Genomic DNA, 56,724 nt, shown 5'->3' with positions numbered 1-56,724 from the left:
AAATCAAACTAAATCAAGAAAAACTACAGTTCAGTATCTGTTGAAGTGCGTTGGCATCTTCCCGGTCAAAAGCACCTGACATATCACTGTCGATATCAAACACAGCTATCAGCACGCCGCTTGAATCCCACACAGGTAATACCAGTTCCGATTGGGTAGAGCTTGCGCAGGCGATATGATCCGGAAACGCATTAACATCGGCAACTATCTGGGCTTCCCCGGTTCGCGCAGCAGCGCCACAGACACCGCGGGAAAACGGGATCACCAGACAGCCATGACCGCCCTGATAGGGGCCGATTTTTAGCAGCTCTGGGGCGACAACACGATAAAACCCCGTCCAGTTGAAACAATCATCAGCATGATGCACCTCGCAGGCTATCGTAGCCATAAGTGCAACAGGATCATCCTCGCCCTCGGTCAGTGATGCAATCGTCTTGGCAAGGGCGTCATAGTCAGCCATCAAGGCCGCTCAATTGCAATAGCCGTGCCTTCGCCGCCACCAATACAAATCGCCGCGATACCGCGTTTGAGATCACGTTTTTCAAGCGCATTCAGAAGCGTGACCATGATCCGCGCACCAGATGCCCCGATGGGGTGTCCCAGGGCGCATGCTCCGCCATTCACGTTCATTTTGGTGCGCGGGATGTTCATTTCCTGCATGAAAGCCATTGGGACCACGGCAAAGGCCTCGTTGACTTCCCAAAGGTCCACGTCTTCGACATCCCAACCCAAAGATTTCAGAAGCTTTTGCGCCGCCGGAACAGGGGCGGTAGTAAACCACCCCGGTGCCTGAGCGTGGCTTGCATAACCAAGAATGCGAGCGCGAACAGGAATACTTTGCGCTTTGGCGGCATCCTCGGAAGACAAAACCAAAGCCGCTGCGCCATCCGAAATCGAGCTCGAATTTGCCGCCGTAACTGTTCCGCCATCGCGGAATGCGGGCTTCAGATTTGGTATCTTCTCGGGCATCGCCTTGCCGGGTTGCTCATCTTCACTGATCAGGATTTCGCCTTTCCGGTTGGCCACAGTAACAGTTGTGATTTCCCCATCGAAAGCACCTGATTTCTGTGCTGCAATAGCGTTAGACAACGAGCACAGAGCATAATCATCCTGCGCAACACGAGTGAACTGGAATTTCTCGGCGCAATCCTCGGCAAATGTACCCATGAGACGGCCCTTGTCATAAGCATCTTCAAGCCCATCAAGAAACATCGAATCCTGAACGCTCTGGTGCCCGATCCGCGCACCGCCCCGCATTTTAGGTAAGAGATAAGGGGCATTGGTCATGCTCTCCATGCCGCCTGCGACCATGGTGTCCGCGTGACCCAAAGCGATCTGATCAAATGCCATCATTGCGGCTTTCATACCTGATCCGCACATCTTGTTAAGCGTGGTTGCCGGGACATCGTCAGACAAGCCTGCGGCAAACCCCGCTTGACGTGCGGGCGCTTGGCCTTGGCCTGCCGGCAATACACAACCCATCAGCAACTCATCCACGGTTGTCAGCTTTGCTTGCGTCAGCGCGCCTTTAATCGCGGTCGCCCCCAGTTCTGCCGCACTCAAAGCGCTAAAAGCACCTTGGAAGCCGCCCATTGGTGTCCGGCTGGCACCTACTATGACAACATGTTTCATCCAGTATTTGCTCCAATATGACCTTACCATTGCATACCGAATAGTAACCTTTGCCGTCTAGGCCTGACGATACACGTAGATAGGAGAAGCTACATGAAGCTCGGTTTCCAAGATAGGCAAGACGCCAAAGTGGTGAAGGTAGATGCTGATCGAATTGATGCCGCCAGCGCAATCCAATTTAAGGATCAGTTTCGAGATATTATCGCGCAAGCAGATGGTCGCGTCATAATGGACCTAAGCCAAGTATCATTTATGGACAGTAGCGGCTTGGGCGCAATTGTTGCCGTTATGAAAATGCTTAAAGGACGTAAGCTGGAATTGGCAAATCTTACACCTGCGGTGGACAAAGTTATGACGTTGACGCGTATGAATACGGTTTTTGTGATCCATGCTGATCTTGAAATTGCATTTTCTACGACATCAGACACAGAAAACAGCTCCGACGCAGCTTAAATATCAACAGCGCCGTTTCGAAGGAGAGCAGGTGCAAAATAACTTCCAAGTTGAAACGGCTGATCCCATGACTGTTCGCACTCTGGTCTGTAAGATTGTTGCGACATTGGAAAAGTCATGGCCCGGCACTTTGGAAACACTTGGCAACACCGAGTTGGTATTGGCTGAAGTGCTGACAAATATTGCAGAGCACGGGTACGGCACCGAAAAATCAGGCCCAATTAGCGTACAGACAAATCTAAGAAATTATTGCCTTGAGGTTTTGGTTCAGGACCAAGGGCATCCAATGCCTGAACTGAAAGTTCCTGACCCCGTTATACCCGATATATCTGTGCCAATTGAATACTTGCCCGAGGGGGGATTCGGCTGGCTTTTAATCCGAGAATTGACTGAATTCGTGATTTATGAACGATCCGGTCAAACGAACATATTAAAGTTCCAAATTAAATCTCTAGCTTAATCATTAGCTTACAGCGGAAACAATGACGCTAGAGTGTTTCCAGAACCCTGCCTTAAAATCTTCACAAAGAATCCCAATCAGCGCCAGATTGAATCGTAAAAGTGTCTACAGAGCTACACAGCTTCCCTCGGCACCGCGTTTATCAGCCCCCACCCAGATGCGTGGTGTCGAGGACTATCTCTCCCATAGACAATACCATTATCAAGCCTATGCTGACTTTTTGAATAGTTAGCTAAGGTCAGCCAAATATGCGCGATTTTCATCAACCGGGCCGCTCATCCGTTTTTGCAACGAATGGAATGTGTGCAACGTCTCATCCTCTTGCCGCCAAGGTTGCAGTTCAGATGTTGGAAGCAGGCGGTAATGCTGTTGATGCCGCCATTTCCGCTGCTGTGTTGTTGGGCATTTGCGAGCCGCAAATGACAGGAATTGGTGGGGATTGTTTTGTATTACTGAAGCCTGCTGGTGAAGATAGAATTGTGGCCCTAAACGGCTCAGGTCGCGCCCCGGCCGGTCTGTCTGCTCACAAATTGCGGGATTCTGGCCTTGCAAAAATGCCTATAGATACGCCCGATGCAGTCACGATCCCCGGTGCGATTGACGCTTTTTGCCGACTGTCAAAAGACTGGGGTAAACTGGGCTTAAAAGCGGCATTAGCCCCTGCAATTTACTATGCCGAGGCAGGCGTTCCCGTTGCTGCACGAACTGCTTTCGACTGGAAAGAAGCAGAGGCAGCCCCAAAGGGTGCCGCGGCAAAATACTATCTATTCAACGGCAAAGCACCAGCCCCCGGTCAGATTTTCCGCGCACCAGCCCAAGCAGATGTGTTACGTCGGATCGCTCAGGACGGTCGCAAGGGGTTTTACGAAGGTGAAGTTGCCGAAGATATGGTTGCGTCACTTCAGGCTCTTGGCGGAACGCACAATCTGGAAGACTTTGCCGCCACTTCCTGTGACTATACAGACCCTATTTCTGGCACATACAAGGAAATGGAACTGGTCGAGCACCCGCCAAATGGTCAAGGGGCGACTGCAATCCTGATGAACAATATTCTTGCGAATTTTGATATCGCGAATATGGACCCGATAGGCACCCAACGCGCTCATATCGAAGCAGAAGCCTCGAAACTCGCTTATGACACCCGTAACAGGTTTCTATCTGATCATGACCATATGTCCCGACTGGATCACATGCTGGCACTGGAAACTGCGGATAAGCTGGCCGCATTGATCAACACTAAAAAAGCATCCACCGATCCGACCAAGCTGTCAGAAAGCGTCCACAAGGAAACCATCTATCTGACTGTAGTTGATAAAGATCTGATGGCGGTATCGTTAATCTACTCGATTTTTCACAGTTTTGGGTCTGGTCTTGCGTCAGACAAGTTCGGAATTCTTTTCCAAAATCGTGGCGCAGGCTTCTGCCTTGAGGAAGGTCATGCAAACGAAGCAGCTGGTGGCAAACGCCCTATGCATACGATCATTCCAGGTATGTTGAAGAAAAACGGGAAAGTTATCATGCCGTTTGGTGTGATGGGTGGGGCCTATCAACCCAATGGGCACGCGAGATTTGTCAGCAATATTGTCGACTTCGGCCTGCACCCCCAGGCTGCGATTGATGCACCGCGCAGTTTCTCCGATGCAGGCGATATGAAAGTGGAGCGCGGATATTCAGCTTCGGTCCGGCAGGAACTGTCTGATATGGGTCATGCGGTCTCAGTACCCGACATTCCTATAGGCGGTGCACAAGCGATCCTGATTGACTACGAAAACGGCATTTTACAAGGCGCATCTGACCCTAGGAAAGACGGTTGCGCGTTGGGGTATTAATTGAAGTTGAACTGCAGGGGGTATTTTCCCAAACCGTCATAGTCGCCAAACATAGCGCTCAGATCCGGGTGATCCACCGGTTCACCCGATCTGTCTGGCGTCAGGTTCTGCTCGGACACATAGGCGACATAGTAGCTTTCGTCATTCTCGGCCAAAAGGTGGTAGAATGGTTGATCCTTACGCGGACGACTTTCAGCAGGGATGTTATCATACCACTCTTCGGTATTTGAAAACTCCGGATCCACGTCAAAAATAACCCCTCTGAAAGGGTGCTTCTTATGGCGCACGATCTGGCCCAGCATATATTTAGCTTGAGTTTTCAGCATATCATTGCAACCCCTGGATTCTGTAGATAGACCCGATCAGGGTCTAATGTCCATAAAATAGAGACGATTTTCTAGGAAACAGTTTGTGAACTTGACTCTTACAGTTCTTGAAATAGTCGCCCCTGTCTTCTTGCTGGCGTCTGTTGGGTTTATCTGGGTCAAGCTTGGCTTCGACTACCGGATAGAGTTTGTGACCCGTCTGGCGATGACACTTTCAGTACCGTGTCTGATTTTCGTTGCATTGATGAAAACCGATATTGAGCCAGACGCCTTAACGACCGTATCTCTGGCCGCAATCACAGCTTATGCTCTGGTTACAATAGGGTGCTTCATCATGGTACGCGCAGCACGCCTTGAAGCGCGCACTTTTCTTGCACCACTGATCTTTGGAAATACAGGCAATCTCGGGCTTCCTTTGGCTTTATTTGCCTTCGGAGATGCGGGGTTAAGCTACGCGGTCGTCATTTTTGCGATTATGGCAATCTACTCCTTCACCTTTGGGGTCTGGTTGGTATCCGGCGGCGGGTCCGTGATAAAGGTGATAAAGGAGCCCCTTGTTGCCGCAACGCTTTTGGGCGCCCTGTTTCTTTGGCAAGGCTGGCAAACTCCACGCTTCCTGACCAACACACTTGAACTGACAGGCCAGATGGCGATCCCGATGATGCTTATTACGTTAGGTGTCGCCTTAGCTCGCCTGAAACCACAGAATGTATCGCGTGCAATCTGGCTATGTATCCTGAAAGCTGCGCTTTGTATCGGTGCCGCGTGGGGCGCTGGGCATTGGTTTTCGCTTGATCCGATCCCGTTTGCCGTTCTGATTCTTCAGGTATCGACCCCGGTGGCTGTCACATCTTACCTTCTGGCCGCAAAATATGAGGCTGACTCTGGTGCTGTGGCGGGCCTTGTCATCGTCTCAACCTTGCTTTCGGTAGGCTTTATCCCGCTAACACTGGCATTTTTGATCTGAGACAGGGCTCATATCTGTTTTCCTGACATAAATTTTGTCGTATGATTGAGAAAAGCCAAAAAGGCCGAGCAGGTATAATGAAAAAAAATATTCGCCTTATGGCGTTTTTGCTTCTTTTAGCGGCATGTGGTTCATCAGGCAACGCGCCCCCGCGAAATCTGGATAACGCATGTTCAATCGTAAGCCAAAATCCTAACTGGCTAAAAGATATGAAGCGGACTGAGCGTAAATGGGGCATTCCAGTTCCAGTACAGATGGCCACGATATACCATGAAAGTAAATTCGTGGGCGATGCGCGAACCCCGCTACGGTATACTTTGGGTGTGATCCCAATGGGCCGGCAATCATCGGCATTCGGTTATAGTCAGGCCTTGGACGCGACTTGGAAAGAATACCAGAATGATGAAGGCGGGCGCAGAGCCAAGCGTGACAACTTCCGCGATGCGGTTGATTTCATCGGTTGGTATATGGATGGCAGCTCTGAACGGCTGGGGATTTCCAAAGCTGACGCACGCAATCAATACTTGGCGTATCACGAAGGCCGGACCGGGTTTGCCCGCGCAAGCTACAATAACAAAGCGTGGTTGCTGCGGGTCTCAAATGACGTTGAGACCCGAGCAGTGCTCTATCAAAACCAGCTGATCGGCTGCGGGAAAGTGTAAATAGGCGGCGGGGTTAATTAGAAACCCCGAGCCGCCATTTCCTGGGGTATATTGAAAGGCCGTGCTCCGATCTGAACATTGCGCTTCAACTCACCCAATATCACTGTCGTCTGATCACCCGTCTCATTCGTGATCACCCACTGGCGCAACTGAACTGGATTACCGGTGAATTTCAACTCTATACTGCCATATTCCGGATGCTCAGGGTCTTGGGCCTTCACAACAGTTGCAGTGCCATCATCGCTATGCCCCACAACCATGTTCGACCGGTTCAGATTCACATTCCGAGCCAAAATCAGATTAAGCGGCGTCCGCTTCAGTGGAAATTGCTCAGGTCGAACATTTGAGCGCGGGTCGAATATCGCAACCTGCCCACCCCCTGCGATCACAAGGCTCTTGTCAGGCGGTGCATACTCAAACCGAGCACGACCCGGCCGTTTTATATAGATTTTACCTTTCGTGACGGAACCATCGCTGTTCACTTGTGTGAAGTCCGCAGAGGCCGACTGCAATTCATTCAGATATTGGGACAACTGGCCCAATGGTATCTTTTCCGCCCACGCTGGCACCGCCAAAGCAAGCGACAGAAGGGGCACGAGGATCAGGTTTCTTATCATGATTAACAAATAAGCCTTACATCTGCAGAATAAACCCACAACCGATCACGAAGTTGAAACATGGCTTATTACTGCTCAGGCACCAGAATTTCGCGTTTTCCAACATGGTTAGCAGGTGAAACGAGGCCTTCATCCTCCATCTGCTCAACCAAACGGGCGGCTTTATTATAGCCGATAGCAAGTTTGCGCTGAATATATGAGGTCGAGCATTTCCGATCCTGCAACACAACCTGCACAGCCGTGTCATATAATGCATCTTCGCCATCCGTATTTCCGCCAAGACCCAGAACAAGATCAATATCGCTGGATTTTTCTTCGCTTGGCCCATCGACAACGCCGGACATATAGGCAGGGGGACCGAAGGATTTCAGGTGATTGACAATTTCTTCAACCTCCTCATCTGACACAAACGGGCCATGGACGCGGGTGATTTTAGATCCACCAGCCATGTAAAGCATGTCGCCCATACCAAGCAGTTGCTCAGCACCCTGTTCGCCCAGAATAGTCCGTGAGTCGATCTTGGATGTAACCTGAAAACTGATCCGCGTCGGGAAGTTGGCCTTGATCGTACCGGTAATAACATCAACCGAAGGGCGCTGCGTGGCCATGATCAGGTGGATACCAGACGCCCGCGCCATCTGCGCAAGGCGTTGAATGCAAGCCTCGATCTCTTTGCCCGCGACCATCATCAGGTCGGCCATCTCGTCCACGATCACAACGATATAGGGCATCTTTTCAGGTTGGAACTCTTCTGTCTCAAAAATTGGCTCGCCGGTCTCATCATCAAAGCCGGTTTGAACGGTACGGCTGAACATCTCATTGCGCGATAACGCATCCGCTACACGCCCATTATAACCATCAATGTTGCGCACGCCCATTTTGGACATCTTGCGGTAACGCTCCTCCATCTCGCCAACAACCCATTTCAAGGCCACAACAGCCTTTTTAGGGTCTGTAACAACAGGTGACAGCAGGTGCGGGATGCCATCATAAACACTAAGTTCCAGCATTTTCGGATCGATCATGATCAGGCGACATTCCTCAGGTGTCAGCTTGTAGAGAAGCGACAGGATCATTGTATTGATCGCCACAGATTTACCTGACCCCGTGGTCCCGGCAATCAGAAGGTGAGGCATCTTGGCAAGGTTCGCAACGATTGCTTCGCCGCCAATATCCTTACCCAAAGCAAGGGGGAGTTTTTGATTACCATCGCCGAAATCTCGCGCAGACAGGATTTCACGCAGAACGACCATTTCACGCTTTTCGTTTGGCAGTTCAATTCCGATAACAGACCGACCTGGCACTGTAGATACCCGTGCAGACAGGGCAGACATGGATCGCGCAATATCATCAGACAACCCAATGACACGGCTTGCCTTCAGACCCGGCGCGGGTTCAAGCTCATACATCGTGACGACTGGGCCAGGACGAACCGACACGATCTCGCCCTTCACGCCATAATCATCCAAAACAGCCTCAAGCATCCGCGCGTTTTCTTCCAAGGCTTCGTTCGACAGGTGATGCCGTTCAACCGTTGATGGGTTCATCAGAAGGTTCAGCGGGGGTAACTCAAAAGCCGGTCCGCTTTCTTCGAACTTGAGCGTTGGCTGCGCTTCAGCCTGCGCTTGGCGCGATGGAGCAACAGCTTTACGCACCGGCTGTTGAACAACAGCCTTAGGCTCTGGCGTCGCTGGGGTTCTGTTTAAAACTGGCATCGGCTCTGGATCATACAGATCATCCACGCCGTCTTCCAAATGAGGTGTTTCCCGATGTAAAACCGGTTCTACGCGACCTTCTGCGGCTGTCAGGCTTGGCTCGACACGGTCATCGACTGCATTAATATCCAATGGTGTTGTGCGGCGCATACGGTTTTTGATGACATCTGCAATCTTCGACTTGATCCTGTCTTCAGACCCTTGTGGTTCATGAGGCACGACATGGACAGGGTCTTCAATCATAACATTTTCAGGCTCAACCACGCGTTTGACCAGATTGGGTACAATCGAAAAAAGCCCCTGTTTAGGCGGTTCAGACTCTAGAATTGGTTTAGGTGCTGCTGGTACTGGCTGCGCATGTGATGGCGGAACAACCACTGGTGTACGGCGCAAACTTGGACCCGGTACGGGTTGATCGTCCTCATAATCCTGCTCCGCGGACAAACGGGCTTCTCGCCGCTCAGCCCGTTTGTCACTTACCGCCCGCGCTGCAATCACAGCGCCTTTGCCGGCAGTCCCAAACACCCTACGAATACTGACATAGCTCATAACCAAACCAATCAGCATGAACCGCAAAAGCTTCTGTAGCTCCCGCTTGTCAAAGCCCAGAACAAACAAAGATAAAACAATTAGGCCTGCAAAAACGACCAGCGACAGAACTTTTAACCCGAAGGTTGCGCTGATCGGTACGACACCAAGGATCGCCCCCAAAACGGTATCGCCAAACAGCCCCCCAACCCGAAGGAGTGGGTCCATTCCGATACAGGCACGTGAGTCGAGGCGTAAACAGATGCCAACGCAATCGCCAACGGGGCAAAGATCAACCGGTTCACGGCCCGATCTTCCCCTCGGTGCAGCGCAAAACGCAGGCCCCATGTGATCGCAACCAGCGGAATTGCCCAAGCGCCAAAGCCGACAATAACAAACAGCGGGCTCGCAAGGGACGCACCAAAGCGACCAAGCCAGTTGCGCGCTGGCTCATCAGTGGCAGACAGCCAGCTTGGGTCTTCCGGAACGTAAGAAACCAACAGCAACATCATCATGACGCCGACAAACAACAAACCGAAACCGAACAACTCTTTGCCCCGCTTTTCTATTGCCGCCTGCATATCGCTATCCAGTAATGGATCGCGTTGTCGTGCCGGATACGCCATTATGTGCCTCGCCTTCTCACTTATAAATACAGTTCTTTAGTGCAATCAGCCCCGGCTGCACCTCTGCCATTGGGGCCACCAAAGCGGCCCGGATATATGTCTCGCCGGGGTTTTGATCCCCGAAGTCACGTCCCAGATAGGAACCGGGCAGAACTTTCACACCAGTTTCGGTCCAAAGCCGCTTCGTTGCCTCTTCCCCGTTTTCAACAGGCAACCATAGGAAAAACCCTGCTTCTGGCGGCAAGTAGCCTTCGAGGCCTGAAAACAGAGTGTCTGAGTATTCCAGTTTTTCGCGGTAGAGCGCGCGGTTGGCTTCCACATGCGTCTCATCCGCCCAGACTTTTTCTGCAACACGCTGTAAAGGCAACGCAAGCGGAGCGCCCGCATAGTTGCGCAAGCTTTTAAGTCTTTTGATAGACTCAGCCCCCGTTGCAACAAAGCCAGACCGAAGACCTGCAAGGTTTGAACGCTTCGACAGCGAATTGAATAATGCAACCCGTTCAGGGTCGACACCCTTGTTATCTGCTACCGTCAATGCACCCATTGGTGGCGTTTCACGGTAAATCTCGGAATAGCACTCGTCTGCGAAAATCTTGAAATCATACTTTTCAGCCAGATCAAATAAGCTCGCCCAATAAGTCTTGTCCGCAACCGAACCCTGAGGGTTTGAGGGAGAACAGATATACGCAACAGCCACCCGGTTCAGGATATCCGCTGGCAAAGCGCCGTAATCTGGCAAAAAGCCCGTTTCCCGCGTCGCAGGTACGTATACCGGCTCTGCCCCGACTGCCAGTGCTGCAACCGCATAAACCTGATAAAATGGATTTGGCGTCAGAATAACCGGGCGTTGGCCACGTTGCTGTTCCGGGCAAAGCGCGATGGCCGCGTTGAACAGCCCTTCGCGCGTGCCATTGAGTGGCAATATCTGCGTTTCGGCATCGCGCAATACATCATAACGACGTTTGATCCAGTCAGAAATCGCACCACGCAGTTCTGGCGTGCCATCATTCGGCGGATATCCCCCAAACCCATCTGAATGTTCAGAAATGATATCCATAATCCAATGAGGAAAGGGGTGTTTGGGCGTCCCGATCGTCATATCAACGGGATCCCCGCCGGCATCTAATCCGTCGAGAAGCATCCGCAGGCGCGGAAATGCGTAAGGGGGCAGGTTCGAAAACCGCTCTGGAAAGGTCATTGGACCACTTTTACTGCCTCAAGGTCGGGATCATTAACGTCCCGTTTTGTTTAAATTACCCATTTGAGGACGTTCGGTCCAGCATATTGCGCGGTTTTTTTGCACCCGCTGAAAACGGTTGTGTCATTTTCGCCGGCCAGGACAACACTGCTTCTGCCGCAGACCCCAAACGCAGCAAGCGTTCCTCACTGAATGGGGCCGATAGAAACATGATCCCAGTCGATGGTAATCCGGTTGGCAAAGTCAGGCCCGCAAGCCCCATCAGATTACCGATTCTTGTATTGCGTAGAGTCAGCAGGTTTTCAGTAATGTAGTATTCGCTATCTGTAAGAAGACGTTCCCGATTGGGCGGCAGGATAGGTGACGTTGGCAGGATCACAGCATCAAAACCGGCTGTCTTGTCTGCCCAAACCTTACGGAAACCTTCCAGCCTTTGCCATGCCATAACGAAATCAGCGGCCTTTGCATCCCTTCCGGTGCGAAACCGATCCAAAATCTCGGCGAACATTAGCTGAGGGTTGGCTTCAATCGTGTCTTTCCAGGTGCCATAGGCTTCGGGCGCGAACAGAATACCTGACATGGCCAAGGCATCTGCGACTTCCGGAATCTCGTGCGCTTCAACTATAGCGCCCGCAGATTGCAGGCGCTCAACGGCACTTTGAAATCCGGCACGCGGTTCATCACGAGTATCGTCAAATGCACTTGTTTTGAGTATCATCAGGCGTACACCTTCAAGCGATGCCCCGCGCACATCAATCACTTTAGAGCCTTCCAGCGCGGAAAGCAGCTGCGCTGCATCTTCAACAGATCGGCAGAGCGGTCCGACCGTATCGAAACTGGGACAAAGCGGAACAGTACCTTTTACTGACACACGCCCAATTGTGGTTTTCAAACCGACCAAGTCGTTCCAAGCCGCGGGAATACGCACTGAACCCCCTGTATCAGACCCTATTCCGGCTGTAGCCAGGTTAAAGGCAATCGAGGCTGCAGCCCCGGAGGAAGAGCCCCCGGCCACTGCATCCAAATCATTTACACAGGGCGGTGTCGCAGTAATCGGATTTAACCCAAGCCCTGAGAAGGCAAGTTCCGACATATGGGTCTTGCCGATACACACGAGCCCAGCTTTGGTTGCCTTTGCCAAAACGTCCGCGTCACGATCAGGTATCCGGTCTTTCAAAAGGGCACTGCCAGCCTCGGTTGCAATACCGGCTGTATCAAACAGATCCTTCCACGAAATTGGCACACCATCCAGCAAACTGCGGCGCAGCTCCAGCTTAGCGCGATCACGGGCAGCCTCTGCCTCGGCCATTGCGCGGGTTTCTGTAAAGCGGGCATAGATGCGGCTGGACAGCTTATGGTCCTTAGCCGCAGCAAGATACACTTCGGTCAGGGCAACCGGATCAATCTCGCCCGCGCCAATACCGCGCCCCAGATCGCTTGCTGTCATACCCAGCCATAGTTCAGACATCTATGCCCCCTTGTTATCCAACCTGACGGTAGCGGCACGACATCGCATGGACAATCCCGCAAAGCTATCCATATTGCAGCTTATGAAAGTTGACAGCGATATCATTATTGTGGGCGGCGGCCTGAATGGCTGCATCTTGGCCTTGGCTCTTGCAAGCGGTGGGGTCAGTGTCACACTCATCGACACGTTGCCTAATGATACGCGCCAACTGGCAGAATTTGACGGGCGTTCCTATGCCTTGGCGTTAACATCAAAGCGTTTGCTGTCTGCACTTAGCATATGGCCGGGCATCACTGAACATGCGCAACCGATGTTGGAGATCAAAGTCACCGATGGTCGGGCTGGCGAAGGGCCGTCACCTTTCTGGATGCATTTCGATCACCGCGAAATCGAAGAAGGCCCCATGGGTTATATGATCGAGGACCGCCACCTCCGCCGTGCCTTGTTGCAATCAATAGAACAAGATCCCAAAATCACCCATTTGGCACCTGAAACCGTTGTCGCACAATCTGTGAACCGAACAACCGCAAGTGTTACGCTTGACAGTGGGCGTAGCTTAACAAGCCATCTGCTGGTTGGCTGCGATGGCAGGACCAGCAGCACTGCACAACGCGCGGGCATCAAACGCAGCTTCAAAGACTATAACCAAACTGCCGTGGTTGCTGCCATTGGGCATGAGAAGCCGCATAACGGCATAGCCCATCAATTTTTTATGCCCGCTGGGCCGCTGGCGATCTTGCCACTAACAGGAAACCGCAGCTCAATCGTCTGGGCTGAAAGCCACGCAAGAGCAGCAGAGCTGACTACAATGAATGACGATGCGTTTATTCAGGCATTACGACCTGCGTTTGGCGATTTTCTGAGTGACTTACATGTCGCTGGGGCGCGTTTTTCTTACCCTTTGAACCTGACACTTGCGGATGCGCTAATTGCAGATCGCTTGGCGTTGCTGGGCGATGCCGCCCATGGCGTACATCCCATTGCCGGCCAGGGTCTGAATCAGGGCTTGCGGGATGTTGGAGCCTTGGCAGAGGTCATTGTAGATGCAAAACGGCGTGGCGAAGATATCGGTGCGCCAGATATTCTGGAGCGTTACGCAACGTGGCGACGTTTTGACGTCACCACACTTGCCTGGGCAACGGATGGGTTCAACCATCTGTTTTCAAATGATAACCCCATACTTCGTGTGGGCCGTGATATTGGAATGGGCTTGATCAATTCGATACCTGCCCTGCGAAGAGGCTTTATACGCGAGGCCGCTGGTTTGACCGGAGATGTCCCTCGGCTTTTGCAAGGCCGGGCGCTTTAATCTTCAAGTTGACGTGCTTCGTCGACCAGCATGATTGGGATGCCGCCTTTGATAGGAAAAGCCAGATGCGCAGCTTTTGAAATCAACTCTTGCGTTTCTGCATTATAACTTAGAAGGCCCTGCGTTACGGGGCAGACCAATCCATCCAGCATACGGCGATCGAACTTCATCTCACTCACTGCAAAACTTCTTCCGATGATCCACCACGCAAAGCAAACTCAATCAAAGTGATCAGCGTTTCCCGCCGCGTAGTTAACGATGGAGCCTCTAACAAGGCCTGCTTTTCTTCTGGCTCAAATGGGCAAAGCATCGATAGAGAATTAATCAACAGCTCCGCATCGGCGTCTTTCAAGCTGTCCCAATCTGTCTGCAAATCCTGCTCCGCAAAATATCGAGATAACAGCTTCAAAAATTTTGGCCGATCAAAACCCTTATCTGTTTCGGCAGGTCCAATGTCTCGTTCAAACCCGTCCCAAGTAACCTCAGCCCGACGATAAGGGGTAAAGCCTACAATCTCCTGTCGCATACGATATCGAGAAATCCCGGAAAGCGTGACCATATAACGCCCATCTTCGGTTTCCGAGAACTGAGTAACCCGACCTGCACAACCAATCGAATGTAATTGCGCCTTCCCGCCTGGGCCATCATGGGGTTGTACCATTCCTATCAGCCGGTGCGATGTCTTCAGCGTATCCTCAAACATCTGTAGATAGCGCGGCTCGAAAAGATGCAGGGGCAACCGCGCGCGCGGTAATAGCAAGGCACCCGGCAACGGGAAAACCGGAATCGTATCGGGTAGATCGGCACTTGGGAACATGATTAAGACTTAGACCAGAACCCCAATCAGGCAAATATCATCGACGATAATTTGCGGCGCCCAGACAAAACAATCGGGTCCTCTGGTTTCAACGCATCGAAAATCGTGAAGAGTTGAGCTTTCGCAGCACCATCATTCCATTCGCGATCTTTGCGGAAAAGCTCTAACAGATGATCAACAGCACCCTGAGTATCGCCAGACGCGTGTAACGCGGTTGCCAAATCAAATCTGGCTTGGTGGTCGTTCGCATCAGCCTCAATTTTTGCCAGAAGATCATTCACCGGACCCGCATCCGCTGCCTGTTCCAGTAAGGCCAACTGCGCCCTTACTGCCTCAAGCTCTGGTGCCGTGGCAATGGAGTCAGGCGCATTGTCCAACAGTGCCTGAACTTGGTCAATTTCCTCCAGTGCAAGGTGCGCTTTGATCAATCCGGAATAAGCAGCGGCATTTTCCGGCTCTTCCCCAAGAATTGCCGCAAACGTCTGCGCCGCATCAACAGCTGCACCTTCCTCAAGCATAGTTTCAGCGGCACTGACCGCTTCTTCTAAACCGCCATCATCACCATCACCTGCCAAGGCAATTAGCTTGTCAACGAATGCCTTGATCTCGCTCGCAGGCAGAGCGCCTTGAAACGCATCAACCGGCTGCCCTTTATAAAACGCAAAAACCGTTGGAATGGACTGAACCCGAAGCTGCGCTGCAATCTGCTGGTTCTGGTCCACGTCAATCTTGACCATTTTGACCTTTCCAGCGGCTTGGGTCACGGCGGCCTCAAGGTTAGGACCAAGTGTTTTGCATGGACCGCACCAAGGGGCCCAGAAATCTACGATAACAGGGGTTTCCTGACTGACCTCGATCACATCAGCCATAAAGCTCATCTCTGAGCTGTCCTTGATCAAATCGCCCGCTTCGGCGTTTGCGCCACCACCTAATTCCAGCATGACCATTCTCTCCTTGAAGTTGTTCCTTTATATGGAAGCTATATGGACGGAAACCAAGGGTGAAATTCCAAAGCTACCCGAAAGATGTCGAATGGCTTTTAAAACAAGCGAAAAGATCATGGGCATGGATACCCAGACATGGGCCCGCCACGCTAATCCGTTGAGCGTTTATACTCGGTTCACATGCCTTCCCCTTATCGTTCTGGCAATCTGGAGCCGTAGCTGGATAGGCCTGTGGTGTCTGCTACCTTTGGCAATCGCACTTGTTTGGACCTGGTATAACCCACGCGCTTTTCCTTGCCCGGTTGGAACAGATAACTGGGCCTCAAAAGGTACATTCGGAGAGCGTGTCTTTCTGAATCGCAAAACAATACCTATTCCGAAACATCATGAGCATTGGGCTTACTTGCTGAGTGTGATCTCGGGGTTAGGGCTTTTACCACTTATATACGGCCTTTGGGTGTTTGATCTGTTTGCTACCTTATTTGGTCTGGTCACAACAATCGGGGCTAAGGTCTGGTTTGTTGATCGCATGGTTTGGCTCTATCAAGATATGAAGGATACAAACCCGACCTATGCAAGCTGGATGCGTTACAAATCGAATGTGGCGAAAACAGGTGCGTGATCACTTGGCTTTTCCCATCCACGCACAGTGCGCAGGATACGCGACCCATGCGCCGCAGACGCAATATCCGATGTTGCCCAAACATGATCTAGTCGGCGACCTTTATCTGCCGCATCCCAGTCTTTCGCCCGATATGACCACCAGGAATAGAGCTGCCCATCCGGAATATCGGCGCGGGTCACATCAACCCATTTGCCTGCATCCTGAGTTTCAGCCAGATGCTCTACCTCTATAGGTGTATGGCTCACAACTTTCAAAAGCTGCTTATGCGACCAGACATCGTCTTCGCGTGGCGCTATGTTCAGATCACCGACAAGGATAGACTTTGCGGGCTTATCCTCGTGAAAAGCATCCCGCAGCTCTGTCAGGTAATCCAGTTTTTGGCCAAACTTTTCGTTCACGTCTCGGTCAGGCACATCGCCCCCCGCCGGAATATAATGGTTGTGGATCACAACCCCATTGTCAAGCCGCGCTGCGATATGCCGGGCATGTCCAAGGGAAGCATAATCAGCCGCCCCGGCCTCCGTAATGGGCAATTTTGAAATGATTGCCACACCGTTATACCCTTTCTGCCCGCGCGCAACCATGTAGGTATAGCCCAGCGCCTTGAAGCCCTCGACCGGGATTTTATCCACCGGGCTTTTGCATTCCTGAAGACACAGGATATCCGGGGCTTCTTCCTGTAGCAGTTTCAGCACGATAGGTTCGCGCAATCGGACAGAGTTTATGTTCCAGGTCGCAAGGGTGAAGGGCATATATACAACTCCGGTTTGACAATGGGCTGACCTTAGACCCAGACTAATCTGAGTACCACTTTGTTAGAGCGCATTTCATGGACATTTCACTTTTTCGCCGAAACCGGAATTACAGACTGCTTTTTTCGGCTTCAGCCGTTTCCAATCTTGGTGACGGTATATCGGCGCTCGCATTTCCATGGCTTGCCTCACTTGTAACGCGCGACCCTGTGTTGATCTCTTTGACTGCTGTTGCGACACGCCTGCCGTGGTTTCTGTTCACTTTGCCCGCTGGTGTCTGGACGGATCGGGCCGATCGTCAAAAACTGATGGTGCGTGCCGATATGTTTCGTTTTGTTCTGACACTGGGCATTGTTGCTATGATCCTGACCGGGCCAGTTCTCCCAATGCAAGATGATAGCGGCGCTTTGCCAATTATCCTTGCCTTGTCAGGGTTGGCCTTTCTTATCGGCAGTGCCGAGGTGCTGCGCGATAACGCGGCGCAAACGATGTTACCTTCGATAGTTGATAAGACGGATCTTGAACACGCGAATGGACAAATGTGGAGCATTGAACAAGTCATGGGGTCCTTCGTCGGCCCACCATTGGCAGGTGTCCTGATCGCCTTGGCCATTCCCCTGCCATTTACTGTTGACGCGCTAACATTCGCATTCGCAGCGCTTGCCGTTTGGATGATTATCTTGCCCACCCGTCCTGCCCGCGGTGCCACAGCAAGTTTTTGGGTCGAATTCCGCGAGGGCGCGTCCTGGATGTGGCGACATCCCTTCATCTTACGCTTAGCAATCATTCTGGGCATTCTGAATGCCAGCTACATGGCATCATTGACGATGTTGGTTCTGTTCAGTCAGGATATTCTGCAGCTAACCGCTTTTGGTCACGGAATCCTTTTGACAGCGGGTGCAGCTGGCGGCGTCATTGGTGGGCTCATCGCACCTACTGTCATCAAGAAAATCAGTGGAACCGCCAGTCTTCTTATCGCGTTGGGCATGTTCGCAACCGGGTACCTTTTGATCGCTGTAACCTCATCGCCTTGGGTCGTAGCCCTAGCACTTTTCATAGAAATGTTGGGAGCCATGCTTTGGAACGTACTTACCGTCAGCTACAGGCAGCGTATCATCCCCGATGACATTCTTGGGCGCGTGAACTCGATCTATCGGTTCTTCGGCTGGGGTATGATGCCCCTTGGTGCCATTGCAGGTGGCTTGATCGTCGCGTGGTTAGAACCTTCTATTGGTCGAGAAGCTGCACTTCGCGCACCTTACTGGACAGCCGCAGGGATAGTGTGTTGCCTTGGCCTTTTGGGAACATGGCTGCTGCGAATGCCAAAAGATCGACCGTCTTGACAAAAAAACGCCCGGCACAAGGCCGGGCAAGTCCAACAGGGAGGTGTCGCATCATTACCCTGACGCGACCAAGGGATTCGCTCTATACATTCAATCTATAGCCACCAGATTCGGTCACAAGAAGGCGCGCATTTGACGGATCTGGTTCTATTTTTTGACGAAGCCGATAAATATGGGTCTCAAGCGTATGAGTGGTAACACCTGCGTTATACCCCCAAACCTCGTGGAGCAGCACATCACGCGCCACAACACCGTCCGTTGATCTGTACAGAAACTTCAGGATATTAGTCTCTTTCTCGGTCAGACGGACTTTTTTATCGTCCTCGGTGATCAACATCTTCATGGCAGGCTTGAATGTATATGGCCCAAGCTGGAAAACGGCATCTTCCGATTGTTCATGCTGGCGCAGCTGCGCGCGGATACGGGCCAGAAGTACGGGAAACTTAAACGGTTTCGAGACATAATCATTCGCCCCGGCATCAAGTCCCAGAATTGTATCGGCGTCGCTGTCATGACCGGTCAGCATAAGAACTGGACATTTCACCCCTTGCTTACGCATCAGGCGGCACAGCTCTCGGCCGTCTGTATCAGGCAGCCCTACATCCAAAACGACAAGATCATAAATGGCTTCTTTAGCTTTCTCCATCGCGTGAGCGCCGTTATCAGCCTCGAACACGTCGAAATCTTCAGTCATCACAAGTTGTTCAGATAAAGCTTCGCGTAGATCATCGTCATCATCTACAAGTAAAATCTTTTTCAAAGTTGCCATAGGTCTAGTCCTTCCTAACTTTGATCATGAAAATGCGGATAAGAGACGCCGATCACAACTCACGCCGCCGTTATGTCACGGGCTCGTGTGACCAGGATGCCAAATGTTTCAAAATCCTTCCTTTCGCATTATGAAAAGGATGTGATTGTTACAAACGGAGCCGAATTATGTCACTGACACTCTCCATATCTGAGCGGATCGCACGGGCGCGAGCCGATTTGCGGATGGGCGTCCCAGTCATAATCAGCGGCACTCTGACGCTTGCTGCTGAAACATTGAGTTCAGACCGTTTGGCCTCGATCCGTCTGATGGGCTTACCTATGGCATTGGTCGTCACAAACTGGCGCGCGCAGACCCTGAAAGCGCGTTGCTACGATGGTGACATCGCCCGCATTATGATGTCAGAAGACGCGCCGTTGGACTGGGTGCGTGCCATCGCAGACCCGGCAGATGATTTGAACAGGCCGATGAAAGGTCCGCTTGCAACCCTGCGGGACGGCGATGCCGCACCAGCGCGCGCAGCAATCAACTTGATCAAATCAGCGCAGCTGTTACCAGCAGCGGTGACGCTTTCGCTAGATAATGGTGCGGAGTTCGCAGCGACTCACGAGTTGATCCACTTACCTTTGGAAGACCTGAAGACTGAACTTGAAACATCCAGCCCGTTGAAACCCGTTGTCAGTGCCCGCCTGCCGCTTGAGGTCAGCGAGGCAGGACGTCTGCATGTGTTCCGCCCTCACGACGGGGGGAGGAACATTACGCCATTGAAATCGGCACTCCATCTCGCAGCGTACCTGTTCTGACCCGGCTACATTCCGCCTGCTTTACCGGCGATCTGCTGGGCTCACTTAAATGCGATTGTGGTCCACAATTGCGCGGCGCTTTGGCACAGATGGGGGCTGAGGGGCAGGGCGTGTTGCTTTATCTCAACCAGGAAGGCCGCGGCATTGGGCTGGCCAACAAGATGCGGGCTTACTCCCTGCAGGATCAAGGCTTTGATACGGTTGAAGCGAACCACCGGCTTGGTTTCGAAGATGATGAGCGGGATTTTCGCATCGGCGCAGAGATTTTGCGCGCAATGGGTTTTGCGCAAATCCGCTTGCTTACGAACAATCCAGCCAAAGTCGCCATGCTGGCGGCGAACGGGCTTGAGGTGACAGAACGCGTTCCTCTGAAGGTAGGTGAAACCCGACATAATGCAGACTACCTTGCCACTAAGGCTGCGAAGTCGGGGCATCTTCTGTGACACCCTACGATTTGGTCGTAAACCGCTGGGGAACGCGGTTTATGGGGCGTCACTTTCCGTCAAGTATTGGTAAAGGGGGCTTAACACGCGATAAACGCGAAGGCGATGGCGCAACACCCGTTGGAACGCATCGGATTGTTGGTATGCTCTATCGCCCAGACAGGTTGGTCCGACCTGCGAATTGGGCCGTTCCGATCCGACTCGGTGATTTGTGGTCCGACGACCCGCAGCATGAGGATTATAATCTTATGGTCCGCGCGCCCTACCCATGCAGTCACGAAAAGCTACGACGGGCTGATCCGCTTTATGACATTGTGATCATCATAGACTGGAATTGGCCTTACGCAGAATATCGGCGCGGATCGGCGATCTTTCTACATGCCTGGCGTAAGCCACGACACCCGACCGAGGGATGCGTGGCCTTTCGCCAAGATCACCTGCGCTGGATTGCAGAACGGATCAGATATAAGACAAGGGTAATTGTCAGCTAGGCCGCGCCCCGAAAATGGCAGAACCGACGCGGATGCAAGTTGCACCGTGTGCGATAGCTTTCTCAAAATCGCCACTCATACCCATGCTGAGTTCCGATAGGTCAGTCTGGTCAACCAATTGTTTAAGCAAAGCAAAATGCAGGCTGGGGTCTTCATCTACGGGTGGTATGCACATCAGGCCAATTATGGGTAAATTTAAAGCCCGACACTCTGCCGCAAAAGCTTCCGTATCTTCCGGCATGACCCCGGCTTTCTGGGGTTCTTTGCCCGTGTTGACCTGAATGAACAGTTTTGGGCAATGTCCGATCTCATCTCGGATCATGGCCATGCGTTTGGCAAGCTTCAGACGATCAAGCGTGTGGATCACGTCGAACAATTCCATCGCCTGACGGGCCTTGTTTGATTGAAGCGGGCCCAGAAGGTGCAATTCTACTTCATCGAAGCGCGTTTTGAAATCAGGCCACTTCCCGGCAGCCTCCTGCACCCGGTTTTCGCCAAAGATGCGGTGGCCCTGGGTCAGAACGTCCTCGACCCGATCGTTGGGTTGCAGTTTAGAAACCGCAATCAGCTTGGTGCTGCCAACTACCCGCCCTACACGACGTTCTTCGGATTGAATGCGGTCAGTTATTTCTGACAGGGACATTATACGCTCCGTTTCTTTAACTGACACCTATCAGCCACAGAGCGCCCCAAAAGAAAAGAGCGGACCCGAAGGCCCGCTCTCTCTTATTCCAAATGATTTGGGTAAGCTTAGAAGCTCAGGCCCAGACCAAGGGAGACTGTTTGTCTATCAGTGGAAACACCAGCAGCATCAGTTACATCACCATCACCATAGCCGAAGTGCACAACCGCACCGCCGCCAAGGTCATAAGCAGCAGATAGACCAAAACCGTCTGATTCTGATCCATCACCAAAGTCAAACACACCGTAGTTTGCATGCAAAGTTAGTGCACCGGTTGTGTAACCTACACCAATGCTGGCGTGATCGGAGTCAGCAATTGTCAAAACATCGCCATCAACATAGGTTGCACCAATAGCTAAACCATTATTGAACGTAGCTGTTGCACTTACACCCAAGATATCAACATCTGTAGCCAGTCCATCAATAGATTGATAACCAAGACCCAGATCAATGTTAGCACTTGCCAGTTCAATAGAGTATTTCAGACCGATTCCGAAACCATCTGTTTCTCCTGCGGGTGCAAGATCAGCAGGATCAAGGCCAGTATTACCTCGGTCAGTATCGCCTTGCTCATAAGACAACGCGAAACCAAACGCACCAGCTGAGTAGTCATAACGCAAAATCTGACCATCTTGACCTGCTGCACCATCATGGTAAGCGCCAAAATAACCAGGGTGAGTGGTCTCATCGTCAGAAATAGAACCACCGTTATTAACATTACCAGCCTCGGTCAAAGCCCAGTCCATAGCACCATCAGTGTCACCCAAAGTGACTGTACCGAATGAACCAGAGATGAATATTTCTTCACCACCTTCGGTTTCAGGATTGAATGCTTCATCATCGCTTGACTCATCTAAGTCAATAGAAGCGCCAAATGTCAAACCACTGTCTGTTTCACCAGACATTGTGAACGTAACATCAATGTCAGAAAAGAACTGTGCAGATACATTGTCAACATTGGTATCAGCGATACCCATCTCGGCACGGCCGGACAGTTCGACGTCAGCAGCAGCTGCGCCAGCGAAGGCGACCAGAGCTGTTGATGCAAAGAGAACTTTTTTCATCGTTTTCCCTCAATTTCATAGTTTTGCTCAGCTCAAATCGGGGAATCCGAATTGAGTATGGGTCTATTTCTACATCCTAACCGTCAGATGCAAGTCATCTTAGACGAGATGAATGTGTCTTTAGGAAATTGATGCAGCTTTGCCACAGCATGTTGTGGATAAGTTCAATTAAGCCCTAAGTATTCTTTCTTGTCCGTCCCCGCAGGCTCGGGTATCAGGTGGAAAGCGTAGAAATCCCGGGGATTCAAGCAATATGCTCAAGATCGGTACAGTTAAATTTGTGATGGTTGGCGTTCTTGCCTTTAGTCTGGCGGCGTGCGGCGGGCGTGCCGGGGGGATTTTCGGGCGCAACAATACGGATGATGGGTTTACCCGAAGCTCTGACAGCGCGGCCCAGACCACCGCTAACGAACGTGGCAGCACGATATGGGACCTATTTCAGAACAATGAAGACCCGAATGTGACATTGCGGGTGAACAAATATCTCTGGAATGCGTCGCTGGATGTCCTGAATTTCATGCCGGTTGAGGCCGCTGACCCATTCACGGGCACTATTGCAATGGGTTATGGCGCACCGCGTGGCACAAACAGGGCTTATCGCGCAACAGTCTATATTACCGACCCGGCGCTCGATGCCCGGTCTTTACGGGTAGCTTTGCAATCGCGTGGCGGCGGACAGGTCAGCACAGAAACCGTGCGCGCCATTGAAGATGCCATCCTGACCCGCGCCCGGCAGCTAAGAATCGCAGATACGAAGCTATAGACCTGACTTTACTTCGCATTTATGACAAGCGCCGGGTCTAATAACCCGGCGTCTTTCGCTTAAGGAACCTTCTATGTCACGCTATAATGCCCGTACAGTTGAACCAAAATGGCAAAAAGCCTGGGAAGACGCACAAAGTTTCTTTGCCCGACGGGATGCGGATAAGCCGAAATACTACGTGCTAGAAATGTTTCCCTACCCGTCTGGCCGTATCCATATGGGCCATGTACGCAACTACACCATGGGCGATGTCATTGCGCGCTATAAGGCGTCTTGTGGCTTTTCAGTGTTGCACCCAATGGGCTGGGACGCGTTCGGGATGCCAGCCGAAAACGCTGCCATGGCGTCAAATGCCAGCCCGAAGGAGTGGACTTACAACAATATCGCCACAATGCGCGACCAGATGAAACCGCTGGGGCTTTCTATTGATTGGACCCGCGAATTTGCGACCTGTGATCCAGAATATTACGGACAACAGCAAGCCCTGTTTCTTGATATGCTGAAAGCAGGTCTGGTCTATCGAAAAAATGCTGTGGTCAACTGGGATCCGGTAGATATGACCGTTTTGGCCAATGAACAGGTGATCGACGGTAAGGGCTGGCGGTCTGACGCCCCTGTAGAACGGCGCGAACTGACCCAATGGTTCTTCAAGATATCCGATATGGCAGAAGAACTACTAGAGGCGCTGGACGGGCTGAAGAATTGGCCTGAAAAAGTGCGTTTGATGCAGGCAAACTGGATCGGAAAATCGCGTGGCATCGACATTACATTTACCCGCCGTGACGGGGAGGGCAGTATCATTTGCTACTCCACCCGCCCGGATACAATGCGTGGAGCAAGCTTCTTGGCCATCGCGCCAGATCATCCTGTTGCTAAGGCTTTAGAGTCAGACAGGCCTGACCTTGCTGCTTTCATAGATGAATGTCGCAACATGGATACCACCGAAGCGGCACTGGAAAAAGCTGAGAAAAAAGGCATCGATACAGGTATCCGCGTGGCTCACCCGGTTTATCCTGACCGCGACCTACCAGTGTGGATTGGTAATTTCGTTCTGATGGATTACGGCACAGGCGCAGTATTCGGCTGTCCTGCCCATGATCAACGCGACCTCGATTTTGCGCGGAAGTACGGCCTGCCGGTGCAAAACGCGTTTTATAAGCCAGACGATACCTCAGACGTACAGAACGAAGCATTGGTGCCCGAAAAGACCGAAGAAGTGATTTATATAGATCATTTTGCCGGTATCGAACGCGCAACAAGCCTTGAAGGCATTGACGCCACTATCGATTATTTTGAGGCTCACAATCTTGGGACAGGAAAAGTTCAGTTCCGCCTGCGGGATTGGGGTCTGTCCCGGCAACGCTATTGGGGCTGCCCGATCCCTGTGGTCCATTGTGACGCCTGCGGGATTGTTCCGGAAAAGAAAGAGAACCTGCCGATCAAATTGCCGGACGATGTTAGTTTCGAGGTTCCGGGAAATCCTTTGGACAGACACCCAACGTGGCGCGACACAGCTTGCCCAAATTGCGGAAATTCCGCACAGCGCGAGACGGATACGATGGACACGTTCGTGGATTCGTCATGGTATTATGCGCGCTTCACAGCGCCTCATGCCAAGACACCAACTGATGCCGAAGATGCCGCATATTGGATGAATGTGGATCAATATATCGGTGGGATCGAGCATGCGATCCTGCATCTGCTGTATTCCCGGTTCTTCGCGCGTGCGATGCACGTCACCGGACACCTGCCTAAAAAAGCCATAGAGCCGTTCGATGCCCTGTTCACCCAAGGCATGGTCACACACGAAACCTATTCGACAGCGGTTGCCGGCAGCGACACCCGCCGCGCGTGGCATCTGCCGGAAGACATCATACGGAGCAATGAAGGCCCAAAGCTGGCAGATGGCACACCGGTCGACATCGGGCCTATTATAAAAATGTCAAAATCCAAGAAGAACGTGATCGACCCAACCGATATCATCGATCAGTTTGGTGCAGATACCGCGCGCTGGTTCATGCTGAGCGATTCGCCTCCGGAACGAGATGTCGAATGGACTTCTGCCGGTGCAGAGGCGTCGTGGAAGCACTTGCAAAGAGTCTGGCGCATGGTCGCGGAGCTACCTGAAGGCGATGACACCGATACTGATCTGGAACGGATCACCGCCCGCGCCATCCATGACGTCACGCAAGGTATCGAGAGCTTTGCATTCAACAAATCTGTGGCCGAACTTTACGCATTCGCAAATGCCATCGCCAAATCAAAGGCCGGTCCCGGCGCAAAACGGACGGCACTGAAGGTTCTGGCACAACTTATGTCGCCAATGACGCCACATTTGGCCGAAGAAATCTGGGCCCATCTGGGTGGTGAAGGGCTGATCGCCAGTGCGCCTTGGCCCAGCGCGAATGCCGCACTTCTGGTTGAAGATACGATTACCTTGCCGATTCAAGTCAACGGTAAACGGCGGTCTGAAATCGAGGTGCCGAAGGACATGCCCAAAGAAGAGGTTGAAAAACTGGCGCTGGCGGATGAGGCTGTTCTTAAGATACTGAACGGTGCCCCGCCCAAGAAAATGATCGTTGTCCCAGGTCGTATCATCAATGTTGTCATCTGACCGCCGCATCTTCCTGCTTTCACTCACAGCCTTGGCTGGCTGTGGGTTTCAGCCGATTTACGGGAATAACGGCACAGCAAATGATCTAAAGGGATCAATCCTTGTGGATACTCCGACCACGCGGAACGAATTTACCTTGGTCGAACATCTGGAAAAACGGATCGGACGTGCACAATCACCAAAATATGGCCTGAAAGTTATTCTCGACGTTCAGCAGCAAGGCATTGGGGTATCGGGCTCCAACGATATTACCCGGTATAATGTACTTGGAACAGCAAAGTTTGCGCTGCGTGATCTTGTGACGAACGATATTATGCTTGAGGACAACGTGAACACATTCACGTCCTACTCTGCCTCTCAACAAGCAATCTCTACCCGAGCCGCTGAACGTGACGCGCAGGCACGGCTAATGGTCGCGCTGGGGGATAAGATTACATCGAAACTCCTGATCAACGCCGGACGGATTTAGATGAAACTGAACGCCCGTGATGCCCGTGCTTATTTCGCAAAGCCGGATCCAACACGCACAGGGCTACTGATTTACGGCCCAGATACTATGCGTGTCGCCCTCAGACGTCAGGAAGTGATCGCTGCTCTGATCGGGCCACAAGGCGAAGAAGAGATGCGCCTGACCCGCATACCTGCATCAGATCTGCGCAAAGATCCAGCAATGCTATCCGACGCCATCAAAGCGCAAGGGTTCTTTCCTGGTCAGCGTGTCGCCTTTGTCGAAGAGGCCGGTGATGGGCTAGCGAAAACCATCGAGGCGGCCCTGAAAGACTGGCAACAAGGTGACGCGACGGTGATTGTCACTGCTGGCCAGCTAACCCCGCGCGGCGCCTTGCGTAAACTATTCGAAAACCATCCAAACGCTTACGCGACCGCTATCTATAATGACCCGCCCGGGCGCGCTGAGATCGAAGCAAGTTTAGCCAAGGCAGGCCTAGCCAACATTCCTCAAGACGCCATGGCAGACTTATCGGATCTGGCCCGCACGCTTGATCCGGGTGATTTCCGTCAAACACTTGAAAAAGTGAGCCTTTACAAGCACGGGGATACAACGCCGCTTACATCCGAGGACATTGCAGCCTGTGCGCCTAACACCAGCGAAGCCGCATTGGACGACGCGTTAGACATCGTAGCAGAAGGCCGCGTGGCCGAGATCGGCCCGATCCTGTCGAAACTGGAAGGCCAAGGCATTCAGGCCGTACGTTTGTGTATCGGGGCGACTCAGCATTTCCGCAAACTGCATATAGCCGCAAGTGATCCCAAAGGAGCAGAAGCCGGGCTGATGCGAGCCCGTCCACCAGTGCCCTACATGCGCAAAGATCGGTTGGCACGGCAGGCAAATGCATGGGGCCTACACCGGCTCGAGACAGCCTTGCGGTTACTAACGGACACAGACTTGCAACTACGATCAGCATTGCCCGTTCCTCATATGGCTCTGATGGAGCGAGCACTGATCCGTCTAGCGATGATGGGCCGTCGATAACTGGGGTCATTTACAGCGGTGGAGAAAGAAATTTGATGACTGACAGTGCAAGCCGCATCACAATCAACACACCCGTAAGATTTAACGATGCACATCCCGAAAAAATTGACGTTGTCATTATCGGCGGCGGGGTCATCGGTGTGTTTAGCGCTCTTTACCTCGCCCGAATGGGTAAACGCGTCGTCATCTATGAAAAGGGCCGCATCGCAGGTGAGCAATCATCGCGAAATTGGGGCTGGATACGACAGCAGGGTCGGGATCCTGATGAATTACCAATCATGATGCAGTCGCTCGGGCTATGGCATGAGATCAACAAAAAAACGAAGGATCAATGCGGAGTTGCCACAGCACCTGTGAATTATTTGGCAAGCACAGAAGCGCAGGCAGCAAAGCATGAAAACTGGATATCCGTAGCCCGTGAGCACGGTTTGACTTCCAGGATTCTATCAAAGGCAGAAATTGCAAATATTTTCTCGGATCAGTCCGATGAAAGATGGATCAGTGCCGTCAGCACCCCAAGCGATGCGCGCGGTGAGCCTTGGGTCGCTGTGCCTACAGTTGCAAAGCTCGCGCATGACGCAGGGGTGAAAATTCGAGAAAACTGCGCAGTCCGTTCTCTGGATATTGTTGCCGGAAAAGTAGGCGGCGTCGTGTGCGAGGATGGATACACCGCCTGTGAGCAGGTGGTTTTGGCAGGCGGTGCATGGTCATCACTGTTTGCCCGCAAGCACGGCATTATCTTACCACAACTCACCGTTCGCGGAACGGTCGCACAAACTGCTCAATTGCCTGAGTTCACATCACAGACCTCTTCAGATGACCAGTTGGCCTTGCGGCGACGGCGTGATGGCGGCTTCACGCTGGCGATTACAGACAGGCATGGGTTTTATCTGGGCCCGGATGCGCTGCGGCACTTTCGACCTTATGTCCCGATACTGAAAGAAAACTGGAAAGGTATCGACATGCAACCGCGCGCGCCTGCCGGATTTCCAGACGCTTGGCGGACGGAAAGATCATGGGCGGATGATCAAATTTCGCCTTTTGAGAAAACGCGGGTTCTTGAGCCGCAAGCCGATGAGAAATATGTCCGACTCATGGTCAACAGATTCGCGGAAAGGTTCCCGAAAGTTGGCGCTCCGGTCATTCTGAACAGTTGGGCGGGTATGGTTGATGCGATGCCGGATGCCGTTCCGATTATTGATCATGTTCGTGCATTATCGGGGCTGGTCGTAGCAACCGGCATGAGCGGGCACGGGTTCGGAATTGGGCCAGGCTTCGGCCGAGTTATTGCGCGGATGGTTTCAGGACAAAAGCCCGAACATAATTTGAGCCGCTTCCGAATGGATCGTTTTATAGATGGGAGCCCTTTGAAATTAGGTCCGGCCCTTTAGGTAAGTGCGAGGCAAAGCTTCAGTTACCTACGGGCGAATAAATCGGTGTTTCGGAATTACGGCGATTGGGGTGAGTTCCACCAAGAAGTCCTCGTGACCCAAGCCTGCAACCATTACCGATGTTGAGACCGGTTCATGTCCAGAACGTAGATACTCCGTTCGCACCTTCTGAATGATCGGAAGCTGGGACCGGTCAGTGAAATAGGTTGTGATGGAGATAATATCCGAAAGCTTGCCGCCGACTTTTATTAGCAGTTTTCGTGTATTATCGAAAATCTGGCGGGTCTGTGCCTCGACATCTCCTTTGCCGACAACTTTTTCTTCTGTTGTCCACGCAACTTGTCCAGTCAAATGAACCACGACGCCTTCATCCTGTATGACACCCATCTGAAAGCCGCGATTTCTGGACTGCCAGACATTATCGACTTCAAAGCCAGAAGGCATAAACATCTCCTTCCCTGCATTTTCGAATATACAAAAGCTTTCATACGACAGTCTCCACCACTTATGGACCTGTATGGCGTAGTTTTGTTCACTCATTCTCACGCAAAACTGCTCCGGCGAGATAAAGTGAGCCGCAGATCAGAATACGCGCGCATGGCGCAGACCTGGTGATCTCGGCAATTGCACTTCCGACATCCAGGGCAGTTTTGGCATCCAACCCTGTATCGCGGGCAGCTTTGGCTGTGTCATCTGCGCTGAGTGTCGCTTGTTCGCCTGGAATTGAGACAGCATACAGAGTTTCTACCAATCCACGTAGAGGTCGCATGTAGCCGCACACATCCTTGGTATTGAGCATGCCGCAGATTAAATACGTCGGTTTTGAAGGAAGCGTTGCCAACGCTTTTGCAAGTGCTAAACCAGCGGCGGGATTGTGACCGCCATCCAACCACAACTCAGCCGAACCCGCGGCCTTGACCAGCGACCCATTTTTCAAACGCTGCAGACGGGCGGGCCAGTGGGCATTTATCATCGCAGCTTCATACGCAGCATCACCCATATCAAAATAGCGCAAAACAGCGATGGCAGAGCCAGCATTTTGTATCTGGTGATCCCCCAACAAAGCAGGAAGGGGTAGATCAAGCAGGCCACGTTCGTCCTGAAAGACCAATCGTCCACGTTCTGTCGTCACATGCCAATGTTGCCCGTAGATTTGCAGGGGCGCGCCAACACTGGCTGCGCGGGTCTCGATCACGTCAAGGGCTGCATCTTCCTGAGGGCCGACGATGCATGGACTACCGTGTTTAAGAATTCCTGCCTTTTCCCCTGCAATCTCAGACAGTGTATCCCCCAGATATTGCTGGTGATCGATGGAAACAGGCGTGATCACAGTCGCAGCGGGCGTGTCAATGACGTTGGTGGCGTCCAGACGGCCGCCCAAACCAACCTCTAGCAAACAATAGTCAGCGGGCGTTCGGCTGAAAGCCAACAAAGCCGCGACAGTCGTTATCTCAAAATAGGTGATCGCAGCATCGCCATTGGCATCATAGCATTCGTCCAGAATGGCCGTCAGTGCAGGTTCAGAAATTAGCTTCCCAGCCAGCCGGATACGCTCATGAAACCGTGCAAGATGGGGGGACGTATAAGCATGAACCGTTTTGCCTGCGCCTTCCAGCCCCGCGCGGATCATTGCCTGAGTTGACCCTTTGCCATTTGTACCAGCTATATGGATCACCGGTGGCAAATTACGTTCAGGGTGGCCCAGCGTATCCAGAAGCCGCCAGACGCGATCAAGAGTCAGGTCCATGACCTTAGGGTGCAGCGTCATCATCCGCTCAAGGATGGCATCGCTGGAGAAGTTGCTCACGCCTTGGGTTCCGCCTCGACCATATCTGCTTCGGGCAGAACGATGACGTCTTTCTCTGGTTTTTCGGCAGGGGGGGCAAATCACCTTTAACAGCGGGGGTATCACCCATGAGCATACGGATGATTGTCACCAGCTCATCTTTCAGATTTTTACGATGGGTCACGCGGTCAAGCATCCCATGATCCAGCAAATACTCTGCGCGCTGAAAGCCTTCGGGCAATTTTTCACGGATTGTCTGTTCGATCACGCGCGGACCCGCAAAACAGATCAAGGCATTCGGTTCGGCGATATGCACGTCGCCCAACATAGCGTAAGAAGCCGTAACACCGCCGGTGGTAGGATGGGTCAGCACAACGATATAAGGCAGGCCCGCCTCTTTTAGCATCTCGACAGCAACCGTGGTACGCGGCATCTGCATCAGGGACAGAATTCCTTCTTGCATGCGCGCGCCGCCAGCGGCAGAGAATAGAACAAGCGGACGTTTCATTTTCACTGCCTGTTCGGCGGCTGCGATAATCGCATTGCCAACATACATCCCCATAGAGCCCGCCATGAACGAAAAGTCCTGACACGCCGCAACAATTGGCGTTCGCATGACTTCGCCATGGGCAACCAGCATGGCTTCCTGTTCGCCTGTGTTTTTGCGGGCTTCTTTCATACGGTCCGGATACTTCTTCTGATCCCGGAATTGCAGCGGGTCCGCAACAGGTTCTGGCACCTCAACCTCAGAGAAAATCTCGCCGTCGAACAGGGCCTGAAACCGTTCCCGCGGTGTAAAGGCCATATGATGATCGCAATTAGAACAGACGTTCAGATTATCTGACAATTCCCGGTGAAACAGCATGGTGCCGCATTCGCCACACTTGGTCCAAAGGTTTTCCGGCACCTCGCGGCGTGAAAACAGCGAGTTGATCGTTGGCCGGACGTAGTTGGAAATCCAGTTCATGAAGTGCCTCTAATCCAGTTTCAATCTGAGATAAGCCTCAGCCAAAGGAAATGCAATCAGCGGCGCAGCAAACGCCGGATAATAAACCACACAAAGATAAGGGTAATAATGTCCAGTACCAATAGCGGTGCAACGATTGAGACATCGTCCATAGAAAAGGGTGCTAGATAAAGGCTCAGACCAGACATCTGATCCGGCACCGCGACCAGAAACAGGGCAAAGAAATTATTCACAAAATGCAGTGCTATCGCTGCACCAAGATTGCCCGTGATCCGGGTTAAATCAGCGGCCGCCAACCCGAATGTACCTGTCGCCGCAATGATCAACGCGGCAAGAATCGGGTCAAGTTCGGGGTTGTAATGGCCTGCGGCAAATAAAATCGCCGGGATAAGAAACCAGATCAATGGAGAACGGAACCGTGCGGCAAGCTGTTGCATGAGATAACCACGAAACACCAACTCTTCCGAGCTGGTCTGGATCAGCAATAGTGGCACCGCCAGAGGCATGTAGGCAAGCCAGTCCTGAAAGGACAGGTTTGGTGTAACCGCGGTGCCGAAAACGGTCGATGAGGCCAGAAAAATCAGGACAAACAGAACAGCGCTGATCAGAAAGGTTTTCACCCCATCCCTAAGTGTCGCTGAAAGCGGCCCGATCAGGGATGCCAATCCCCGCCAGTGCCAAAACCCTGCAAAAACAGCCGCGACCGCCATGCCAATGAAGGTCGCAAGTACGACAAACATGGTTTGTGGATCGTTGGGGGTCTGGAGCTTTGACATCAGCTCGATCGTCGACTCGCCATAGATCACCGCTGCAATGAGTCCGATCAGCATGATGCAAAGAAAATAAACCACAAGCAGCGTGACGCAGCCCAGAAGAAGACGCCAAATTGCCGGATAGGCTTTGGCCTTGGCGATATACGCCTCAAATTCAGGGGTTCTTTGCATCATGTCGCTTCCGGGTTTCAAATTTAGGTCACGCTACCTGTGCATGGGATAGGGTGCAATCACGCTTGTGCCTGTTGGCGCTGAGTATTATTCCCAATGACGACTCTGAGGGAGGCCAAGATGTTGAAGAAACCTACCGACAAGACCAAACTACCAAGCCGCTATGTGACAGAAGGACCAAGTCGTGCGCCGCATAGATCTTATTTCTACGCGATGGGACTTGGGGATGAAGAAATTCACCAGCCTTTTGTTGGAGTAGCAACATGCTGGAATGAAGCTGCTCCGTGTAACATTGCGCTGAACCGGCAGGCGCAGGCAGTCAAGCTGGGAGTCAAACAAGCCAATGGCACACCTCGGGAATTCACCACGATCACGGTGACAGATGGCATTGCCATGGGGCATGAGGGAATGCGGTCGTCACTGGCATCGCGCGAAGCGATTGCTGATACGGTTGAATTGACCATGCGCGGACATTGCTATGACGCGATTGTGGGTCTTGCCGGGTGTGACAAATCCCTGCCAGGCATGATGATGGCAATGGTGCGACTGAATACACCGTCGGTTTTTATCTATGGTGGTTCGATCCTGCCGGGTCGTTTGAACGGTAAAGACGTGACCGTGCAGGACGTGTTCGAGGCGGTAGGAGAACATCAGGCAGGCAATCTGTCAGATGCAGCCTTAGCAACGCTAGAGCGGGTCGCCTGCCCAAGTGCAGGTGCATGTGGCGGGCAGTTTACTGCCAACACGATGGCTTGTGTTTCAGAGGCTATCGGACTTGCCTTGCCGAACTCATCCGGCGCACCCGCGCCTTACGAGTCACGCGATCACTATGCAGTCGCCTCGGGAGAGGCAGTGATGAACCTACTGGACAAGAATATCCGCGCCCGTGATGTGGTGACACTGAAATCCCTGCAAAACGCCGCGCGTGTGGTGGCCTGTACAGGCGGGTCAACCAATGCCGGTCTGCACTTGCCTGCGATTGCCCATGAAGCAGGGATTGATTTCAACCTTGAAGATGTCTGCGAGATTTTCCGTGACACGCCCTACTTCGTCGACCTGAAACCGGGTGGTCAGTATGTCGCAAAAGATCTGTATGAAGCAGGCGGTGTGCCTGTTGTGATGAAAGAGTTACGCAAAGCCGGCCTGATCCACGAAGATTGCATGACTGCGACAGGGTATTCCATCGGCGAAGAGATCGACCGCGTGACGCTGGAAGCAGATGGGAAGGTCATTTATTCCATCGCAGAGCCTTTGTCCAAAACTGGTGGCGTAGTCGGTCTGAAAGGCAACCTTGCACCTGATGGAGCAATCGTAAAAATCGCTGGTATGGGCGAAGATGATATCGTCTTTACCGGCCCCGCCCGCGTGTTCGAATGCGAAGAAGATGCATTCGAAGCTGTGCAGAAGCGTGCTTATGAAGAAGGCGAAGTCATCGTGATCCGCAATGAAGGTCCCGCTGGCGGGCCAGGGATGCGCGAGATGCTTTCGACCACGGCAGCCCTGTCCGGTCAGGGTATGGGTAAAAAAGTAGCCTTGATTACGGATGGCCGTTTCTCGGGCGCGACACGCGGGTTCTGTGTGGGCCATGTAGGACCGGAAGCTGCCCATGGCGGACCGATTGCGTTGCTGAAGGATGGTGATGTGATCACACTGGATGCTGTGAAAGGCGAGATCAGCGTTGAGTTGACCGAAGAAGAGCTTGCCGCGCGCAAAGACGGTTGGAAAGGCCCACGCGAAACAATTTATGCCTCGGGTGCTTTGTGGAAATACGCCCAACTTGTAGGGCCAACACGGTTGGGGGCTGTGACTCATCCGGGTGCAAAGGCAGAGCGACACGTCTATATGGATATATGATCCAGACGTAACCGTATATCTGAAGCTATTCATGGTTTGCCCATGAATAGCTTCAACAGCCCGTCCTGTTAGCTGAACCCACTGTTAAGACTACGTGATTAATGATAGCTCTGAATGAGGTCGAGGGAAGGTCAAACACCCGCGATGATGAAACGCGTCAAAGATTTGATATGGCAAAAACTGCACGATAACAGCCTAAAACGCTGGGCAAGAATCGCGGGCACAGCTCAGGACGCCGATATTTTCGAACTGCGCCAACTACGCAGCCAAATTCGACATATGCGGCAGGTCATCGATGGCGCAAACAATGTCATAGAAGGCCAATTAGCACTGCCCGGAGCAGGCTCAGACACGATGCCCAGACCTGCGCATTCCGACTGGACTCACCGGCCCGAACTTTGGCGCGGACCGATCTCTCCAAGCGGATTTGCAGCAGTTGCCGACCGAACGCGCCTTGGAACTATGTCGATGATATATCATGACTGTCGGCAATCTGAGCTGACAGTGCGCCAGATACAAAACCGCCGTGAAGTCGATCTCGCACCTTTTGGGCTTCATCTTGATATATTCCAATTTGATGGCAACTTTCTGTCCCTTGCGCTGAACCTGCCCGATACTGCGCTTGAGGGTTTACGCAGCACACATGTTCTTGCGATGAAGGTCGAGATTGAAGCAGAGAAGCCGTTAGAGATATATGCACGGCTGAACATAAAATCTGGCCCGAATACCCAACAAAGAACCGAACAACTGCCTGCCAATACACCAGAAGCATTGGTAGAGTTTGATCTGGCGCATATGAATTTGCATGAACAGCGGTTAGAACGAATATGGATGGATATAATTTTCAATGATCCTGCCATGAATGGGATTACGTTGCGCGATGTGACCTTCAACCGCCGACCTCGTGCCGGATATTGAGGACTGCGCCTGATGACTAATTTGACTCTGACCAAAACGCGCATTTTAAGCGGCAGATATGAAGGTGTTCTGACAGCACAGACCACCGAACCCCCTAACTTGACGGCCCACTGTCTGGATCAACAACTTGGTGATCTGTCAATTACGCAGGATAAGACGGTCGACCGCACTTGGGTCGTAACTTTGTCGTTGCCCTTGGAGTTTCTGAGTGATGGCGTACATACTGTTCTGATCGTCAATCAAGCCACAGGTGATACGCTCGACAGTTTTTCGATCATCACTGGTGAGCCTTTGGCAGAAGACCTTCGCACCGAGATCAACCTGCTACGATCAGAGTTGGACATGCTGAAAAGGGCGTTTCGCCGCCATTGCAATGAGACAACCGGGTGACGCGGCGTTCTGAGTGACGTTAGCGTCAACTTGCGGCAGGTTGTTAAAAAAGGAGGCGCATAATGACCGATTACCCCCACCTTCTGGCTCCGCTTGATCTGGGTTTCACCACATTGAAAAACCGGGTGTTGATGGGCTCGATGCATACCGGCCTTGAAGAAACGAAGGACTGGAATCGCGTCGCCGAATTCTATTCAGAACGCGCGCGGGGTGGGGTAGGGTTGATGGTCACAGGCGGCATGGCCCCGAACCGCGAAGGTGGCGTGTATCCCGGTGCCGCGGGGTTGTTCTCGGAAGATGATATAGCCAACCACCAGATCGTAACTGACCGCGTACATAATGCAGGCGGTAAGATCGCGATGCAAATCCTTCACGCTGGGCGTTATGCCTATGGGCCTGAATGTGTCGCACCATCGGCTATCAAATCGCCGATTTCCCCTTTCCCACCGAAGGAGCTGGACGAAGACGGTATCGAAAAACAGATTGCTGATATTGCTGAGGCAGCCTCCCGTGCACGCAAGGCGGGATATGACGGTGTCGAAGTCATGGGCTCAGAAGGGTATTTTCTGAACCAGTTTCTTGTGACCCACACCAACAAGCGCGAAGATCGTTGGGGCGGACCTTATGAAAACCGTATGCGCCTGCCAGTAGAGGTGATCAAACGCGTGCGCGCTGCTGTGGGTGATGATTTTATTGTGATCTATCGGCTGAGCATGATTGACCTGATCCCCGACGGGTCAACCTGGGATGAAGTCGTGATGCTGGCTCATGCGATTGAGGCAGCTGGCGCGACGATAATTAACACCGGAATAGGTTGGCATGAAGCGCGGATTCCGACGATTGCCACGTCGGTCCCACGCCGTGCGTTTACATGGGTCACTAAGAAACTGATGGGCGAAGTTGGCATTCCGGTAATCACATCGAACCGGATCAATACGCCAGAGGTCGGGGAACAGGTTTTGGCAGATGGCTGCGCCGATATGATCAGCATGGCGCGGCCCTTTCTGGCGGACCCGCACTTTGTTACCAAAGCGGCCTCGGGAAAAGCAGATGAAATTGCGCCCTGTATTGCCTGCAATCAGGCCTGTCTGGACCATACGTTCAGCGGCAAGATGAGCAGCTGTCTGGTGAACCCTCGCGCCTGCCATGAAACAGAGCTGACGATCTTACCCGCAGAAACTGCAAAAACTATTGCCATTGTCGGGGCAGGGCCTGCTGGCCTGTCCACGGCACTTACTGCCGCAGAACGGGGGCATAAGGTGACCCTGCTTGATAAGGCAGACCAACTTGGTGGCCAGTTGAATATGGCACGTATGGTTCCCGGCAAGGAAGAATTTCATGGGCTGGTTGAGTGGTACAAGACCATGGTTGCAAAAGCCAGGATTGATCTGCGGCTAAAAACGGAAGCTACCCCTGACATGCTTGCGCCATTTGACGAAGTGATTATCGCCTCTGGCGTTTTACCTCGGGATCCCGATATTCCCGGTCAAGATAATCCGAATGTGCTGTCCTATATTGACGTGCTACGTGGCAAGGCAGAGGTTGGCAAACGCGTGGCGATTATCGGTGCTGGTGGTATCGGGTTTGATGTCGCTGAATATTTAGCGACGGATGACAGTCCGACCGAAGATCTGGATGCATGGTTAGCAGAATGGGGTGTCACTGATCCCGCTGAAACACGGGGCGGCATAGCGACAGATGGTCCAAAACCGGACGCGCCAGTACGCCAGATTGTGCTGTTACAACGCAAATCTGAAAAACTGGGCAAACGTCTGGGCAAGACCACAGGTTGGATTCATCGGGCTGCGTTGAAGATGAAAGGCGTCGAAATGATTGGCGGCGTTAATTATGAACAGATAGATACGAATGGATTGCATGTTTCCTTCGGTGAAGCGCGGGAAAATGCGAAGCTGATCGAGGTTGATACGATCGTGTTATGCGCCGGTCAGGTGCCTTTGCGTAAATTGGCTGATGAGCTGATTGAACAAGGTAAAACACCCCATATCATCGGAGGCGCAGATGTCGCAGCCGAGCTGGACGCCAAGCGCGCTATTGATCAAGGCACGCGTTTGGCAGCGTCCTTATAGTCAGGTTTTACTACTCCAGACCGGCAGAATATCATTTTGCGCTGGTACTGCGGCGTAAACACCTCGCGCGATGGCCCGCGACAAGCACAGTGCTGCGGCATGGCCGATCTCCATAACCTGATCCGCATCGGCTTGGCCCTTCTGACCAGTAGCAGCTGAGAAAACCAGATCACCGTCCATCGGTGTGTGTGCTGGCAAAATGGCCCGCCCGATCCCATCTTGTGCGGCAACCGCCATACGCATGGCCTGCGCTTTTGTTAGCGCAGCATCAGTTGCCACTATGGCAATCGTTGTGTTGCCCTGATCGCCGAACAGATCAGATTTCAAAGGCAGAGGCAGTGTACAAATATCGCTGCGTATATCGGGGCCAATATCACCATATTCGCCCCCAACCTCGAACTGGGCCGCCCAGAAATGATTTGTTCCGGGGGTCGTAACACTGCCAAACGCGTTCACGGCGACTAAAGCACCAACTGTGATGCCACTATCCAGCACGAACGACGCAGAGCCTAGCCCACCTTTCAGGGTCGCTGTTGTAGCCCCCATACCCGCGCCAACTGTTCCGATCTCAAAATCATAGGCTGCGGTCTGAAAAGCCTTGTAACCAAGGTTACAATAAGGGTTTTCATCCCAACCCTTTTCGCCGCCATTGATCAAATCGAACAGAATGGCAGCTGGGACCAGAGGGACGCAGACATCTCCAACCTGAAAACCGCGCCCCGACTGTCTTAAAGCATCGACAACACCAGATGCCGCATCCAACCCAAAGGCGGAACCGCCAGACAAAACCAGAGCGTCTATAGCTTCAACTGTTTTATCCGGGGCAAGCAGATCGGTTTCGCGTGTGCCCGGTGCACCGCCCATAATATTCACTGATGCGACGAATGGCACATCAGCAGTCAGCACTGTCGTACCGGATTTCAAGTGCTCATCTTGCGCGTTGCCAACACGCAGGCCAGCCACATCTGTGATCAGGTTTTTTGGCCCAGGTCGCATTTACGCCTCCGTCAAATACAGCGCCCACCATCAATTTCCATGCAAACACCAGTAATCATGCTCGCCTCTTCTGAGCATAGAAAACAAGCGGCACTCCCCATATCTTCTGGCGTGGAAAACCGACCAAGTGGAATAGTAGACAGGAATTTTTCCCGGATTTCGGGCGTATCTTCGCCCATAAAGGATTTCAGAAGCGGTGTTTCACCTGCTACCGGGTTTATTGCATTCACCCTTATACCCAGCGGTGCAAGCTCAACCGCCATTGATCGGGTGGCAGTGATCATCCAACCCTTGGAGGCGTTATACCAACTCAGGCGTGGTCTTGGGCTGACACCAGCCGTGGAAGCGACGTTCAGAACACAACCGGTTTCACGTGATTTCATATGCGGGATGATATATTTTGCCGTCAAGAAAACAGATTTCGCATTCACGGCGATCACGCGGTCAAAGTCATCCTCCGTCACATCTTCCATCGCTTGCGGCAAATGGGTTACACCTGCGTTGTTCACAAGGATATCGATCTGGCCCATGGCCTTTAGCGTCGCTTCGCTCAGCGCTATCACATCGTCCGACATGGCCATATTACACCCAAAAGATAGCCCGCCTATCTCAGATGCCATAGCATCTGCAGCCTCGGCATTGATATCCGCTATCATGACCTTGGCCCCTTCGGCGACAAACTTCCGGGCGATGCCAGCACCAAAGCCAGATGCTCCGCCTGTAACAATCGCAGTTTTGCCTCTCAGACGCATGGGGTCACTCCTTTAAATCAAGTGCAAGTACGTGGCGCATATGCCCATCGCCATCCGGGTCGCCCAGCACAGTTTTTTCGAGCTTGAAGCCAAGGCTTTCCCAAAATTTCCGACCTCGTGTATTTGCGTCCAACACAGCAATTCGCATCAAGGATGCATCGTCTGCACGCGCCATATTGATGAAATGATGCACCATACGCGCGCCTAACCCATGTCCACGCTCTGCAATATCAAGCAATAGCAAGCCGATATACCATTCGCCCCGCTCGTAGAAATGCCTGACGCTGGTGGCAATACCTGCAAAGGTTCCGTCCTGCCGTTCCAACCCAATAAAAAAGGTATCTTCAGTACTGATACCCGGTGGAACATCAGTGAGCGTATGTTTGACAAAAGCATCATCAGGTGCGCGCCCTGTCTCTAAGCGAATATAATCAGCTGCGCGGTCGCACAGGTCACGAACCCGATCAAAATCCTTCTGCGGATCAATGGATACAAAGCAAACCTCAGCCATGGAACGCCGCGACCGTTTTGAGCATAGAAAAACCGTACAAAGCCTCGAAGCCCTTTTCGCGCCCATGACCGGATAGGCCGGTGCCGCCAAAAGGTAACTCTACCCCGCCGCCCGCACCGTAATTGTTTAGAAAGACTTGCCCGGATCGCAGCTTTTTCGCCAAACGCATCTGCCGCGCACCGTCACGGGACCAGACAGATGCGACAAGCCCGAACTTTGTGCCATTCGCAATCTCAATTGCTTGTGCTTCGTCTTCGAACGGGATGATCACCTGAACTGGGCCGAAAATCTCGTCTTGCGCCAGCGTGTGGTTCGGGCTGACACCTGCAAATAAGGTTGGGGCGATATAATGCCCGCCATTTGGCGTATCAGGCGCAATCTGGCCTGTAGCAACACGTTCCAAAGACGCGCCTTGGCCGAGAAAGCCTTCGACAATGTCTTTCTGGCGCGCCGAGATAAGTGGACCAAGATCCAGATCAGACATAGCAGACCCGGCTTGTAGGTCATTGTATCGTGTTGCCATCTTGTCGCGCACCTGATCATAGACGCCACGCTGCACCAAAATGCGCGACGAGGCGGAACAGGTCTGACCAGCATTCTGTATACCAGCATTGATCAGAAACGGCAGGGCCGCATCCACATCGGCATCATCGAACACAAGCTGCGGGGATTTTCCGCCAAGCTCCAGCGTGACGGGCAGTACGTTTTGCGCGGTAGCTGTCTGGATCAATTTCCCGACACCAACAGAGCCTGTAAAGGAAATATGACCTACGCCTGGATGGGATGCTAAGGCCGCGCCAGCTTCTTTGCCTAAGCCCGGAACCACGTTCAGCGCCCCATCTGGCAAACCCGCTTGCCGCGCCAAATCGGCGAAGGCCAGCGCTGTCAAGCACGCCTCTTCCGCCGGTTTCAAAACAGCCGCATTTCCCATGGCTAAAGCCGCGCCAACAGAGCGACCGATAATCTGCATTGGGTAATTCCAAGGGATGATATGACCTGTCACACCATGAGGTTCACGCAGCGTGTAGACCGTATACCCGTCCAGATAGGGGATTGTCGTGCCGTGGATTTTGTCAGCAGCGCCGCCGTAGAATTCCATATAACGAGCCAGCGCAGCGACATCAGCCTTTGCCTGCTTCAGAGGTTTGCCAACATCAAGCGCCTCCATTCTGGCAAGTGCATCAGCATGATCTTGAACAAGCTGGCCTATGCGGGCCAGAATGCGGCCCCGCTCTGGTGCGGTCATGCGGCCCCACTCGCCGCTTAGCGCGGCTTCGGCTGCAGCAACTGCGCGGTCAATATCAGCGCTTGTCCCACAAGCAATTTCGCCAATATCCTGACCTGTTGACGGGTCTTGCAAAGCAAGAGCCTGGCCATTGTCAGGTGACACCCACATATTTCCGATGAAGCAGAGCGATGGATCAAACCAAAGGTCTTTGAGTGTCATTTTGCGATCCTTCAGTCTATTTGCGGCAGGCGTGGGGCCGCGGCAATCAGAGTTTTAGTATATGGATGCTGCGGCATGTCGAACACTGCACCGGTTTCCCCTTGCTCTACGATTTCGCCAGCTTGCATGACCATGACGCGGTCCGCAATTGTTCGCACAACCGACAGATCATGGGAAATGAATAGATAAGCCAGGTTAAAACGCGCAGACAAATCAGCCAAGAGATCTAATATCTGCGCCCGGATGGATACATCTAAAGCCGAGACGGCTTCGTCCAGAATGATCAGCTCTGGTTTAATGATAAGCGCGCGTGCAATGGCGATGCGTTGGCGCTGACCACCTGAAAACTCATGAATGTATTTATGACGATCCTCCGGGGTTAGACCAACACTGGTTAGGGCGTCTGCGATAGCCCTATCACGTTCTGCACCTTTCAGGGGGACATCAAGCAAATGGAACGGTTCACTGATCAAGCGGTCGACCTTATGGCGTGGATTGAATGACCCATAAGGATCCTGAAAAACGGCCTGCATCTTGCGCCGCACAGCGCGATTAGGACTGCCTTTGGTTAAAACAGGTTCGCCATCCAGCAAAATTTCCCCCGCCTGAGCCTGTTCCAGCCCTAAGATAGCTCGGGTCAGCGTCGATTTTCCGCAGCCGCTTTCGCCAACAAGGGCAAGGCATTCCCCTTTTTTAAGATCAAAACTGACGCCCTTGACGGCTCGGAATTGGTGAGGTTTGCCGAACAGGCTTTCGCGGGGCAGTTGGTAGTCACGTATAACATTTCGAACCTGTAACAGAGGCTGATCCGATGGGTTATGTATCCTATCCGGCTGATGGGATGAAGCCTCAAACAAGGCGCGGGTATATGGGTGATGCATGTTTTGGTAGAGCGTTTTTGCATCGCCCTCTTCAACCACCTCACCGGATTTCATGATGGTAATGTGGTCGGCCAGATCAGATACGACCGCCAAGTCATGGGTAATCAGCATTAGGCCCATGTCATCTTCTTCGACAAGATGTTTAAGAAGTCGCAGAATTTGCGCCTGTGTGGTGACGTCAAGCGCTGTGGTAGGTTCGTCCGCAATCAACAGCTTTGGCTGCAAGGCAATCGCCATAGCAATCACAACCCGCTGACGCTGCCCGCCTGACAACTCATGCGGATAGCGGGTTAGCGGAAAGCGATCAGCGGGCAATTCACAACGATCAAGGGCTGCGCGGGCGCGGGTCATCGCTTCGGCACGTGTTGTCTGTTTTTCATGAACCAGAATAGTTTCTGCGACCTGCGCACCAATCGTTTGCAACGGGTTCAGCGCGGTCATTGGTTCCTGAAACACCATACCGATGTCACGGCCCCGTATTGCGCAAAGCTCGGCCTCGCTGGCTGATAAGACATCACGGCCATTTAGCATGATACGCCCCGTTGTCTTAGCACCTTTGGGCAACAGTTGCAGAACGGAAAAAGCTGTCATCGACTTGCCAGAGCCGCTTTCACCAATGACGCCACAGATTTGACCAGGATTGATCGTCAAGCTGACATTGCGCAGGATCTCTGTGTCATGGATCGCAAGCGAAAGGTTTTCGATCACCAACAGCGGCATTATCGAACCTTCCTGAGTCTCGGATCAAACAGATCACGCAACCCATCGCCTGCCAGATTGAGCCCAAGCACCGTTAGGACAATCGCCAAGCCCGGAAACAACGCCATATGCGGTGCGATGCTGATCAGGGTCTGGCTCTCTGCCAGCATACGCCCCCAACTGGGGGTCGGTGGCTGCACACCAAGACCTACATAGCTCAGGGACGCTTCAGCCAAAATGCCCAGCGAGAACTGTATTGTGCCTTGCACGATCAGCAAGTTCATGACGTTGGGCAGAATGTGTTCGATGGAAATTCTGGCTGGGCCTTTACCTGCAACACGGGCAGACAGAACATAGTCGCGTGTCCAGAGCGATAGGGCCGCACCGCGGGTCAAACGAGCAAAAACCGGAATGTTGAAGATGCCAATGGCAATGATGGCGTTGAGTGCGGAGGGACCAAAAACCGCCGTAATCATAATGGCGATCAATAAGGACGGGAACGCGAAGATCAGGTCATTCCCGCGCGAGATTATCTCATCCAGCAAGCTGCCCTGACGGGATGCAGCAGCAAGGCCAAGTGGAACGCCAAAGCCCATGCCAATAACCACCGCAACAATAGCGACAGCAATAGAAGTGCGCGCACCAACCATGATCATCGAGAAGATATCCCGGCCGAAATGATCAGTGCCAAACCAGTTCTCGCTGTTGGGTGGCTTCAGTTTGTTGCTAATGTCCAGAACCGTCACATCATAGGGCGTCCAGAGAAATGAGATCAGCGCGGCGATGGTAAAAATCCCGATTAGCGCAATACCGAAAGTCAGATTGCGGATCATGCGCGGGACCTCAGACGAGGGTCGACTGCTGCATAAGCAAGGTCAACGGCGAAATTGACCATGATAACCGCAAAAACCAGCAACATGACTACGCTTTCCACTACGATCAGGTCTCTTTGTGAGATTGCCTGAAAGACAAGGCGACCAAGGCCGGGAAGGAAGAAGACGTTCTCGATAATGATTGCGCCTGCCAGCAAAAACGAGAATTGGAGGCCTATGATGGTCAACACCGGGATCAGCGCATTTCTCAATGCGTGATGTCTAAGGGTCTGTTTCCGGGTCAGCCCTTTGGCACGTGCCGTGCGTATGTAATCTTCAGACAGCGTATCCAGCAAAGATGAACGCATGACCCGCGCAAGAATTGAGGCCTGCGGTAAAGCCAAAGCTATCGCGGGCAACGTCAACGCTTTGATGGCCGGGTAAAGCCCCGCATCCCAGCCGGGGAATCCGCCCGCTGAAAACCACTGCAGGTTGATTGCAAACAAGAGAACCATCAGCATCGCAAACCAGAAGTTTGGGATTGCAACGCCAAGCTGCGTAGCCCCCATCACCCCTATATCAGCGAAAGATCCACGCTTGGTTGCTGCCAATATCCCTGCCGGGGCCGCAATCAGGATGGTTAACATCAACGCATAAGCAGCAAGCGGTAGGGATATCCATAGCCGTTCCCCGATAATCTCGGCCACAGGTGTGCGGTATGTATAGGATGTCCCGAAATCCCCGCGCACCATACCACTGATCCAATCCCAATAGCGGGCGGGCGGTGATTTGTTCAGGCCAAGTTGTTCTCGTAACGCGTTAACCGTGTCTTCCTGCGCGTTAATACCCAGCATAAACGCCGCAGTATCGCCGGGCACGACTTCAATCGCGGCAAAAATTACCAGACTTGCAACGATCAGGCTAAGTACCAGAGACCGTAAACGTGAGAGCGTGTACCTTATCATTCGTGCAAGCCCCGGTTGACCGGGGCCATGAGACTTATTCGGACCAGCTTACCCCCGTCAGATCAACTGCCTGTGTCGGCGCGTTTTCCCAGATGCCGTCCAGTTTCGCATTCACTACGGTAGTCAGCGCAAGTTGGAACAGATAGGCATTCACATTATCGTCTGCAATGATCTTCTGCGCCTGCTTCAACAACTCGCTTCGCTTGGCCGTGTCCGTTTCAGCAGTGAGGTCTGCGAAGACTTTCTGGAAGTCAGCACTGTCATACTGGAAATAGTATTCCGGGCGCGCATAAATGCCGATATCCATAGGTTCTGTATGGGACACTATAGTTAGACCAAAATCATAACCACGAAAGACCTGTTCCAGCCATTGCGCCCATTCAAGGTTGGTGATTTCCGTCTCAATGCCTATCTCACGCAACTGAGCTGCGATAATTTCACCACCACGACGTGCATAAGATGGAGGTGGCAGTTTCAGGGTCGTCTTGAAGCCGTCAGCAAACCCGGCCTCCGCCAGTAGTTTCTTCGCCTCTTCGACATCGTATTCTGAATTGCCAGTCAGGTCGACATAGTCTGGATGATGGGGGGCAAAATGCGACCCAATCGGCGTGCCGTAACCAAACATTGCACCGTCAATAATGGCTTTACGGTCAATTGCATGGCTCACCGCTTTGCGCACCAGAGCATTATCAAACGGCGGTAACTTGTTGTTCATGGCAAGGATCGTCTCGCCTTCGGTATTACCGGAAAGCACCGTGAAACGCGGATCAGCCTCAAACTGCGCAAGGTTTTCAGGGGCAGGATAGCTGTAAAATGCGTCAATATCTTCTGCCATCATAGCTGCAAAGGCAGCTGTAGGCTCAGAGATGAATTTGAACGTCGCTTTTTCAAGCGAGGCAGGTGTCCCCCAATAATCAGGGTTACGAACCAACTCAATCCGGTCCCCCTGCGTCCAATTCGAGAATTTGAACGCTCCGGTGCCAACAGGGTTTGTCTTAATGTCGTCGATGCTTTCTGTCGCAACGATCACCGCATCGCCCCACGCCACATTAAACAGGAAATTGCCATCAGGTGCCTTCAATGTGACCTTAACCGTCAATGGATCAACGGCCTCAACAGTTTCAATGCCTTCAAACAGTGCTTTCTGAGCATTAACCGAGTCTTCTGCCCGCGCCCGGTCAAGTGAGAAGACTACATCTTCTGCATCAAGCTGGGTGCCGTCATGGAAGCTGACACCATCTTGCAATTTGAATGTGTAGACGCGCCCGTCTTCAGTTATCTCCCAGCTTTCCGCCAAACCCGGCAGTATTTCCCCGGTGGGGCCAAACCGGGTAAGGCCCTCAAAAACGTTGGAGTACACAACCTGATCAATGGCACCAGCCGCAGCGCTTGTTGGATCCAGATGAGGTGGTTCCAGTTGTAAGCCTATCGTTACATTAGTCTCTGCAGCTTGCGCAAAACTGATGCCCGCCAAAAACAACGCTGAAGCGCTGCTTAAGAATAGTTTTCCCATCTTCATACTCCCCCTATTTATAAAGCAAGCTGTCCAATACCTTTATTTGGGTATCAGCAAGTCAACCAGACTTTGCCCTATCACCTTGGCAGAGTCGATCATATCTTGAACACCGATATATTCATCCGGTTTATGAGCAAGCTCAAGCAGACCTGGGCCATAGGCAATACAGTTCTTCAGCCGTCCAATCCGGTCGATATGCTTTTGATCATATGTCCCAGGCGACACGACATATTCTGGTTGCTTGCCCAGCACGGATGTGATTGCCCGCGCAACGCTCTTAACAACAGGCGCATCTTTTTGCGTCATTGTTGGCAATACACGCAGAATTTCGCGGACATCATAGCTGAAATCATCACGTTCAGCTTTGACAGTTTCCAACACCTCTTTGATCTCTTGCTGTACATCTTCGATGGCTTCTTCCATCAGAAACCGGCGATCAACAACCACACGACAGCTGTCTGGAACACAGGCAGACGGCAAACCTGTAAAGTCAGGTTTGGGTTCAGACTGACCACCATGGATAGAATTGATATTCATCGTCGACTGCCGTGCGCCCACTGGCACAATCGGCATGGTTGTTTGCTTTTCCGCAAGCGCGGGGAAAAGGTTTGTTTCCATCTCGTGAAGAACAGCACCCATATGTCGAACAGCACAATTCCCAAGAAACGGCATTGACCCATGGGCAATCTCGCCATGTGTTTCAATTTCGGCCCAATAAACTCCGCGATGCCCCAGACATATCCGGTCCTTTTGCAGTGGTTCCGGGATGATCACGTGTTGCACACGGGTTGGCGCGAAGTAGCCTTTTTCTGCAAGGTAAGCGACGCCACCATAGCCGCCGGTTTCTTCATCAGCTGTGCCAGAGATTTCTATCGCACCTGCAAAATTCGGAAATATCTCTAAAAAGGCCTCGACCGCAATGATAGAGGCCGCCAATCCGCCCTTCATATCGCAGGTTCCACGACCGTATATTTTACCGTCTTTCAGTTCACCGCCAAATGGGTCGGTTGTCCAACCTTGCCCGACTTCAACCACATCCGTATGTGAATTGAAGTGCACGCAGTCACCAGCCTGCGCGCCTTCAAATCGCGCTATCACGTTCCATCTGGGGTATTTTTCACTATCCCCCGGTGCCTCATGCGCACGCACCAGTTCAACATGAAATCCAAGGGATTCCAGCCTGCGCTTCAGATATTCACAGATGTCACGATAAAATTCCCCTGGCGGATTCAGTGTCGGAATGCGCACCAAATCCTGCGTCAAAGCAATTAAATCCTCGCGCTTCTGCTCAATCCTTTGGGATAGCGAATTATGAGTATCAATAGTCATTGAATCCGAGCGTACTGAGCATTGAAACGGACATCAAGAAGCTATTCCCGCTATCAGAGAATGAAACAAACTTACTCTTCTTAACGAATGCAAAAGATTCTTATCTTATGACTGCCATGCAAACAACAAATGGCACAGCTTCCAAATGGATGAGAAAAAAACTTTAACTCATGAAGTAGAATTCCAGTATGATGAGTTATTTTTCTCTCGGACTGATGATCGTGGGGTTATTAAGGCAGGTAACTCCATATTCCAGCGTGTGAGCCTTTACAACTGGGATGATCTTCTGAATGCACCACATAAAATAGTGCGCCATCCAGACATGCCAAAAGGTATCTTCTGGTTATTTTGGAACACAATCCAGAATAATGAACCTATAGCAGCTTATGTGAAAAACCGAGCCGCAGATGGTCGCTTCTATTGGGTGCTCGCGTTCATTACACCATTAGAAAGCGGATATCTTTCTATTCGAATAAAGCCCGGAAGCGATTTCTTCAGAATAGTAAAAGAAGAATATAAAACCTTGCGACAAGACGAGTTGACGTATGGTTTATCCGCAGAGGAAAGTGCGCAGAAATTTCTTGAGCGTTTGCAAGTTTATGGGTTTGAAAACTATCAGGCATTTATAACAAATGCGTTGGCTGCAGAGCTTCAGAATCGGAATAGTGTTCTAAATACAGCGCCAGATAAAACGATACACCGCTTTCAAACCGTTCAGACTTACTTGAAAGATGTTGCTGATTTTCGTAATATAATTTTGAAGGCTTTCAATTTGATCAAAGCCACACCAATGAATATGCGCATTCAAGCTGTGCAACTTGGTGAGGTGGCGGGCCCAATAAGCGTTATATCAGAAAACTATAGCGCTTTGGCAAATGAGTTAAAAGACAGTATTGACCGATTTTCTGAATCAACAAGTCAAATAATAGATACGGTTAATGAATGTCTCTTCTTGAGTTGCGGTAAACAGTTACAGATAGATATGGTAAATCATTTCCAGAGTGAGACTGAATTATCAGACCAGGTATCCGTCCAAAAAGAGGCTGAAAACCTTCTAAACCAAAAGTTTCTATATGAGCATAAATCTCAAAAGGGGTTTATGAATATTATAAGAAAAGTATCGCAATTTCTGGATGATTTCAAACGTGTGAAACTAATTGTAACAGGTTTGAATGTTACTCGATTGATGTGTGAGATCGAGAGTGCGCGTTTGGATAATGATACAGATAGTATTGGTGAAATAATTAGTCAGCTCAAATCTTTTGAGCAAGAAATACCAGAAAATCTACGCCAAATTGAACGGCGTATCAAAAATATCCAAGCGATAATTAATCATCAAATCAAAGGTGATACTAGAAAGAACGCTTCTCATAAGGTTTTGGCATAATCTTGGGGTACTAAAATCACATTCATAAAATCTGCGATCAAACTCAGGCTGCTATTGATATGCAGTTCAACTATTTCTTGAGGAAATCATGACACATACGGTCAAAATTGATGAAACCCTTGATATTCAAAACAGCATTCGGTTGCTGGAAACTCTGACCAAATATCGTGGTGAAGAGATAGCGCTTGATTGTAGTGACGTAAAATATCTCAGCGCGTGTGGCCTTCAAGTTATGCTGTCCGCCCTGAATACATGGGGAAAAGATCAATTTTCTTTCGGGATTATTAATCCGTCAAACGTATTCATGGATGGCCTGGCGATCTTGGGCCTTTCTTCTGAAACGCTACTCGAAGGGCAGAATATATGACAACGAATGTTCTTGCGGTTGACGATTCCCGCACCATCCGGGCGATGTTGAACAACGCATTATGCGCTGCTGGCTTTAATGTTGAACTGGCAGAGGACGGGTTGGATGGGCTTGCCAAGCTGGATGACCAGATACCGGATATCGTAATTACGGATATCAACATGCCACGTTTGGATGGCTTTGGGTTCATTGACGCAATTCGGCAGAAAACTGAATTACGCGGGCTGCCCATTCTCATTCTGACAACTGAAAGTGCTGTTGATTTGAAAGACCGCGCACGCAAAGCTGGTGCGACTGGGTGGATCGTAAAGCCATTTGATGAACATAAACTCGTCGCCGCTATTCGCCGCGTTACGTCAGGGTGAATCTGCTATGACCGAGACATCCGATCTGAGAGATATGTTCTTCCTTGAATGCGAAGACCTGTCAGAAGCAGTCGCCGAAGGCTTACGCCTGATTGAGGATACCCCCTCAGACTCTGAAGCAATCAATTCTGTCTTTCGAGCAGTCCACTCAATAAAAGGCGGTGCAGGCGCGTTTCAGCTAAGCGATCTGGTTGAATTTGCTCATATGTTTGAGACAGTTCTGGATGAAGTTCGCTCATTCAAACTGTCCGTTACACCTGATCTGATGAAGATTCTGCACCACGCAGATGATCACCTGTCTGACCTGATAACAGCCGCACGGGACGAGCTGTCATTTGATACGGTCAAACATCAAACCATTCTTAAGGAACTCAGTAACACACTTGGGTCTTTGCCTAAGAGCGAAACGGTACCCGAAGTAAGTTTTGAACCAGTCGTGCTGGATTTTGGCCTTGATCTGCCCGAAGTTTCTGAAAGCTCTGGCGGGTTCAGTATCAAGTTCCGCCCACAGCAAGGTTTGTATCAAAGTGGCAATGACCCCGCGCTTCTGCTCCGGGAGCTGGCAACGCTAGGAACGGTGGACATCAATCTGGATACATCTCTCATTCCTGAGCTTGACGCGTTTGATCCGGAAGAGCCGTATCTGTCTTGGGAAATCTCTCTGACGTCTGATAAGAAAATAGAGGATGTCGAAGAAGTTTTCGAGTTTGTTGATGGCCTCTGCGATTTAGAGATCACACCGATTGCCGCACCGTTACCTGTTATTGAAGCGCCTACCATTGAAGATCCCCCTACCCCTGTCATTCAACGGCCAGAAATTACACCTGTTGAGCCAAACATCGAACTATTGCCAAGCAAACCAGAAGCTGATCCGGGACAGGCCAAAAAACCACGTCAGGCAAATCATACGATACGCGTAAATCTCGACCGCGTAGATCGGCTGGTCAATGTTGTGGGGGAACTGGTCATACATCAGGCTATGCTCAATCAAGCTGTCGAGCAGATAAATCTAGCCCCTGGGTCTGATGTATTGCTGGGCCTGGATGAGCTGCGCCAGCTATCGCGCGAAATTCAAGAAAGCGTCATGGCAATCCGTGCTCAACCCGTGAAACCGTTGTTCCAAAGAATGTTTCGCATTGTCAGGGAAGCAGGGGAGGCATCGGGCAAGGCAGTTGTGTTGCAAACCGAAGGCGACATGACCGAGGTGGACAAAACCGTCTTCGAAAAACTGTCTGACCCATTGACCCATATGATCCGCAACGCGATTGATCATGGTCTGGAAGCTCCGGAAAAAAGACTGCAAATCGGCAAGCAAGAAACCGGTACTGTGCTTCTGACGGCAGGTCACAGATCAGGGCGGGTTGTGATCACGATCTCGGATGATGGTGCTGGAATCAACCGAGACAAAGTGAAGAAAATTGCAGAAGAAAAGGGACTCATCGCCAAAAATTCTGAGCTCTCGGATTCTGAAATTGACAACCTTCTGTTTCTTCCGGGATTTTCCACCGCGTCAGAAGTTTCCAGCCTATCCGGGCGTGGCGTTGGGATGGATGTGGTCAAAAGCGCAATAAACGAGCTTGATGGAAGTGTCACAATTTCTTCGCACCCCGGTCAAGGCACTGTCTTCACAATCAGCCTTCCACTCACGCTTGCAGTTTTGGATGGCATGGTCGTCGACGTAGCTGAACAAAACATGGTCGTCCCCCTTACCGCAATAATCGAGACAATGCGGCCCAATGCAAAAGACTTCCATCAGATAGGCGATGGCCAACATGTTATTGCAGTACGCGGCATGTACTTACCTGTCATTGATGTCGCCCATACACTTGGGTATTCGGATTGCACAAAAGAGCCCGAAGGCAAAGTCATCCTGATTGTTGAGACCGAGGAAGGACTGCGCGGCGCCTTGCTGGTCGACAACATCCATGATCAGCGTCAAGTCGTTATCAAAAGCCTTGAAGAAAACTATGGTCGCGTTCCATGCATTGCAGCAGCTACCGTATTTGGTGACGGCCGTGTCGCATTGATACTCGACACCAGCCTTCTGATCGAAGGTGCAACCAATACACTTGAACACTCCGACCTGGAGCTCTCCTATGCTTGATCAACCGCCCAATATCACGACTGGTACGCCGGAACTTGTAGCCTTTAGAACAGCAGAGCAGGATTTTTGTATAGACATCATGTCTGTTCGAGAAATCCGTGGATGGACCAGCACAACAAGCTTACCGCGCGCCCCAAGTTATGTGCGCGGTGTCATAAACCTCAGAGGCTCCGTTGTTCCGATTGTTGATCTGGCAGCACGTATCGGTCTTGAGGCCCTGCCGGATTCTGAGCGTAACGTCATCATGATAGCGGTTGTTGAGGATCAGGTCATTGGACTTCTTGTCGAAGCTGTATTCGAAATCCTCAGCATCTCATCTGACGTCATCCAACCGACGCCCGATATCGCATCAGAGCAGGTTAAAACCTTCATTAAAGGTGTAATTGCAGAAGATGAGCGGATGATCCGGTTGATTGATCTTACCCACATCCTGCCCGCGTCGGAAGGAATATCGGTATGAATATTCAGAACGCACAACTGCAAGCAAAGCAAACGCGAGAATTTTCATTCAGCCAAGAAGATTTTGAGAAAATCGCGACAAAGTTAAAGTCCTGGGCTGGTATCAGCCTACCTGATACTAAAAAACCTCTGGTTTATTCCCGGCTCGCAAAGCGTGTCAGACATCTTGAAATGGCCGGTTTTGCAGAATATTGCCAGTTTATCTCGAAACCCGAGGGTATATCTGAAAGGGAGCATATGCTCTCGGCCCTGACGACAAATGTTACAAGTTTTTTCCGTGAAGATCATCATTTTGAAATAATGCGGTCACAGATTCTGGAGCCATTAATAGATAAGGTGAGGTCCGGCGGCCGCGCGCGCATATGGTCCGCTGGGTGTTCCAGTGGACAGGAACCATATAGTATCGCTTTTACAGTTTTAGAGTCATGTCCGAATGTACAAGAGCTTGATATAAAAATCCTCGCGACTGACATTGATAAATCAATTCTTAGAATTGCCCAAAACGGTATATATGAAGAAAGTTTATTAGAAAATATACCAACGACATATAAGGATCGTTTTTTTGATCAAAGTAGAATTGAAAATGGTTATATGGAAGTTAGGAATAGCGTTAAAAATATTATAAGCTTTAAGCAACTAAATTTGATTGAAAACTGGCCTTTCAACGGACCTTTTGACATAATTTTTTGCAGAAATGTTGCAATATACTTCGACCGAGAGACACAACAAAAGATCTGGAAAGAATTTTCCAATCTATTAAACCCGAATGGCTTTTTGTTCATAGGCCATTCTGAAAGGGTCTCAGGAAAAGCTTTGGAAACACTGAAAAATACTGGTGTGACAACCTATCAGAAAATATAACCCGCATTCAGAGGAATATTAATGTCACTCAAAGATAGCATTCGCGTTATGGTTGTCGACGACATGGCTACCAGCCGTGGGTTGATTACTCAAGCATTGGATTGGATGGGGGTATCCCATTACAATACTATGAATGACGGCGCATCGGCTTTGAACGTCCTTGCTGCTAATCCAGTTCATCTTGTTATTTCAGATTATAATATGCCTGGAATGAATGGTCTGGAGCTTTTGAAAGGGCTCAGATTGAATCGCACAACGCAAAAGATTGGTTTCATACTTGTTTCTGGAAAACCGGACCCTCAAGTTATTAAAATGGGCCAACAGCTTGCGATGAATAATTTCATTCAGAAGCCATTTACTCCAGACTCAATGAAAGGCTGCATCGAGCGTGTAGTTGGGCGTCTTTAATGACTGACGGTGTTAAGGAAGAGTCCCTATCTTTATTTCTAAGCAGAATATCTATCGAAGTATCGCATCTATCCCGCGTTGCAAGTTCCCTTGAAAGCGTTATTTTAGAAATCAATGAAAGAAATTCATTGACGGATAAACAGAAAACAGAAGTTCAAAAGATTGACCTACTTATACAGTCAATGGAGGCACTAAAAAAGCTACTGGATGACTCAGTATTTATAATACCTGATCAATATGAAATTACATGGCGCTCGCTTCTTAAAGATATAAAGTTGCATGAAATTCGTGATCGCTTGTCAGGTCCAGAAAATATATCTGTATCCGAAAACATAAAAAAACAGATTGGTCTGGTTCAGTTGCTTTAATACGCTCTGCATATTCGCGGGATGTTACGTACCGTTTTCTTTTATAAAAAGCGCATGCTTTCGCTGCACTATTTAATGCACCTACCTATATGCTTGAGAGACTGTATCAAAGGTCAAGGTTGACATCAAAATTGGACATCACAGATGCCCATGGCCTGCGCTTAGATGAAAACTAGCCACCGGGGCTTGCTGAGCTCAAAAGGAAACCTACCCGCCCTATCTGGGGATGTAAAAGTGGTTTAAATCGCGCAAGAATATGCTCAAAACAGGTAGTAACTTACACTTTTAACTGTCTGAAAAACATCTTTACCTCATTCCTAAAGCTCAGATACTGTAATGATCTGGCAAAGGTAGAGCAGATAATGTCAAACGCTGAGAGCGCGACACGGATCACAATAATTTCGGTCTGCTACAATAGCATTACCGTATTGCCTGCAATGCTAGCATCTGTTGACCCTGATCAGGCCAGTGTTGTGCTTGTTGATAACGCATCTGTCGATACAAGTGGATTGTCACAGCTTGCCGACAAGCACGGTGCAAAGCTGATCTGTAATGAAAACAACAAAGGCTTTGGCTTTGCTTGCAATCAAGGCGCCATGGCTGCGAAGACAGAATATCTACTGTTTTTAAACCCAGATGCTGAGTTGCATTCCGATGCTTTAAAACAGCTTCTGATTGCCGCTGACAGATACCCTAAAGTATCCGGAATGAACCCGCGCATCCGAAACAGTGATGGATCAGCCTATTTCAAAAGGCATAGCCATCTCATACCACGGTCCGAACGGATGCAACGTGGCTGGCCCAAAGCAGATCAGGAGGTCTCGGTTTTGTCCGGGGCCGCGCTTTTTGTATCTCGTGAAAACTTTAATAAGGTCAATGGCTTCGACCCCGAAATATTTCTGTATCATGAGGATGATGATCTCGCAGTCAGATTGCGAAATACATGTGGTCCACTCATGTTCATTCGCAATGCAGTTGTCACGCATCAGGGTGGAAAGTCTACAATCCGCAGCGCGGACGTCGCAGCACTGAAAGCCTACCATATGGGTAGGTCACGCGTCTATTCGATGCGCAAGCATAACCGCCCCATTCCTTTTCTTAGCTCACTGCAATCCGCATTCCTGCAGACCCTTTCTGTCGTTGTCCTTTTCTCGCGCCGCAAACGGGCGAAGCAGTTTGCATTACTAAAAGGCGTGCTATCGACCTTGAAAGACGGTGGCAGAGCAAGCGGATTGGCTGAGTGATGAATTCTGTAGCATCTGACAATACAGGAAAAGGATGTGTAGTCGCCTGTTAAACCAAATACGCGGCCCTCGAAATGAAGGGCCGCGTCTCTTGCAGCAGCAAAATTGGGCGTTAATTACTCGTTACTTCTACCTGTCTTAATACGGCGAAAGGCAGATGATCTGATTGAATATCTATAATACTCAACGGCACATCAGATCACGCATCCATTATGCATTATTACCCATTCATGTTGCTGTGACGGACGTCACAGCCGCGGAATATTTATGCAGTCCACGCTTAAATCTGGGCAATTTCTTCTAAACTTTTGATATTTTTGAGGACTATTCCCGACGGCGTCATCTGGACAATGTCGTCTGCAATCCATGCCTTCATATGTCGGTTTACGTTTTCACGAGCAAGTCCGGAAAATGCGCCCAAATCTGTCTGGGAAAATGATCCCGCAATACGGATCATTGTTCCATCAGCGGTTTCCTCACCCCACTTGGCTGCAAGACGTAGAAGGCACCGCGCCAAACGTGACGGTGCAGTGGGTTGCGACTGAGCAGCAAACATATCAGACGCATTACGCACCTTTCCGCAAAGCTCACCAATCAGACCGAAGACAGCTTCGGGGCGTTCCATAAGAAATGACAGAAGCTCACGCCTGTGCAGGATCAGGGCTTCAACATCCGTTCGGGCAACGACATCAGCGCTGCGTTTGCCACCATCCATGATGGCAATTTCTCCCAGTACCTCGCCAGCACCCATATGGTTCAACACTGATTTGCGCCCCGATTGCGCAGTGATAGAAATTTCGAGCTGACCCTTTTCAATCATCAAAAGAGTATCGCCTGGATCGCCCACACAAAATACTGACGTACCAGCGGGATAGCGGACCTGCCTCGCAAGGCTTCGCAAGTCTTGAAGATCACCTGCATTAAGGGATTCCAACAGAACACTTTTGCCGTTCATGCTCATGTTGCTTACCTCTATTTTCTGATATCTGTACCGTTGATCAGCGTCGATTTGGCCAGAAATATGTCTGCCTAAAAACATAAAGCAATGTAGTACACTTAACCAGTAACAGCGACGTGGTCTTCATTACCCTGTAGCTTTCGCTCAAATGTCAGAAAATCATAGTACCCACAGGTTGTACCGCCTGGATAGGCTCTGCACGTCTCAGGACGTACATCATAGATTTTGCAATGCCGCCTGCTCTCATCAAAGAAAGTGCAAATAGTACCGAAATACCTGTCGTGCTTGTGCTTCATCATTGTGGGGTACCGGCTTTCGCCATGGAAACTGCCGTATTTCGTGTAGCGCGTAATGCAATCTTCCGTAGATATATCAAGATGTAGCGAAATACGCTCAATATCATTCTCCGTCAGTTTGATAACATCGTAGGAACAACAGAAGCCTGGGCATTTTGCGCAGTCAAATTGCTTTGTGTCCAAGTTCAATCACCTTTCAGAAATTATCTTCCGCTGGATTCAGTAATGATCTGATGCAGCTTGACCTGAGCAGCACGCCTTGTCAAAGTT

At 51.2% G+C, this 56,724-nt stretch carries 55 protein-coding genes and 2 pseudogenes; 28 read left to right on the top strand and 29 right to left on the bottom strand.

Features of this window, described 5'->3' with window-relative positions; all coding sequences use genetic code 11:
* Positions 1-13: 13 nt before the first annotated feature.
* The gene (locus ACZ1HF_RS13875; protein WP_472658067.1) at positions 14-460 is read right to left on the bottom strand and encodes a GAF domain-containing protein; all 447 of its coding nucleotides are present in this window, start codon (positions 458-460) and stop codon (positions 14-16) included.
* Positions 460-1,632, bottom strand: a complete 1,173-nt coding sequence (locus ACZ1HF_RS13870) for a thiolase family protein (RefSeq protein WP_472658066.1) — start codon at positions 1,630-1,632, stop codon at positions 460-462. The genes ACZ1HF_RS13875 and ACZ1HF_RS13870 overlap by 1 nt, the downstream gene beginning before the upstream one ends.
* Before the next feature lie 93 nt (positions 1,633-1,725).
* On the opposite strand from ACZ1HF_RS13870, the gene ACZ1HF_RS13865 reads away from it, so the two are divergent.
* The 3 genes from ACZ1HF_RS13865 to ACZ1HF_RS13855 all read left to right on the top strand — a co-directional run bounded on the left by ACZ1HF_RS13865 (position 1,726) and on the right by ACZ1HF_RS13855 (position 4,374).
* Entirely contained in the window at positions 1,726-2,085 is a 360-nt protein-coding gene (locus ACZ1HF_RS13865) for an STAS domain-containing protein (RefSeq protein ID WP_472658065.1), read from the top strand.
* A 31-nt stretch (positions 2,086-2,116) separates the two neighbouring features.
* Positions 2,117-2,545, top strand: coding sequence for an ATP-binding protein (locus tag ACZ1HF_RS13860; protein WP_472658064.1), 429 nt, complete (start codon positions 2,117-2,119; stop codon positions 2,543-2,545).
* A 248-nt stretch (positions 2,546-2,793) separates the two neighbouring features.
* Entirely contained in the window at positions 2,794-4,374 is a 1,581-nt protein-coding gene (locus tag ACZ1HF_RS13855; protein ID WP_472658063.1) for a gamma-glutamyltransferase family protein, read from the top strand.
* Here the strand turns inward: ACZ1HF_RS13855 and hspQ are convergent.
* Positions 4,371-4,700 (bottom strand): heat shock protein HspQ, encoded by a 330-nt coding sequence (hspQ, locus tag ACZ1HF_RS13850; RefSeq protein WP_472658062.1) that lies wholly within the window; start codon positions 4,698-4,700, stop codon positions 4,371-4,373. The genes ACZ1HF_RS13855 and hspQ overlap by 4 nt on opposite strands.
* A gap of 85 nt (positions 4,701-4,785) precedes the next feature.
* Here hspQ and ACZ1HF_RS13845 point away from each other — a divergent pair, with 85 nt between their 5' ends.
* Entirely contained in the window at positions 4,786-5,667 is an 882-nt protein-coding gene (locus tag ACZ1HF_RS13845) for an AEC family transporter (RefSeq protein ID WP_472658061.1), read from the top strand.
* 77 nt (positions 5,668-5,744) lie between these two features.
* Positions 5,745-6,329 carry a transglycosylase SLT domain-containing protein gene (locus tag ACZ1HF_RS13840; protein WP_472658060.1) on the top strand — a complete coding sequence of 195 codons (585 nt, stop codon included), beginning with the start codon at positions 5,745-5,747 and terminating at the stop codon, positions 6,327-6,329.
* A 17-nt stretch (positions 6,330-6,346) separates the two neighbouring features.
* Here ACZ1HF_RS13840 and ACZ1HF_RS13835 read toward each other — a convergent pair whose 3' ends face one another.
* From ACZ1HF_RS13835 to ACZ1HF_RS13820, 4 genes and pseudogenes are all read right to left on the bottom strand, one after another.
* Positions 6,347-6,946, bottom strand: a complete 600-nt coding sequence (locus tag ACZ1HF_RS13835) for a LolA family protein (protein ID WP_472658059.1) — start codon at positions 6,944-6,946, stop codon at positions 6,347-6,349.
* A gap of 68 nt (positions 6,947-7,014) precedes the next feature.
* Positions 7,015-9,815 (bottom strand): annotated as a pseudogene (locus ACZ1HF_RS13830) (DNA translocase FtsK).
* Between the two features lie 16 nt (positions 9,816-9,831).
* Complete coding sequence (locus ACZ1HF_RS13825; protein WP_472658058.1) at positions 9,832-11,013, bottom strand: aminotransferase class I/II-fold pyridoxal phosphate-dependent enzyme; 1,182 nt, start codon at positions 11,011-11,013, stop codon at positions 9,832-9,834.
* Between the two features lie 55 nt (positions 11,014-11,068).
* Positions 11,069-12,481, bottom strand: a complete 1,413-nt coding sequence (locus ACZ1HF_RS13820; RefSeq protein ID WP_472658057.1) for an amidase — start codon at positions 12,479-12,481, stop codon at positions 11,069-11,071.
* A 46-nt stretch (positions 12,482-12,527) separates the two neighbouring features.
* On the opposite strand from ACZ1HF_RS13820, the gene ACZ1HF_RS13815 reads away from it, so the two are divergent.
* Positions 12,528-13,790, top strand: a complete 1,263-nt coding sequence (locus tag ACZ1HF_RS13815) for a UbiH/UbiF/VisC/COQ6 family ubiquinone biosynthesis hydroxylase (RefSeq protein ID WP_472658056.1) — start codon at positions 12,528-12,530, stop codon at positions 13,788-13,790.
* Here ACZ1HF_RS13815 and ACZ1HF_RS13810 read toward each other — a convergent pair.
* The 3 genes from ACZ1HF_RS13810 to trxA are packed head-to-tail and all read right to left on the bottom strand — an operon-like array spanning position 13,787 to position 15,548.
* Positions 13,787-13,960: a Trm112 family protein gene (locus ACZ1HF_RS13810; protein ID WP_472659053.1), complete on the bottom strand. Its 174-nt coding sequence runs from the start codon at positions 13,958-13,960 to the stop codon at positions 13,787-13,789. The genes ACZ1HF_RS13815 and ACZ1HF_RS13810 overlap by 4 nt on opposite strands.
* Positions 13,961-13,965: 5 nt before the next feature.
* A complete protein-coding gene (locus tag ACZ1HF_RS13805; RefSeq protein WP_472658055.1) occupies positions 13,966-14,607 on the bottom strand; it encodes an LON peptidase substrate-binding domain-containing protein in 642 nt (213 codons plus the stop codon).
* 26 nt (positions 14,608-14,633) lie between these two features.
* On the bottom strand, positions 14,634-15,548 hold the full coding sequence (gene trxA / locus ACZ1HF_RS13800; RefSeq protein WP_472658054.1) for a thioredoxin: 915 nt from the start codon (positions 15,546-15,548) through the stop codon (positions 14,634-14,636).
* A 91-nt stretch (positions 15,549-15,639) separates the two neighbouring features.
* Here trxA and ACZ1HF_RS13795 point away from each other — a divergent pair, with 91 nt between their 5' ends.
* Entirely contained in the window at positions 15,640-16,173 is a 534-nt protein-coding gene (locus tag ACZ1HF_RS13795; protein ID WP_472658053.1) for a DUF6653 family protein, read from the top strand.
* Here ACZ1HF_RS13795 and ACZ1HF_RS13790 read toward each other — a convergent pair.
* Positions 16,140-16,928, bottom strand: a complete 789-nt coding sequence (locus ACZ1HF_RS13790) for an exodeoxyribonuclease III (RefSeq protein ID WP_472658052.1) — start codon at positions 16,926-16,928, stop codon at positions 16,140-16,142. The two genes, ACZ1HF_RS13795 and ACZ1HF_RS13790, sit on opposite strands and share 34 nt — an antisense overlap.
* A gap of 77 nt (positions 16,929-17,005) precedes the next feature.
* Between ACZ1HF_RS13790 and ACZ1HF_RS13785 the strand changes: the two genes are divergently transcribed.
* Positions 17,006-18,271 (top strand): MFS transporter, encoded by a 1,266-nt coding sequence (locus ACZ1HF_RS13785; RefSeq protein ID WP_472658051.1) that lies wholly within the window; start codon positions 17,006-17,008, stop codon positions 18,269-18,271.
* An 82-nt stretch (positions 18,272-18,353) separates the two neighbouring features.
* Here the strand turns inward: ACZ1HF_RS13785 and ACZ1HF_RS13780 are convergent, their stop codons facing one another.
* Entirely contained in the window at positions 18,354-19,040 is a 687-nt protein-coding gene (locus tag ACZ1HF_RS13780) for a response regulator transcription factor (protein ID WP_472658050.1), read from the bottom strand.
* A gap of 167 nt (positions 19,041-19,207) precedes the next feature.
* Between ACZ1HF_RS13780 and ribA the strand changes: the two are divergent.
* Both ribA and ACZ1HF_RS13770 read left to right on the top strand, forming a co-directional pair.
* Positions 19,208-20,286: pseudogene (ribA, locus tag ACZ1HF_RS13775) on the top strand (GTP cyclohydrolase II).
* Entirely contained in the window at positions 20,283-20,777 is a 495-nt protein-coding gene (locus ACZ1HF_RS13770) for a L,D-transpeptidase family protein (protein WP_472658049.1), read from the top strand. The pseudogene ribA and the gene ACZ1HF_RS13770 overlap by 4 nt, the downstream one beginning before the upstream one ends.
* Here the strand turns inward: ACZ1HF_RS13770 and ACZ1HF_RS13765 are convergent.
* Together ACZ1HF_RS13765 and ACZ1HF_RS13760 are read right to left on the bottom strand one after the other, a co-directional pair.
* Positions 20,770-21,420, bottom strand: coding sequence for a YggS family pyridoxal phosphate-dependent enzyme (locus ACZ1HF_RS13765; RefSeq protein WP_472658048.1), 651 nt, complete (start codon positions 21,418-21,420; stop codon positions 20,770-20,772). The two genes, ACZ1HF_RS13770 and ACZ1HF_RS13765, sit on opposite strands and share 8 nt — an antisense overlap.
* A gap of 107 nt (positions 21,421-21,527) precedes the next feature.
* Positions 21,528-22,523: a porin gene (locus tag ACZ1HF_RS13760; protein ID WP_472658047.1), complete on the bottom strand. Its 996-nt coding sequence runs from the start codon at positions 22,521-22,523 to the stop codon at positions 21,528-21,530.
* A gap of 253 nt (positions 22,524-22,776) precedes the next feature.
* Here ACZ1HF_RS13760 and ACZ1HF_RS13755 point away from each other — a divergent pair, with 253 nt between their 5' ends.
* The 5 genes from ACZ1HF_RS13755 (at position 22,777) to ACZ1HF_RS13735 (ending at position 28,783) form a co-directional block, all read left to right on the top strand.
* Positions 22,777-23,286, top strand: a complete 510-nt coding sequence (locus ACZ1HF_RS13755) for a DUF3576 domain-containing protein (RefSeq protein WP_472658046.1) — start codon at positions 22,777-22,779, stop codon at positions 23,284-23,286.
* Between the two features lie 73 nt (positions 23,287-23,359).
* On the top strand, positions 23,360-25,900 hold the full coding sequence (gene leuS, locus ACZ1HF_RS13750; RefSeq protein WP_472658045.1) for a leucine--tRNA ligase: 2,541 nt from the start codon (positions 23,360-23,362) through the stop codon (positions 25,898-25,900).
* A complete protein-coding gene (gene lptE, locus ACZ1HF_RS13745) occupies positions 25,887-26,369 on the top strand; it encodes an LPS assembly lipoprotein LptE (protein WP_472658044.1) in 483 nt (160 codons plus the stop codon). The genes leuS and lptE overlap by 14 nt, the downstream gene beginning before the upstream one ends.
* Positions 26,370-27,392: a DNA polymerase III subunit delta gene (holA, locus tag ACZ1HF_RS13740; protein WP_472658043.1), complete on the top strand. Its 1,023-nt coding sequence runs from the start codon at positions 26,370-26,372 to the stop codon at positions 27,390-27,392.
* A 35-nt stretch (positions 27,393-27,427) separates the two neighbouring features.
* On the top strand, positions 27,428-28,783 hold the full coding sequence (locus ACZ1HF_RS13735) for an NAD(P)/FAD-dependent oxidoreductase (protein WP_472658042.1): 1,356 nt from the start codon (positions 27,428-27,430) through the stop codon (positions 28,781-28,783).
* 27 nt (positions 28,784-28,810) lie between these two features.
* Here ACZ1HF_RS13735 and ACZ1HF_RS13730 read toward each other — a convergent pair whose 3' ends face one another.
* Genes ACZ1HF_RS13730 through ACZ1HF_RS13715 form a run of 4 tightly spaced genes read right to left on the bottom strand, consistent with a single transcriptional unit; the run spans position 28,811 to position 32,483 of the window.
* A complete protein-coding gene (locus ACZ1HF_RS13730) occupies positions 28,811-29,323 on the bottom strand; it encodes a RidA family protein (RefSeq protein ID WP_472658041.1) in 513 nt (170 codons plus the stop codon).
* Positions 29,316-30,554 (bottom strand): bifunctional folylpolyglutamate synthase/dihydrofolate synthase, encoded by a 1,239-nt coding sequence (locus ACZ1HF_RS13725; protein ID WP_472659052.1) that lies wholly within the window; start codon positions 30,552-30,554, stop codon positions 29,316-29,318. Before ACZ1HF_RS13725 ends, ACZ1HF_RS13730 begins: the two co-directional genes overlap by 8 nt.
* 4 nt (positions 30,555-30,558) lie before the next feature.
* Positions 30,559-31,536 carry an acetyl-CoA carboxylase, carboxyltransferase subunit beta gene (gene accD / locus ACZ1HF_RS13720; RefSeq protein ID WP_472658040.1) on the bottom strand — a complete coding sequence of 326 codons (978 nt, stop codon included), beginning with the start codon at positions 31,534-31,536 and terminating at the stop codon, positions 30,559-30,561.
* A 56-nt stretch (positions 31,537-31,592) separates the two neighbouring features.
* A complete protein-coding gene (locus ACZ1HF_RS13715; RefSeq protein WP_472658039.1) occupies positions 31,593-32,483 on the bottom strand; it encodes a lysostaphin resistance A-like protein in 891 nt (296 codons plus the stop codon).
* 117 nt (positions 32,484-32,600) lie between these two features.
* On the opposite strand from ACZ1HF_RS13715, the gene ilvD reads away from it, so the two are divergent.
* The 4 genes from ilvD (at position 32,601) to ACZ1HF_RS13695 (ending at position 37,729) form a co-directional block, all read left to right on the top strand.
* Positions 32,601-34,334, top strand: a complete 1,734-nt coding sequence (ilvD, locus tag ACZ1HF_RS13710; protein ID WP_472658038.1) for a dihydroxy-acid dehydratase — start codon at positions 32,601-32,603, stop codon at positions 34,332-34,334.
* A 144-nt stretch (positions 34,335-34,478) separates the two neighbouring features.
* Positions 34,479-35,252 carry a DUF6478 family protein gene (locus tag ACZ1HF_RS13705; protein ID WP_472658037.1) on the top strand — a complete coding sequence of 258 codons (774 nt, stop codon included), beginning with the start codon at positions 34,479-34,481 and terminating at the stop codon, positions 35,250-35,252.
* Positions 35,253-35,264: 12 nt separating this feature from the next.
* On the top strand, positions 35,265-35,642 hold the full coding sequence (locus tag ACZ1HF_RS13700) for a hypothetical protein (RefSeq protein ID WP_472658036.1): 378 nt from the start codon (positions 35,265-35,267) through the stop codon (positions 35,640-35,642).
* A gap of 62 nt (positions 35,643-35,704) precedes the next feature.
* Positions 35,705-37,729: an FAD-dependent oxidoreductase gene (locus tag ACZ1HF_RS13695; RefSeq protein WP_472658035.1), complete on the top strand. Its 2,025-nt coding sequence runs from the start codon at positions 35,705-35,707 to the stop codon at positions 37,727-37,729.
* Here the strand turns inward: ACZ1HF_RS13695 and ACZ1HF_RS13690 are convergent, their stop codons facing one another.
* Genes ACZ1HF_RS13690 through ACZ1HF_RS13650 form a run of 9 tightly spaced genes read right to left on the bottom strand, consistent with a single transcriptional unit; the run spans position 37,730 to position 47,637 of the window.
* Positions 37,730-38,725, bottom strand: a complete 996-nt coding sequence (locus tag ACZ1HF_RS13690) for a P1 family peptidase (RefSeq protein ID WP_472658034.1) — start codon at positions 38,723-38,725, stop codon at positions 37,730-37,732.
* An 11-nt stretch (positions 38,726-38,736) separates the two neighbouring features.
* On the bottom strand, positions 38,737-39,477 hold the full coding sequence (locus tag ACZ1HF_RS13685) for an SDR family oxidoreductase (RefSeq protein ID WP_472658033.1): 741 nt from the start codon (positions 39,475-39,477) through the stop codon (positions 38,737-38,739).
* A 4-nt stretch (positions 39,478-39,481) separates the two neighbouring features.
* Entirely contained in the window at positions 39,482-39,988 is a 507-nt protein-coding gene (locus ACZ1HF_RS13680; RefSeq protein ID WP_472658032.1) for a GNAT family N-acetyltransferase, read from the bottom strand.
* On the bottom strand, positions 39,981-41,435 hold the full coding sequence (locus tag ACZ1HF_RS13675; protein ID WP_472658031.1) for an aldehyde dehydrogenase family protein: 1,455 nt from the start codon (positions 41,433-41,435) through the stop codon (positions 39,981-39,983). Before ACZ1HF_RS13675 ends, ACZ1HF_RS13680 begins: the two co-directional genes overlap by 8 nt.
* 11 nt (positions 41,436-41,446) lie before the next feature.
* Positions 41,447-43,036, bottom strand: coding sequence for an ABC transporter ATP-binding protein (locus ACZ1HF_RS13670; RefSeq protein ID WP_472658030.1), 1,590 nt, complete (start codon positions 43,034-43,036; stop codon positions 41,447-41,449).
* Positions 43,036-43,848: an ABC transporter permease gene (locus tag ACZ1HF_RS13665; RefSeq protein ID WP_472658029.1), complete on the bottom strand. Its 813-nt coding sequence runs from the start codon at positions 43,846-43,848 to the stop codon at positions 43,036-43,038. Before ACZ1HF_RS13665 ends, ACZ1HF_RS13670 begins: the two co-directional genes overlap by 1 nt.
* Entirely contained in the window at positions 43,845-44,792 is a 948-nt protein-coding gene (locus ACZ1HF_RS13660) for an ABC transporter permease (protein ID WP_472658028.1), read from the bottom strand. The genes ACZ1HF_RS13665 and ACZ1HF_RS13660 overlap by 4 nt, the downstream gene beginning before the upstream one ends.
* Positions 44,793-44,826: 34 nt before the next feature.
* Positions 44,827-46,305, bottom strand: a complete 1,479-nt coding sequence (locus tag ACZ1HF_RS13655; protein ID WP_472658027.1) for an ABC transporter substrate-binding protein — start codon at positions 46,303-46,305, stop codon at positions 44,827-44,829.
* A 42-nt stretch (positions 46,306-46,347) separates the two neighbouring features.
* Entirely contained in the window at positions 46,348-47,637 is a 1,290-nt protein-coding gene (locus ACZ1HF_RS13650; RefSeq protein WP_472658026.1) for an acetylornithine deacetylase/succinyl-diaminopimelate desuccinylase family protein, read from the bottom strand.
* Between the two features lie 145 nt (positions 47,638-47,782).
* Here ACZ1HF_RS13650 and ACZ1HF_RS13645 point away from each other — a divergent pair, with 145 nt between their 5' ends.
* The 9 genes from ACZ1HF_RS13645 (at position 47,783) to ACZ1HF_RS13605 (ending at position 55,200) form a co-directional block, all read left to right on the top strand.
* Positions 47,783-49,024 carry a hypothetical protein gene (locus ACZ1HF_RS13645; RefSeq protein WP_472658025.1) on the top strand — a complete coding sequence of 414 codons (1,242 nt, stop codon included), beginning with the start codon at positions 47,783-47,785 and terminating at the stop codon, positions 49,022-49,024.
* Between the two features lie 88 nt (positions 49,025-49,112).
* The gene (locus ACZ1HF_RS13640) at positions 49,113-49,391 is read left to right on the top strand and encodes an STAS domain-containing protein (protein WP_472658024.1); all 279 of its coding nucleotides are present in this window, start codon (positions 49,113-49,115) and stop codon (positions 49,389-49,391) included.
* Positions 49,388-49,756 carry a response regulator gene (locus ACZ1HF_RS13635; protein WP_472658023.1) on the top strand — a complete coding sequence of 123 codons (369 nt, stop codon included), beginning with the start codon at positions 49,388-49,390 and terminating at the stop codon, positions 49,754-49,756. The genes ACZ1HF_RS13640 and ACZ1HF_RS13635 overlap by 4 nt, the downstream gene beginning before the upstream one ends.
* A 7-nt stretch (positions 49,757-49,763) precedes the next feature.
* A complete protein-coding gene (locus ACZ1HF_RS13630) occupies positions 49,764-51,860 on the top strand; it encodes a chemotaxis protein CheA (RefSeq protein WP_472658022.1) in 2,097 nt (698 codons plus the stop codon).
* The gene (locus ACZ1HF_RS13625) at positions 51,853-52,320 is read left to right on the top strand and encodes a chemotaxis protein CheW (RefSeq protein ID WP_472658021.1); all 468 of its coding nucleotides are present in this window, start codon (positions 51,853-51,855) and stop codon (positions 52,318-52,320) included. Before ACZ1HF_RS13630 ends, ACZ1HF_RS13625 begins: the two co-directional genes overlap by 8 nt.
* Positions 52,317-53,180, top strand: coding sequence for a CheR family methyltransferase (locus ACZ1HF_RS13620; RefSeq protein ID WP_472658020.1), 864 nt, complete (start codon positions 52,317-52,319; stop codon positions 53,178-53,180). Before ACZ1HF_RS13625 ends, ACZ1HF_RS13620 begins: the two co-directional genes overlap by 4 nt.
* Before the next feature lie 21 nt (positions 53,181-53,201).
* On the top strand, positions 53,202-53,588 hold the full coding sequence (locus ACZ1HF_RS13615; RefSeq protein WP_472658019.1) for a response regulator: 387 nt from the start codon (positions 53,202-53,204) through the stop codon (positions 53,586-53,588).
* A complete protein-coding gene (locus ACZ1HF_RS13610) occupies positions 53,588-53,956 on the top strand; it encodes a hypothetical protein (protein WP_472658018.1) in 369 nt (122 codons plus the stop codon). The genes ACZ1HF_RS13615 and ACZ1HF_RS13610 overlap by 1 nt, the downstream gene beginning before the upstream one ends.
* A 362-nt stretch (positions 53,957-54,318) precedes the next feature.
* Positions 54,319-55,200 carry a glycosyltransferase family 2 protein gene (locus tag ACZ1HF_RS13605; protein WP_472658017.1) on the top strand — a complete coding sequence of 294 codons (882 nt, stop codon included), beginning with the start codon at positions 54,319-54,321 and terminating at the stop codon, positions 55,198-55,200.
* Positions 55,201-55,480: 280 nt separating this feature from the next.
* Here ACZ1HF_RS13605 and ACZ1HF_RS13600 read toward each other — a convergent pair whose 3' ends face one another.
* Together ACZ1HF_RS13600 and ACZ1HF_RS13595 are read right to left on the bottom strand one after the other, a co-directional pair.
* Positions 55,481-56,155 carry a Crp/Fnr family transcriptional regulator gene (locus ACZ1HF_RS13600; protein ID WP_472658016.1) on the bottom strand — a complete coding sequence of 225 codons (675 nt, stop codon included), beginning with the start codon at positions 56,153-56,155 and terminating at the stop codon, positions 55,481-55,483.
* A 101-nt stretch (positions 56,156-56,256) separates the two neighbouring features.
* Positions 56,257-56,637, bottom strand: a complete 381-nt coding sequence (locus tag ACZ1HF_RS13595; protein WP_472658015.1) for a YkgJ family cysteine cluster protein — start codon at positions 56,635-56,637, stop codon at positions 56,257-56,259.
* Positions 56,638-56,724 lie beyond the last annotated feature (87 nt).

It is taken from the genome of Litoreibacter sp. GN1-5 (genome assembly GCF_055693805.1).
This window is presented reverse-complemented; position numbering and strand designations above follow the sequence as displayed.

Bases quoted from the DNA above. Each gene is read 5' to 3' on its own strand.
- accD (WP_472658040.1), bottom strand. From the start codon at position 31,536: ATGAACTGGATTTCCAACTACGTCCGGCCAACGATCAACTCGCTGTTT.
- trxA (WP_472658054.1), bottom strand. From the start codon at position 15,548: ATGCTGGAATTAGGTGGTGGCGCAAACGCCGAAGCGGGCGATTTGATC.
- ACZ1HF_RS13780 (WP_472658050.1), bottom strand. From the start codon at position 19,040: ATGGCAACTTTGAAAAAGATTTTACTTGTAGATGATGACGATGATCTA.
- ACZ1HF_RS13630 (WP_472658022.1), top strand. From the start codon at position 49,764: ATGACCGAGACATCCGATCTGAGAGATATGTTCTTCCTTGAATGCGAA.
- ACZ1HF_RS13760 (WP_472658047.1), bottom strand. From the start codon at position 22,523: ATGAAAAAAGTTCTCTTTGCATCAACAGCTCTGGTCGCCTTCGCTGGC.
- ACZ1HF_RS13790 (WP_472658052.1), bottom strand. From the start codon at position 16,928: ATGCCCTTCACCCTTGCGACCTGGAACATAAACTCTGTCCGATTGCGC.
- ACZ1HF_RS13810 (WP_472659053.1), bottom strand. From the start codon at position 13,960: ATGAAGTTCGATCGCCGTATGCTGGATGGATTGGTCTGCCCCGTAACG.
- ACZ1HF_RS13730 (WP_472658041.1), bottom strand. From the start codon at position 29,323: ATGAGTGAACAAAACTACGCCATACAGGTCCATAAGTGGTGGAGACTG.
- ACZ1HF_RS13765 (WP_472658048.1), bottom strand. From the start codon at position 21,420: ATGTCCCTGTCAGAAATAACTGACCGCATTCAATCCGAAGAACGTCGT.
- ACZ1HF_RS13605 (WP_472658017.1), top strand. From the start codon at position 54,319: ATGTCAAACGCTGAGAGCGCGACACGGATCACAATAATTTCGGTCTGC.
- ACZ1HF_RS13870 (WP_472658066.1), bottom strand. From the start codon at position 1,632: ATGAAACATGTTGTCATAGTAGGTGCCAGCCGGACACCAATGGGCGGC.
- ilvD (WP_472658038.1), top strand. From the start codon at position 32,601: ATGTTGAAGAAACCTACCGACAAGACCAAACTACCAAGCCGCTATGTG.
- ACZ1HF_RS13795 (WP_472658053.1), top strand. From the start codon at position 15,640: ATGGCTTTTAAAACAAGCGAAAAGATCATGGGCATGGATACCCAGACA.
- ACZ1HF_RS13625 (WP_472658021.1), top strand. From the start codon at position 51,853: ATGCTTGATCAACCGCCCAATATCACGACTGGTACGCCGGAACTTGTA.
- ACZ1HF_RS13615 (WP_472658019.1), top strand. From the start codon at position 53,202: ATGTCACTCAAAGATAGCATTCGCGTTATGGTTGTCGACGACATGGCT.
- ACZ1HF_RS13825 (WP_472658058.1), bottom strand. From the start codon at position 11,013: ATGACCTTTCCAGAGCGGTTTTCGAACCTGCCCCCTTACGCATTTCCG.
- ACZ1HF_RS13805 (WP_472658055.1), bottom strand. From the start codon at position 14,607: ATGTTCCCAAGTGCCGATCTACCCGATACGATTCCGGTTTTCCCGTTG.
- ACZ1HF_RS13865 (WP_472658065.1), top strand. From the start codon at position 1,726: ATGAAGCTCGGTTTCCAAGATAGGCAAGACGCCAAAGTGGTGAAGGTA.
- ACZ1HF_RS13665 (WP_472658029.1), bottom strand. From the start codon at position 43,848: ATGATCCGCAATCTGACTTTCGGTATTGCGCTAATCGGGATTTTTACC.
- ACZ1HF_RS13815 (WP_472658056.1), top strand. From the start codon at position 12,528: ATGGACAATCCCGCAAAGCTATCCATATTGCAGCTTATGAAAGTTGAC.
- ACZ1HF_RS13835 (WP_472658059.1), bottom strand. From the start codon at position 6,946: ATGATAAGAAACCTGATCCTCGTGCCCCTTCTGTCGCTTGCTTTGGCG.
- ACZ1HF_RS13640 (WP_472658024.1), top strand. From the start codon at position 49,113: ATGACACATACGGTCAAAATTGATGAAACCCTTGATATTCAAAACAGC.
- ACZ1HF_RS13690 (WP_472658034.1), bottom strand. From the start codon at position 38,725: ATGCGACCTGGGCCAAAAAACCTGATCACAGATGTGGCTGGCCTGCGT.
- holA (WP_472658043.1), top strand. From the start codon at position 26,370: ATGAAACTGAACGCCCGTGATGCCCGTGCTTATTTCGCAAAGCCGGAT.
- ACZ1HF_RS13635 (WP_472658023.1), top strand. From the start codon at position 49,388: ATGACAACGAATGTTCTTGCGGTTGACGATTCCCGCACCATCCGGGCG.
- ACZ1HF_RS13785 (WP_472658051.1), top strand. From the start codon at position 17,006: ATGGACATTTCACTTTTTCGCCGAAACCGGAATTACAGACTGCTTTTT.
- ACZ1HF_RS13680 (WP_472658032.1), bottom strand. From the start codon at position 39,988: ATGGCTGAGGTTTGCTTTGTATCCATTGATCCGCAGAAGGATTTTGAT.
- ACZ1HF_RS13650 (WP_472658026.1), bottom strand. From the start codon at position 47,637: ATGACTATTGATACTCATAATTCGCTATCCCAAAGGATTGAGCAGAAG.
- ACZ1HF_RS13655 (WP_472658027.1), bottom strand. From the start codon at position 46,305: ATGGGAAAACTATTCTTAAGCAGCGCTTCAGCGTTGTTTTTGGCGGGC.
- ACZ1HF_RS13855 (WP_472658063.1), top strand. From the start codon at position 2,794: ATGCGCGATTTTCATCAACCGGGCCGCTCATCCGTTTTTGCAACGAAT.
- ACZ1HF_RS13840 (WP_472658060.1), top strand. From the start codon at position 5,745: ATGAAAAAAAATATTCGCCTTATGGCGTTTTTGCTTCTTTTAGCGGCA.
- ACZ1HF_RS13875 (WP_472658067.1), bottom strand. From the start codon at position 460: ATGGCTGACTATGACGCCCTTGCCAAGACGATTGCATCACTGACCGAG.
- ACZ1HF_RS13705 (WP_472658037.1), top strand. From the start codon at position 34,479: ATGATGAAACGCGTCAAAGATTTGATATGGCAAAAACTGCACGATAAC.
- ACZ1HF_RS13820 (WP_472658057.1), bottom strand. From the start codon at position 12,481: ATGTCTGAACTATGGCTGGGTATGACAGCAAGCGATCTGGGGCGCGGT.
- ACZ1HF_RS13610 (WP_472658018.1), top strand. From the start codon at position 53,588: ATGACTGACGGTGTTAAGGAAGAGTCCCTATCTTTATTTCTAAGCAGA.
- ACZ1HF_RS13755 (WP_472658046.1), top strand. From the start codon at position 22,777: ATGCTCAAGATCGGTACAGTTAAATTTGTGATGGTTGGCGTTCTTGCC.
- ACZ1HF_RS13700 (WP_472658036.1), top strand. From the start codon at position 35,265: ATGACTAATTTGACTCTGACCAAAACGCGCATTTTAAGCGGCAGATAT.
- ACZ1HF_RS13670 (WP_472658030.1), bottom strand. From the start codon at position 43,036: ATGCCGCTGTTGGTGATCGAAAACCTTTCGCTTGCGATCCATGACACA.
- ACZ1HF_RS13695 (WP_472658035.1), top strand. From the start codon at position 35,705: ATGACCGATTACCCCCACCTTCTGGCTCCGCTTGATCTGGGTTTCACC.
- ACZ1HF_RS13600 (WP_472658016.1), bottom strand. From the start codon at position 56,155: ATGAACGGCAAAAGTGTTCTGTTGGAATCCCTTAATGCAGGTGATCTT.
- leuS (WP_472658045.1), top strand. From the start codon at position 23,360: ATGTCACGCTATAATGCCCGTACAGTTGAACCAAAATGGCAAAAAGCC.
- ACZ1HF_RS13715 (WP_472658039.1), bottom strand. From the start codon at position 32,483: ATGATGCAAAGAACCCCTGAATTTGAGGCGTATATCGCCAAGGCCAAA.
- ACZ1HF_RS13735 (WP_472658042.1), top strand. From the start codon at position 27,428: ATGACTGACAGTGCAAGCCGCATCACAATCAACACACCCGTAAGATTT.
- ACZ1HF_RS13660 (WP_472658028.1), bottom strand. From the start codon at position 44,792: ATGATAAGGTACACGCTCTCACGTTTACGGTCTCTGGTACTTAGCCTG.
- ACZ1HF_RS13725 (WP_472659052.1), bottom strand. From the start codon at position 30,554: ATGATGACGCTGCACCCTAAGGTCATGGACCTGACTCTTGATCGCGTC.
- ACZ1HF_RS13675 (WP_472658031.1), bottom strand. From the start codon at position 41,435: ATGACACTCAAAGACCTTTGGTTTGATCCATCGCTCTGCTTCATCGGA.
- lptE (WP_472658044.1), top strand. From the start codon at position 25,887: ATGTTGTCATCTGACCGCCGCATCTTCCTGCTTTCACTCACAGCCTTG.
- ACZ1HF_RS13620 (WP_472658020.1), top strand. From the start codon at position 52,317: ATGAATATTCAGAACGCACAACTGCAAGCAAAGCAAACGCGAGAATTT.
- ACZ1HF_RS13645 (WP_472658025.1), top strand. From the start codon at position 47,783: ATGGATGAGAAAAAAACTTTAACTCATGAAGTAGAATTCCAGTATGAT.
- ACZ1HF_RS13685 (WP_472658033.1), bottom strand. From the start codon at position 39,477: ATGCGTCTGAGAGGCAAAACTGCGATTGTTACAGGCGGAGCATCTGGC.
- hspQ (WP_472658062.1), bottom strand. From the start codon at position 4,700: ATGCTGAAAACTCAAGCTAAATATATGCTGGGCCAGATCGTGCGCCAT.